The sequence below is a fragment of the Actinospica acidithermotolerans genome (assembly GCF_018139625.1).
GTDB lineage: Bacteria > Actinomycetota > Actinomycetes > Streptomycetales > Catenulisporaceae > Actinospica > Actinospica acidithermotolerans.
Map to the genome: position 1 here is coordinate 1 of NZ_JAGSOH010000051.1, position 47,454 is coordinate 47,454.

Genomic DNA, 47,454 nt, shown 5'->3' on the forward strand with positions numbered 1-47,454 from the left:
GGAGCTTCGCGATCTCGTCCAGCTCCAGGCCGAACGTGCGCTTCTTGAGCCGGTGCGCGAGCAGCCAGGACGCGGCGGCGCCGATCAGCAGCGCGACGGCGAACCACTCGGCGTAGACCGGGAGCACCGACCACAGCGCGGAGGTGACCGAGCTCTCCAGGATGCCGGCCGAGACCTCCCCGACTTGCGTCTTACCGTCCAGGGCGTATACCGGCGTCTTGCCGTTCGCCGAGCGCCCGAGGCTGCCCGGGTCGATGTCCACGGACGGCTTCGTCACCAGGGGCTCTGTGACCTTCTGGCCGATCTCCGCGGGGTCCGGATGCGAGTGCCGCACCCGGTCCATGTCGATGACCACGATGTACGTCGCGCCCGTGTTGCGCTGCATCTCCGAGGCGATCTGCTGCACGAGGCTACCGCAGGGCTCCGCGCCGGGGGTGAGGCACTCGCGGATCTCGGTGTCGGCCGCCGCGGCCTGCGCGACCGTGAGCGCCCGGTCCTCATACTGCACGTCGAGCTGCGTCCGCTGCTCCTTCGCGAACAGGGCGAAGCCCACCAGCATCGTCGCGACCAGGATCAACACCTGGCCGATGAAGATCTGGCTGGACAGCCTCCGCATGCCACGTCGCATATTCCGGATTCTGCGTGGCGGACATCCTCGGCGGCAAGTTTTGACCGTATATCCGACTCCTCGCACGTACGCAATGCACAAAACGCTGCGGAATGACAAAAACGCGGGTTATCGCCGAAAGCGAGACCGCCGCGGGGCGCGCTGCCTAGCGTGGGCCTCCCCAGATCAATGGAGAGAAGGAGGCGATCCGCGATGGCAACGCAGCCCGTGACCGGCGTACCCGGCGCCCGGATCGAGATTTCCGGGGTGACGAAACGGTTCCTCACCCCGAGCGGCGAGGTGTTCACCGCGATCAAGGACGTCGACTTCGAGGTCGAGCCCGGCCAGTTCTGCGCCGTCGTCGGACCGACCGGCTGCGGCAAGTCCACCACCCTCGGCCTGGTCTCCGGGCTCGACAAGCCCAGCGAGGGCGAGGTGCGCGTCGCCGGCAAGAAGGTCGACGGCATCTCCGACGGCGTCAGCTTCATGTTCCAGGCCGACGCGCTGCTGCCCTGGAAGACCGTGCTCGGCAACGTCGCGCTCGGCCCGAGCTTTCGCGGGGTCAAGAAGAAGGAGGCCGAGGCGCAGGCCCGCGACTGGCTGCGCCGGGTGGGCCTCGCGGGCTTCGAGGACCGGCACCCGCACCAGCTGTCCGGCGGCATGCGCAAGCGCGTGGCGATGGCCGCGGCGCTGATCAACGAGCCGCGGATCCTGCTGATGGACGAGCCCTTCGGCGCGCTCGACGTGCAGACGAAGGCGATCATGCAGACCGAGCTGATCGGCCTGTGGGAGCAGTTGCGCCCCTCAGTGCTTTTCATCACGCACGACCTGGAGGAGGCCGTCGCGCTCGCAGACCGGGTCGTGGTTATGACCTCGAGCCCCGGCACGATCAAGGCCGTCTTCGACATCGACCTGCCGCGGCCGCGCGGCGCCATCCAGGACATCCGCTTCCAGCCGGAGTTCCTCGAGCTGCACCGGCAGATCTGGGAGTCGCTGCGCGAGGAAGTCGAGACCGCGTACGCCCGCACCGCAGGAGTAGCAGCATGAACACCTCGCACGATGCCGGCGCGGCGCAGCCCGTGCAGCACAACGGCACGTACATGATGCCGGTCGAAAGCCCGATGCGGACCGCGCAGGACGCCGCCCGGCTCGAGGGAGGCGACGCAAAGCGCGGCGCGAACCCCGGCCGCCGCATGGCCCGGGTCCGGCGCCTGCGCGTCGTAGCTGCCCAGATCGTCCTCGCCGTGGTGCTGATCGGCTCCTGGCAACTGCTGACGACCTGGAAGGTCGTCGACCCGTTCTTCTTCGGCCAGCCCAGCGGCATCGCGAAGCAACTGAAGGACTACTTCACCCAGGGCGACCAGGCGACCGAGTTCGGCTCCTACTGGTCCCAGATCTTCACGACGATGCGCGAAGCCGTGTTCGGCTTCCTGCTCGGCACCGCGGGCGGCATCGTGCTCGGCATCGGCCTGGGCGTGAGCCCTTTCATGGCCAAGGTGATCGGCCCCTACATCAAGATCTTCAACGCCATCCCGCGCATCGTGCTCGGCTCGATCTTCCTGGTCGCCTTCGGTCTCGGCCCGACCCCGAAGATCCTGCTGGCAGCCGTCCTGGTGTTCTTCGTGGTCTTCTTCAACGCCTTCCAGGGCGTGCGCGAGGTGGACCGCAACGTGCTCAACAACGCGCGGGTGCTCGGCGCCTCGAAGCTGCGCATCGTCAAGGACGTGACCCTGCCCTCGGCGCTCACCTGGATCATCGCGAGCCTGCACACCGCCTTCGGCTTCGCCATCGTCGGCGCCATCGTCGGCGAGGTGCTCGGTGCGCAGTCCGGGCTCGGCCTGGTCATCGCCACCGCGCAGAACCAGTTCAACCCGGACGGGGTGTTCGCCACGATGTTCGTCATCGCCGTGATCACTCTGTGCGTCGAGTTCATTCTCACCCGCGTCGAGCGGCGCCTGCTGTCCTGGCGACCGCCGTCCCAGTCCGAGGCCGCGGCGATCTGACGTCGGCCTCCGCACCAAACGCACGAAAACCGTTCGTCAACGAAGACACGGAAGGGTCCTGCCATGCTCAAGAAGACAACCATCGGCGCGGTCACCGCCTCCCTCATGCTGGCCGGCGGCCTCACCGCCTGCTCCAGCTCCAGCTCGAGCAACAGCGGCGGCTCGGGCTCCGGCTCAAGCTCGCTGCCCACGGTGACCATGATGGTCGGCGGCATCGACAAGCAGATCTACCTGCCGTATGAGCTCGCCCAGCAGCTCGGCTACTACAAGAAGTACGGCGTCAACATGGTGCTCAGCACCGAGACGCAGGGCGGCATCGGCGCCGAGGACGCGATGGCCTCCGGCCAGGTGGACCTGGCCGGTGCGTGGTACATCCACACCATCGACTTCCAGACCAAGGGCAAGTCGGTCGTGAGCCTCGCGCAGCTGTCCGGCGCGCCGGGCGAGCGGGAGATGTGCGCCACCAACAGCGGCATCCACTCGCCGTCGCAGTGGAGCGGCAAGACCCTCGGCGTGACGGACCTGGGTTCCGGCACCGACGAGCTGACCCAGCTGATGGCCACCAAGGCCGGCCTCACTACGCACCAGTACAGCCGCATCGGCGTCAGCGACGGCGCCACCGCCATCGCCGCGCTGCAGACCGGCAAGGTCCAGTGCCTGATGACGACGCAGCCGACCGTGCTGCAGATCGAGCAGAAGGGCTTGGGCTACTCGGCGATGGACCTGGCCACCTCGTCCGGCATCACCGCGACGCTCGGCGGCACCTGGCCGGCGGCCGGCGTGCTCACCACCACCGCGTGGGTCAGCGCGCACCAGACCGAGGCCCAGGACGTCGTCGACGCGCTGGTCGCCACGATGCACTGGATCGCCAACCACTCGGCCGCCGACATCGCCAACGCGCTGCCCGCGTCGTACACGTCGAGCAACGGCTTCACCAAGGCCGAGTACATTACGGCCCTGACCCAGGACAAGGGCCAGTTCCTGCCCGACGGCATCATGCCCAAGGGCGGCCCGGAGACCATCCTGGCGACGGAGAAGACGATCGGCGTGAACACCTCCTCGGTCAACCTCGACGCGACGTTCACCAACAAGTACGCCGAGGCCGCGAACAAGCTCGAAGGCTTCACGACCACGACCACACCGGAGCCGAACTCCTCCAACTGACAATCAGGTGAACCGAACGACATCGAGTTCCCCCGGCGACGACCAGTCATCGCCGGGGGAACTCGATGTCGTTCAAGCGTAAGACGCTGTGTGTGCCGTAAACCCCTGCGACGTGGGATGATCGGCGTTCGTGGCGCTGAAGTTGATCTACCTGGTCGTCCGACACATGCCCGGCTGGGCGCGGCTGTCGCGCCACGAAGCGCTAGCCAAGGACATCGAGACACTGATCCTCCGCCATCGCGCAAACATCCCAGGCGATCGCCCACCCGTCGCGACCCGGCGCTATGGGGGGACCATAACCAAGGGGCCCCGAATCAGTTCCACTTTTTCCTCGTCAGCCAGAGGATCGGCCTGTCCCAGGTCGGCGTGTGCACGGTGCTGTATGTCGGTTGCGACCTCGGTGAGCCAGTGCAGGATCGCACCTGCGTGGCGTATGCCGACGGAGACCATGGCCCGGTTGTTGGACCTGCCGTAGGATCGAGCGAGGCTGGCGTCGAATGCGCGGACATTGATGGACGCCGTCGTTGCGTGCTTGGGCATCGGCCGACCGCGGATCGTGCCTCGCTGCCTCCGCCGGGAACGGCGCCTCGCTTTGACTGGGCGTTCGAATATGTCATTTCGCCCTACGACGGGTATCCCGGATGGGCGGTTCGCCCTGATCACGACTAGACATCCGGGTAGCCGCGTTTCTGGAACAACGCTGCGGCCAGCAGCACGTACACCGTCACACGGGCGGGGAGTTTGCGCAGCCGCTGTTGCACCGCCCCACACTCGGCCAGTACCGCGTCGACCGTCTCGAACGGGGTGATCCGGGTCAGCTAACCCAGGTGCCCGGGCGCGAAGACGCCCTCGGCCATCGTGGCCGTGCGCGTGATGACAGAATGACCAGACAGCGGAGCTCCCGGGAAAAACGACTCGTCTTGGCGGACAAGCCGTTCTGCCGGAGCTTCGTCTTCCGTGCCTGGTGGGCCGTCAGATCCCACACAGTTGACGAGCGCCGCCAACCCCAAACTTCACCGAGCTCGGGCTCGACTCGGCCGACGAGGCGCAGATCAGGCCGTTCTGGGCAGCCCTGCTCGACTTGGGACCGTTTGAATAGTGCTCTCGTAGCCAGTCACTGATGGCTGCAATCTGCGCGGTGGCTCCGTGGCGGACGGCGAGTTTGTCGTACCTGGTCGCGACGGCTCGGTTTCGTTTAAAGCGGTTGATCCCGCATTCTACGGCGTGACGGAGTTTGTACAGCTCCCGGTCGAAGCCGTGCCCACGCACGCCGCGTGAGCCCTTCTTCTCCCGGTTCGCCCTCTGGTCGTCCTTGACCGGGATCACAGCCTCGATCCTGCGCTCGACCCAGCAGTTTCCGATTGGCCCGGGACGAGTACGCCTTGTCGGCCAGTGCCCGGTTCGGGCGGGTGCGCGGGCGTCCCGGGCCGGTCCTCGGCACGCGGATGGGCGCGAGGTCGACAGGGTTATCTCTACCTGGCAGGACAGTCATAATCGCTCCTGGACCCCCTGCGACGTGGGATGATCGGCGTTCGTGGTGCCGTCATGCGGTGCCGCCCCTGACCGACGGCTGTGCGCCGACAGGGACTCGAAACCTTGAACCTGTTGATTACGGGTTGGACTGTGCCGTCACGCGGCGTACTGATTGACAAGCATAGAAAAGCTTGGCTGGCTAGCATGGCGATGCGTCAGTTGCCGGATTTTGGGCAATTCATCCGGGTTTTCGTGGAGAGGCTGTCATGGGCGTTCGGGGGCCGTTGCTCAACTGGGAGCTTCCGTGGCGGCCGCCGGATCTGCCGCGTTTCGCGCGTACCGCGCAGTTTCGCGATCTGCACGCCGCGGCCGAAGGCTGGATCGAGGACCAGTTCGAGTCCATCGGTGGCGGCGGGGCGCTGGTTCCCGCCGCGAGGCTGGTGAGCGACTTCGGCGCGCTCACCGGCACGAACAGTCGGCGCCAGCGGGACATCGGGATCCTGCGGATCCGCTCCGGGGTCTTCGCCACGATGAGCTTTCAACGGCAGGTCGCCGTGGCCTACGGACTCGACGGCCCCGTCGGCGACCGTGTCCTCGATCTGGTCAAAGCACTCGAGAGCGCGGGCTGGAATCTGAGCCTGCACAATAGCCGGCACGCGATCGACCCTGGTCCCATCTCCGCGATCCGCGATCCGGTCGGTGCGGCGAGCGGCGGCTGGCACGGGTTCGGAGGTCCACCGCACCTTCGGCAGCCCGCGGCGGACCCCACGGGCTCCGCGAACTGCCTCATCCGGGTCGTGTGGACCTCACGCACCGAGCAGAGCCCCATCGTGGTCGACGTCGTGCGCCCTGCCCATCCGGAGATTCGCACACCGTCCGCGTATCTACCGCTGGAGATGAACGGTCCTGTTCCACCCGTCGACATCCGGGCTTTCGCGGCTCCGGCGTTCGAGTGGCACGAGAGCGCCGTCGCTGTGCTGATCGAGGTGTTCTACTACCGCATCCTGCCGGGTGCGACTCGTCCACGTGACGTACCGCGGCGGTTCGCCCTCAAGCTCTGATGACGATCCACAGCGCCACGACTGTGGGGTCGCCGACGACCTGTCGGCGACCCCACGATTCTCGCGACTCGGTTGTTGCTCTTCGTCAGCACTTCAGCATGCTGGCGATGCCCCTGGCCCACCGCACTGCCATGGCCCATCCGATCAGCGGCGGTCGAGCACGCCGTCGACTGAGATCGAGCCTGGGGCGTTCGATGGTGCTACTGGCCGACGCCTACTACGACGCGCACGACTTCCTGCAGCAGGTCACGCAGACGCGCGCCGCGCGCTGCGCTCGAACCGCAAACGGCGCCCCGCGGTACGCCGCGCGCTGCCGGGCGGTTCCTACCTGACCATCATCCAGCGGAGGGAAGTACAAGCACGGCACCGGTTGCGGGCGGATGGAGGTGCGCATCGTCGAGGCCTGGATGTCCGCGACGCTGGCCGACGGCACCTGACGCACCCAACTGTGAAGGCTGATGACCAGCCTGCCCCGATGCCGAACACTGCCCTGCCGAGGAACTGGCCTGTCCCGACCAGCGAAGCGAGAGCGCCATGTCCTACGGAACCGCAATCATCCTTGCGCGTCCGCATGCCGAAGTCTTCGAGCTTGAGATCGGCACTGGCAAGGAGGGACGCGCCCTGACCGAAGTACGTCACAAGCTCGGCGCGCAGGAACCCGCACCAATCGGCCTCGATGTCTCCCGGGGGATGCTCGCCCTCGCGGCAGCGCGCACTCGCGACAGCCATGCACAGCCGCGAGCGGAACTGATCGCCGCGGACGCCGCGCGTCTTCCGATCGCCGCGGCCTCGATCGACGCTGTCGTCTCCACGCTCACGCTCTGCGCGATGCCCGACCCGCTCACAAGTCCTGACCAAGGTTCGCCGGGTCCTGCGACCCAGCGGGCGTCTCGTACCGATCGAGCGCTCCACATCCTCCTGGCGCGCCATCGCGGCGCTGCAACGACTCCTCGGGCGCTGGAGCGCGGCCCGCTCCGGCGAATCCTCACGTGCGCCAGCCGGAAGCACTCGCCATAGAGGCAGAGTTCACGATCACCGACGCCGAGACACTGCGCGGCGGCATCGTCCGCCGCGTCATTGCGCATCCGCGCTGATCCAGAGCGGACTCTGCGGCCGTGGCGCCCTCACGGGAACAAGGACTCTCCCGGTACGCGCTCGACGATTGTTCACCTCCGCGGCATACGGGTTCTAACTGTTTGCGGGGCCTGTTTCACGCCGGGCTTCTTAGCTCGGGTTCCATGGAGACCCCTTATGGTGAGATCCCGGAACGCTTCGTCAAGGACATGTCAGCGCAGGAGATGCACGACTACCTCCGGAAGCGCTACTCGCGCCGCCGCTTCCTGAAGACCGCCGTCGGCGCCGGAGCTCTCGCGGCGGCGGGGCCGACGTTCTGGCAGCGCGCCTACGCCGACTCCTCGGCGGCGGGCAGCCCGACCGGCCCGCAGTGGATTGCTCTGGGACCCGACCCGGCGAGGGAGATGCACGTCTCCTGGTCGGTCGGCGCCTACCGGACCGCGGCCAACGTGCCGGCGCCCGCCGTGCGCTTCGGCCGGAGCCGTGAGTACGGCAGCATCGTGAGCGCGTCGAAGCGACCTCGTGCCCACCCCGACGAACGCGCCGGCTCAGAACCTCGACCCCGTCACCGGACCGACGCCGGGTCACGGCGGCCTGCCGCGTTAGGCTCGACGCTGCCCCGGGAAAGGGGCGTACTCGCGACGCCTGACGGGCCGTATCGCCCGCCACACTCGTGACGCTCGGAGGCCCGGGGACTCGACCCCGGGCCTCCGAGCGTCAGCAGGCGGGTGCCGAAGCGCCAGCGGATGCGCGTGCGAAAACGCCTCAGCGCACACGCACAGTACTACTGCAGGGCCTTGAGGACGGATGCCTCCTCGGGTCCGGCGACAGAGGCGCCGTAGCCGGCGTCGAGGGCGACGCAGCCGATGGCGAGGTCGAGGGTCGGGTCGAACACGACCATCCAGCTGTTCGGCTTGGCTTGGGCGGCGGTGCTTCCTCCGCCGCCGACGTCCGCGGTTCCTGTCTTGCCGTAGACCTGGGAGTTGACGCCGGTGAAGACGTTGTAGGCGGTGCCGTCCGACTCGGTGGTCACGGCCTTCATCAGCTGCCACAGGTCTTGTTTCACGTTCGCGGGCAGCGGGGTCGCGGTGATCTGCGCTTGGCCGGGTATGACGATCGGCTGTTTGAAGTCGCCGGTGTCGACGGTCGCGGCGACGGAGGCCATGGCGAGCGGTGAGGCTTCGATCTGGCCTTGGCCGAACAGTTCCTGGGCCAGTTCCCCGTTGGAGGCGCTGGCGGGGAGGGTGTAGTAGGGGCCTGCTTCGCCGGTGCCGAAGTTCCACTGTTCGTTCAGGCCGTAGTACTTCTGCGCGGTCTGGGCGAGGGTGGTCGAACCGACCTTGCTGTACCACTTGGCGAACGCGTCGTTGCAGGAGACGGCGAAGTCGGTCAGGAACGGGGTGGTGGCCGGTTCGCTCATCCCGGTGTCGTTGTGGAACACGGTGCCGTTGACCGTGAGCGAGGCGGGGCATTCGTCTGGGGTGGACGGGGAGGCGATCAGGCTGTTCGCGAGCAGCGCGGTCGAGGTGATGATCTTGTTGGTGGATCCGGGGGCGACCCTTGCGGTGAGGGCGAAGTCGTTCTGGCCGTCGTTGTTGGCCACGGCGAGGATCGCTCCGGTCGACGGGCGGATGACCACCATGGAACTGTCGGAGTGGGTGGCGGCGGCGGCTTGGGCGGCCGCCTCGACCTTCGGGTCGATCGTCGTGGTGACCACGCCGGTGTCGACCGGCTTCACCAGCACGTCGGCCGTGCCCGGGATCACCGTACCGTCGGCCTTCTCCAACTCGACCTCGACCCCGTCGGTGCCCTGACCGGCCGGCGCGTCCTTCTTCAGCGCCGCAGCGATGTTCCTCACCCCGGGATCGGTGGCGGTGGAAAGGTCGTCACCGGAGGCGTCGACCACCTTGGACGCGGTCGGCGGCACCGCGGCGCTGACCACCTTCTCGCCCGCGGTCAGGTTCGGCGCGATCAGAGAGTTGTCCCACTTGACCCACCAGCCGCCGTTCTTCTGATAGGCGGTCAGCTTCGACGTATACGACCACGTGGCGGTGACCCCGGAGCCCGGACTCGCGCCGGACGCGGCGGCGGACGCCGAAGACGGGGCTGCGGTGGACGAGGCCGTTATCCCGACGGTCGCGGCCACCGAGAATGTCACGGTGCCGCTCGGGTTCGCGCCAGCCGATGCGCTTGCCGATGCACTCGCCTGGGCACTTGCCTTGTTCGCCGGAGTGCTCGTGCCGGTTGTTGCCAGGTGCAGTCCGTGCAGGTTCAGGCCGTTCGCGTAGGAGGTCAGTGCGCTTTGCGCGGTCGCGGCATCGTCGGTGTAGGCGGCGGCCTGCTGGAAGTTGCCGCTCTGCCAGGCGGCGAGGAACGCCGCGGCCGTCTGCTGCGCGTCTCCGGCGATGGTGGTCGCGGTGGGTTGGAAGCCGCTGGTCGCGGTGCCCGCGCGGTTCCTGCGGCTCAGCCCCGTCTGGTGGACGATCAGGACGGCGGCGAGCGCGACGATCCCGGCCGCGCCGATCCCGCCGGCAAGAGCGAGTCTCCTGCGCGACCGGGGGCGTTCGGCATCGGATGGGATCACCGGGACAGACAGCCGCTGCACGCCGCCCGTCCCCAGGTTCCAACCGGTCGGCTGCTGGTACGGCGCGGCCGATGTGCCCGGAATCGCGCCGTTGCCCGGGAACGCCTGCGGGGGCGCCGCGGCCGGCGCGGCGAACGACGGCTGTGCCGCCTCGGATCCTTGGTCCGGCGATGCGGGCCGCGGGTTTCCGGCTTGAGGTGGAGCTGTCCACGGCTGTGCGGGCTGAGTTCCCGATCCCGCTGCCGGTTGCGCCGGTATGCCGTAGCCGCGGCGGGGTTTGTGCCCTGAATTCTCGTCCATGTGCCTATCCCGGTCCATGCTTCGATCCCTGTTTGGTCGTTCATAGGTGCATCGGTGGTCGTGCGCTGCGTTCGGCACCGTGTTCGGCTCAGCCGGCGCCGGTCGCCGTCGGGGTGCTGGTGCTCGCCGTTGTCTGTCCCGAGGGACCGGTGGTGCTCGGGGTCGGGCTGGTGCAGAAGGTGAGCAGGCCCGGAGTGCACGAGCCGGTCGGTGCGGTGGGCGTCTCGGACGGGGTCTGCCCGGTTGTGGCGGCCGCGGTCGTCGACGGTGTCGCCGGTGTCGTGCTCGGGCTCGCGGTGCCGGCACTTGCGCTCGGGGTGGCCGACGGGGTGCCGAGCACGGTGTCGCTGGGGTTGATGACGGGGGTGGCGAACGGCTGGTCGCCGCCGTAGGGCGTGGACTGCATCCGGTTCATGAACTCGGCCCAGGCGGCGAAGGGGAATTGGGCGCCGTAGGCTGCGCCGGTGCCGTCGATGTCGTCGACGGGGATCTGCACGTTCTCCTGCTTGCCGCCAACGGTGATGGTCTGCCAGCGGCTGATCCCGACGGAGACGGCGAGTTTGCTGCTGTATCCGTCGAACCAGACGCCGCCGGTGCCGCACGGGCCGTTGCAGGCGTCCGGGTTGAAGCCGGCGGCGTGCATGGCCTGGTCGGTGGTGGAGGTGATGTCCATGGTGCCGGTGCCGGTCTTGCCGGCGATGTTGGTCATCCGCAGGCTGCTGTTGTCATAGGCCTGATGTGCTGTTCCGTCAGAGTCGTGGATGACGCCGGTGAACATTCCGGTGACCTCGGCGGCGGTGTTCGGGTCGATGGCCTGGGCGGTGGTCTCGGTCGGGGTGTAGACCTGGCCGGTGCTGTTGTTGATGATCTTCAGGATCTCGGTGAGTGGATGGTAGGTGCCGTCGGCGGCGAGCACGGCGTAGGCGTCGGCCATGCGGGCGGGGTCGGTAAAGCAGATCCCGAGGGTGAAGCGGACGTTGTCGCAGCCTCCGGCGCTGCTGTCCCATTGGCTGCCCATGTCGGCGGTGTCGAGCCCGAACTTCTCGGCCGTGGCGTGCACGGCGTTGTACCCGCCGTTGACGGATTCCTCGAGGCGGATGAACGCGGTGTTGACCGATGCGTCGGTGGCCGCCTGCAGTGTGATGGATTTTCCGGCGGGGCTGTCGTTGTGGATCGGCGCGCCGCCGGCGCCTTCGGCGACCTCGGTCGGGTTCGACGGATCGGGCCACGGTTCGGTGCCGCTGATGTGGCTGTCGGGGGAGATGCCCTGGGCGAAGGCCGTGGAGAGCGTGAAGATCTTGAAGGTGGAGCCGGCCTGGGTAGTGACCTGGGTGGCGGTGTTCTCGTACGTCGGGCCGCCGTAGAACGCCACGAGGTCGCCGGTCGCGGGGTCGACTGCGGCGAGCCCGGCTTGGAGGGTGGCTTTGTCGACGCTGTTCTCATGGCCGACGAGCGCGTTCTGCATGGCTTGGGCGGCATCGGCCATGTACGTCTTGTTGAAGGTGGTCACCACGGTGTAGCCGCCCTGCGCGATCTGGTCGACGGTGGGCAGGCCGGAGTTCGGGTTCTGTGACTCGTAGGTGCCGAGCCAGTCGATGGCGGCCTGCTTCATCTGCGCGTCGACGATCGAGACTCCCTGCGCCTGGCCGAGCGGCACCGGCTGCGGCGGGTGGCTCACGGCGTACTGGTAGTCGGCGGCGGACAAGTGCCCGTACGCTTTCATGTTGGTCAGGGTGTCTCTCCACCGTGCCAGCGCGGCGGCCTTGTCCGCGGCCTGGGCAGCGGGCGGCAGGGTCGGATCCCAGCCTCCGGAGTAGGTGGTGGGGGAGTTGAGCATGGCGGTGAGCAGTGCGGCCTGGGAGGCCTGCTCGCCAGTCGGTTCGGCGTTCATCTGGGCCAGGCTCAGGCCGAACCAGGCCTTGGCCGCGGCGGCTATCCCGTTGCTGTCGCGCCCGAAGTAGCAGGTGTTGAGGTAGTCGGTCAGGATCGTCTGCTTGTCCACGCGCTGGGCGAGCTTGAGCGAGATGAAGATCTCGTCGATCTTCCGGGAGTAGGTCTGCGCCTGGGTCAGGTACGCGTTCTTCACGTACTGCTGGGTGATGGTCGAGCCGCCTTCGGTGCTGCCGCCGGTCAGGTCGACCAGCAGCGAGCGCAGGGTGCCGGTGTAGGAGACGCCCGGGTTGGTCCAGAAGGTCTTGTCCTCCTGGGAGATCACGGCGTTCTGCACGGTGGCGGGGATCTGCGCGAAGTCCACGATGGTGCGGTTCGTCGAGCCGTCGTAGGCGAAGGCGGTCTTGCCGCCGTCGTAGGTGAACGTCGACTGCTGCGCGAAGGCGGCCGAATGCGGGTCGGGGATCTGCACCGTCTCGTACTCGAAGGCGATCAGGCCCAGGATGAGAAACACCCCGGCCAGGCTCGCCCCGCACACCTGCTTGATCGACGGGACCCACGCCCGCCACCCGCGCTTGCCGGAGCGCGGATAGTCGAAATACCGCCGGTACCCCGTCCTGGCACGCGGCCGCGCGCCGTGCCCGTTCCCGGCCGCCCGAGATCCCGCGCGGGTCCGGGCGGCCGCGCCGTTGCGGGTCGAGCGGCCCTCGAGAGCACTCGGCGGGTACTGCTCGGACCGGGAGTGTCCCGGCGGCCGGGTCCCGTGCCGGCCCGCCCGCGCCGCGCGGCGCTCCTCGACCCGACTCGGCCGCGACGCGTGCCGATCCGACCGCTCGCCGTCGTCGCCGCGGGTGTGACCGGGCCCCGCCCGGTACCAGCCATCAGTATCCTTATCCCCAGCCACGTCTTCGGCAGTACCGCGTCGGTGTCCGGCACCGCGTCCCGCCGCGTCACGGCCGTACGGCGCGGGGCCGCGCCGGGCTTCTGGAATTCCGCTGCGATGATCGGCAGCGCCCTGCTCAGACCAGGGAGCGCCCCTCCGGGCCGAGGAGCCGTAGCCGCGCGCTGGCCCACCGGCCGGTTCGGTGCCGCCGTAGCCGCGGTACCCGCGGGAACCTTCCGCAGGGTACTCTCCGCCGTTTCCGCTCATCTCGTTGCCCGACTGCGGATAGCCGTCCATCCGTGTGTGTACTCCTTGACGTGTTCCGTGCCGTGCGCTGGCGAAGACGGCTGGCAGAATGCAGCCAGCCCCTTAGCGCATCTGTGCGATCGTGGGTGTGGCGGGCCGTGACCGGCCGCCGATCAGGCCTGCGGGTACGCCCCAGATCGCCATCTCCTCCACCGGTGCCGGGTCGCCGCCGGTCGCGGCCCGGCACCGGTGGAGGAGGACCGCGAGTGCGATGCCCACGATGTACGCGATCGCGCAGGCGTGGATGAGCCGCGGTCCCAGGTGGACCCCGTTCACGCCCGGCGACGGTATTTCGGTGTGCAACATATTCGGAAGCATAGCCCTGCGCCCAGCCGCCGTGCGCCGAGCGTGCACAGGAGAGCGCCAAGGCCTCACGCGACACCCGCTCGGCCTCGCTAGCGCGATCCCATCGCAGGTGGGCGAGGGTGTCTCGCGTTAGCGCGAGGGCGGCTGCACGTTCCGGACGAGCAGGGGCCGGCCGAGTGCCCATGCTTCCGACGAGCGGCTTTCCGCGCACACCGCGCCATCGAGCGGCGTGATCATGCGGATTCCCGATAGTTTCTGTATCCAAATTATTGATGAGGGGCAGGTGCCAGTGCCGACCTCAGGGCACCTGCAGGAGGCGGCCGGGACGGACCTGTGACCTGAGCGCCGCAGCCGCCGGTGTGCCCGGCAGGGGCGCGCCGAAGCCGCACGGCGCAGTGCTCACCCCCGGTGGGCTACGACAGCCAACTGCTCGGCCAGCTGCGCGAGGGCCGGGAGCGCATGGTCGATCGAGGAGCGCTCGGTCGGCGCGAGCGCTTCCAGGGCCGCGGTGATCCTGCGATGGTGTGCGTCGTTCCACGCGGCGAGTTGCCCGCGCCCGGCGTCGCCGAGCGCGACCACCGCCACCCGCCGGTCGCGCGAGTCCGTTCCGCGCTCCACGAGTCCGGAGGTGATCATCTGGGTGAGCAGGCCGCTGACCGTCGAGGGGGCCAGGCGCGCAGCCGTTCGGCCAGGTCCCGGGCGCGCTGTGGAGAGTGCTCGGCGAGCGACTGCAGGACCTCGACCTGCGCCATCGGCAGCGACTCCCATGCGTAGTCGGTCCTCATGCTCGCCCGCAGCGCACGGCACAGACGGGCGACCACCTCGGTCAGTTCGGCACGCCCCCACTCCTCCGAACGCACCGCGTCGCCGGCAGGCGAACCCTCCACCTTCCCGTCCATGGGCTCACCTTAGCGTCCGGCGCAGCAAAACGACGGATCCAAATTATTTCGCATACCGAACGATTCGGCTACCATGGGATTGTCAGCCCGGCGCCGGTCGGGTGCCGCAGCAGGAGAGGGGAAAGGGGATGGCCACCGACACCGCCCGGTCGAGCCCCGTCGGGGCGCACCGGCATGATTGGATCATGATCTTGCGGAGCGAGCGTGCCCGCCCGGAGCGGATCCGCGCGATGCCGCGCGGATGGTGGTTCGCGATCGCCACCGTGTGCTTCGGCGCGTTCATGGGCCAGCTCGACGCCTCGATCGCGACGCTGACCTATCCGGCGCTGCGCACGCAGTTCCATGCAGGCCTGGCTGCGGTCTCCTGGGTCTCGCTGTCGTATCTGCTCACCCTGGTCGCGCTGCTCGTGCCGGTCGGGCGGCTGTCGGATGTGTACGGGCGCAAGCTTCTCTACCTCTACGGGTTCATCGTCTTCACGGCGGCGTCCGCGGCCTGCGGGCTCGCTCCCAGCCTTACGGCCCTGATCGCGTTCCGCGTCGTCCAGGCCGTCGGTGCAGCGCTGCTGCAGGCCAACAGCGTCGCCCTGGTCACCACGAGCGCGCCGCGCGAGCGGATGCGCGCGGCCCTGGGAGTGCAGGCCGGGGCGCAGGCGCTGGGTCTCGCCCTCGGGCCGACCCTCGGCGGGCTGATCGTCTCCGGCCTCGGGTGGCGCTGGGTGTTCTACGTCAACCTGCCGGTCGGGGTGATCGCCGTGATAGCCGGCCACTACCTGCTGCCGCGCACCCGCGCCAAGACCCCGCCTGGCCGGTTCGACTGGTCCGGCCTGGCGCTTCTCGCCACTGCGAGCACGAACTTGCTCCTGGGCATCTCCGCGGCCTCCGGGCTGAACCTGCCGCCCGCCGCGACCGCCTGCCTGTTCGCCGCCGCACTCGGCGCCGGCTACGGATTCTGGCGCAGGATCAGCCGCGCCCTGGCGCCGCTGGTCGACCCGGCCCTGCTGCGCACCCGTCAGATCGCCGCCGGCCTGGCCGGTGCGCTCGGCGGCTACCTGGTGCTGTTCGGCCCGCTGGTCCTGGTACCCGTGGTGCTGACCGAGACCGGAACCAGCCTCGCGGGAGCCGGAGCCATCCTCACCGCCCTGCCCGCCGGCTTCGCCGCGGCCGCACTCGGCGCCAACCGCGTGCTGCCGGCCGCCTGGAGCGACCGGACCAGGGCGCTGGCAGGCTCCGCGCTCGCGACCGCCGCCATGATCGCGATGGTGCCCGCGCCCTTCACCCCCGCCTATCTCGGCCCCCTGCTGGCCGTGCTCGGTCTCGGCCTCGGCGCCTTCACCCCCGCCAACAACACCCTTGTCATGGGTGCGATCCCGGCACGCTCCGCCGGGACCGGCGGCGGCCTGCTCAACATGACCCGTGGCCTGGGCACGGCACTTGGCGTCGCCCTGGTCGCTCTCGTCCTGCACGTCGTGCCCGGTACCCGCCACGCGACGATGGCCGCGACCGGCCTGCTGGCCCTGGTCACGCTCGCGGTCTGCGCCAGCAATCTGCTCCACCCCCGGCACCACGCGAGCGACCACGCCGCCGCCGAACCTCTGGAGCTTTGAGCCGCCGGCGGCCGACGTCCACACGACACGGTCCGCGGCCGCGCCCGGGTGGCCGCGGGCGTGCGCTCGTCACGGCCCGATTCCGGCACCACAGGCGAACCTCCGTCCGGTCGCGTGCCGCGGCCGGACGTCGTCGAGGTCGACGATCATCGGACTCGAAGTGTGCGGCCCGGATCCCAGACCGCCACCGAGTTCGCAGCGACACAGCCGACCAACTGGTGCTGCGCGTACAGGTGTGAGCCGCGGTGGGGGCGGTGCGTCCGTCCTCGTTCGTGCCTGGTGGGGGAGTGGCGCTGATGACCGATCCGGTGCTTACGGTAGATCACTCGGCACTGTGGCTGGTGCCGCATCCGGCTTTGGTGCGCGCGTCGGTGCACGCCGAGCATGCGTACAGCGGAGACGGCGTGCGCGGGGGACTGTCGGGCGGAGCGAGGACGCGCTGTGTATTGACGGGCGGGTGGATGCGGCGGACCTGGCGGTGCTGCGGCCTCGAGACGCGGCGCGCGCCGCGAGAGGTGTCGTTGCATGTGCGGGCGACCCGCGGCGCCGGTGAGGGTGAGCGCGTGCAGGACCGGCAACGCCAGTGCGCAAGCGAGCAGCGCGCTGGTCGCCAGGCCCACGGCCCGGGGGCGCAGGGTGTGTCGTCTGCGGTGCTGCGCGGCCAGCCCGAGTCGGCGCACGCGGCGGACGAGGAGCATCGCACCGGTCGCGGCGGTGGTGGTGGCCAGCGAGAACACGGCCGCGTCCTGCCCGCGCTCGCATGTCGAGCGCATCGTGACGATCAGGCCCCCGGCGTAGGCGAGCCACGTGCGCTGCCGTGCCAGGCGGGTGGTGCGCACCGGCATTGGGGTCAGATCCATGCGATCGCCTCGCACGGAGCGGGGACGCGTCATCGCAGCACCATCAGCACCGTGGCGAGCATCGCGATCGCCAGCATCCCTAATGTCAGGAGCCCGACGACTCCGGCGGGGGGCAGCGGAGCGGCCTTCACCATCGCGTGGTGGGAGGCACGCCAACGCTGGTAGGCGAGCACCACGAGTGCCACGGCGAGGCCGAGGCAGAGGTCTGACAAAAGACCCCTGCCATGGCGCAGCCCGAAAGGCAGTGCGAGCTGCCGCACGGCCACACCCGCGGCCAGCAGTGCGAGTGCGGTGCGGACCCAGGCCAGGAACGTGCGCTCGTTGGCCAGGACATAGCGGTAATCGACCTCGGTGGCCTCGAGCTTGTGCCGGGTACCGGAAAACACGCCCTGCATGGACCGCACCTTTCCCATAGCGCCGACTTTGCGGCGTTTCGCGCCGCCGATGCTAGCGATCGCGGGGCTGGCGTTCGGACCACTGAGCGTCGAAGATCACCCGAACCGGGGAGCGGGCGCGGGTTTCAGGAGCCGGGGCCCCGCGGCCCCTGGCCTCCCAGATCCGATGGTAGGCAAGTATTTCTGTAACCGATATAGTATTCGCTGCTGCGCGCGGCGACCGGAATGGCTCTTCGGAAGGGGAGCGCTGGCTGGACACACCTTCTCGGCAGGGGATGACCAGGCCGCCTTCCGCGAGTACGTCGCGACTCGGCTCGGGGAGTTGACGTTCGCCTTCTCCGACTCCGTGCTGCCCGCTGACTGCATCGTCGGCTCGAGCGCCGAATCGAGCGCCTTCCACGGATACGTCGCGATGCATCTCGCTGCACTTGTTCGGGTGTTCGAAGCCGCGGAGACCTCCGGCGGCTCTTCCCGCACAACCGGGCCTTGCGGCAATCCGCCTGGCCGAGGCCGTGGTCCCCGATCGATGACGTAGGGATCGGCGCTCAGGCGACTACGGTGTCTGCGTCCGCGCTTGTCGGGCAGTTCGAGTAATCGTCGCGGTGCGCGGTTCGCCGTAGCATGCGGATGGCACCGTTCGGTGTACCGGGGGCCGGGGAGGGAGGGGAGGCGTATGGCTGAGCATATGCCGGAGAGGATGGACGTGCCGGGAGGATTGGTCGCCGCCCTGGTGTCGCGGATGCTCGATGAAGCGGTGCGGACGGCCGCACCGCGCGGACCATCGAGCGTGTTCAGCCTGCGGGCACCCTCCACGTACGCTACCGACGCCATCACTCAATCGTGTCGCATACCAAGCATTTAGGCTGCCAAGCTATCCATAGAGGCTAAGAGGCGATATGAATAGGCGACGAGGCGATGGGCGTCGGAGTACGACCCACGGGCGCTCCGGCGCCCCAGAGGAAGACCGATGACCAGGACCAGGACCGCGGCAGCCGCCAAGGCCGCATCCCGGGCGGCCGTGCCGCGCTGACCCTCGCGGCCGCGGCCTCGCCGGCACTGGCCGAGGAGTGTCCTGACCCGTGAGCCGGTCGGCGCCGCGGCGGTGTTCATCCATCCGGCGCCGCGGCGCCGACCTTCAAAGTCTGCACAACCGGCGTGCCCACATGGACTCTTCGGTCTCAGTCGTCCTCGGACTCGGCATCCTGTGCGTCTGCCTGGTGCTCAAGGTCCTGCATCTGCTCACCGCCGCGCTCTTCGGCTTCTACCTCGCCTCGACCGGGCTGGCGCCGCAGATCACCGCGTTCTCGCACGCGATCGGCTCACTGGGCGCGTTCGTCCGACCCTGGCCACTGCGCGATGCCGAACTGCGGAACTTGGGCCTGGATCCAGTCGTTGAGCGCGGGGCTCGACTCGAAGCTCGCGATCAGCGCGTACCGGGTGTGCGTGCCCGAGTGCGCGCCGCCGTGCCAGAGCCGCTCCGAGTCGACCACGGCCTGCTGACCGGCCGGAAGCGGGATCTGGTACTCGGTCTTCTTGTTGAACCGCTCCGAGCGCACCAGCAGCCGCGAGGTCGCGTCGTTGGTGAACTCGTGCCACACCCGCACGATCCAGCCGTTCGAGTCCGGGTTCTTCATGTTGTTGTTGTCCTGGTGCAGGCCCCAGCGCGCCTCGCGGATCGTGTTCGGCTTCATCCGCAGCAGCTGCACCCGGCCGTAGTTCGCGCCGATCGAGTCCAGCCACGCCATGATCGTCGGGCACTTCTCCGCGTTCGGCGTCGGCACGCACTCCAGCTCCTCCTTGCCCACCTCGGCGGCGCCGATCATCTCGATCTTGCCGGTCGGCGAGGTGATCGGAGCGAAGAAGGTGAACGGGTCGCTCTTGTACGTGGTGTACTCCAGCGACTCCCATTCCGAGGCGGGGATCTCCGGACCCGCGTACTTCTTCAGCTGCACGTAACCGCCGCCGGCCTCCACCAGCGGGGCACGGTAGTGCTTCGTGTTCAGATCCGGCACGAACGGCGGCTTGCGCACACCCGTGAGGTCCAACAGCTTCCCGGTGTACTCGTTCTTCAGAACGTCGCTGAGACCTGACATTCCTTCGCTCCCCATGCCATCTGTGCTCGCGCTCCACGAGCCGTCTACTCGATAGACATCCAGCAAGGCATCTCGGTTCCCGAAAGGTTCGGAGCCCTGGCATCAGCCGTTGGGGTGCTCTTCCCGACGATGTTCACCCACCCGTCAGTTCCCATTCGCCGCACCGGCCCTAGCGGCGCCGATAACTTTGGAAGCCAAGCATTTCGTCTGCCATGGCTTCAGTTTCCGGAGGGAATCCCTGATGCACCCCAAGACCAAGCGGCGCGCGGCGGTAACCGCCGCGGCCGGTGCGGTCGCGCTCGGCCTGTCCTTCGCGGTCGCCCAACCCAGCTTCGGCTCGCAGAATGCCGGCACGGTCGCCCCCGAATCGTCGGGGGCTTCGGTCATGCTCACCGGCGCGCACCTCGGTACCGCGACGCCGATCCAGCACGTGGTGGTGATCTACGACGAGAACGTCTCGTTCGACCACTACTTCGGCACCTACCCGAACGCGGCGAACACCGACGGCACCACGTTCCGCGCCGCCGCGAACACCCCGGCCGTCAACGGCCTGACGCCTGGTCTCCTGGAGAACAACCCGAACGGGGCCAACCCGACCCGGCTGAACCCGTCCCAGGCGCTGACCTGCGACCAGGACCACGACATGACGCCGGAGCAAAAGGCCTACGACAAGGGCCTGGCCGACAAGTTCCCGCAGTACACGGGTGTGGCCAACTGCTCCTCGCCGGACACCGGCCTGCCCGGCCTGGTGATGGACTACTACGACGGCAACACCGTCACCGGCCTGTGGAACTACGCGCAGCACTACGCGATGAGCGATGACAACTACGGCTCGGTCTACGGCCCGTCCACCCCGGGCGCGCTCAACCTGATCTCCGGTCAGACCTACGGCGCTCAGATCATCGACTCCGCCACCGGCAAGACGGTCATCGACGCCTCGACCGTCGCCTCCCCGAACTCCTCCGGCGTCGGCACGGACATCCGGGACATGGACCCGTACTACGACGACTGCTCCAAGGCCGGCGACCAGCTGAAGATGTCCGGTACGAACGTCGGCGACCTGCTCAACGCCAAGCACGTGACCTGGGGCTGGTTCGAGGGCGGGTTCGCCCCGACCGCGAAGGCGACCGCGAGTGCGAAGGCCGTGTGCGGCGCGTCGCACACCAACGTCGGCGGCGCGTCGATCAGCGACTACATCGCACACCACGAGCCGTTCCAGTACTACGCTTCCACGGCCAACCCGCACCACGTCGCCCCGAAGAACGAGGCCGAGGTCGGCCACAACGGGCAGGCCAACCACCAGTACGACCTGTCGTACTTCTACGACTCGCTCAAGGACGGCAACCTGCCGTCGGTCTCGTTCGTCAAGCAGGCCGGATACCAGGACGGGCACGCCGGGTACTCCGACCCGATCGACGAGCAGGCCGGCGTGGTCAACCTGGTCAACACGATCGAGTCCTCGAAGTACTGGAGTTCGACCGCGATCTACATCACCTACGACGACTCGGACGGCTGGTACGACCACCAGGCCCCGCCGAACGTCAACTCCTCCTCCGACCCGGCCATGGACGCGCTCGACGGCACCGGGACGTGCAACTCGACCGCCCGCACTCCGCTGGCCGGGGAGCAGGACCGCTGCGGCTACGGCCCGCGGATCCCGCTACTGGTGATCTCCCCGTATGCCAAGACGAACTACGTCAACCACTCGGTGACCGACCAGAGTTCGATCCTGGCGTTCGTCGAGCAGAACTGGAGCACCGGCACCATCTCGGGTTCCTTCGACCAGGTCGCCGGGTCGCTCGACCCGTTCTTCGACTTCGGCAAGCGCAGCGCGCGCCGGATCCTGCTCAGCCCGACCTCGGGTGCCGTGCTGCGCGACTGACACGCGTTTCGGCGTGGACGGGACTCCACGGGCGCTGGGTGCGCTGGTCACGCGCTGCCCTCGGAGCGCGTCGGCGGTCGGGCTTCTCCCAGGTCGTGGAGGGGGCCGGCCGCCGACGCGTGCAATCGCGGGCTGCCGCCCGGGCAGCCGTGTCGGCTCGGGGGCTCGCGGCGCTCGACCGCCGGGGCGTTCGTGCCGGTAGAGTACGTGCATGACTGCAGCTCAGCCCGCCTCCGCACGCTCCGCCGCTCAGCCGGGGGATGCGCGTGCCCTGACGGACACGGTCGCCCGGCTGCGCCGGGTGCTGCGCAGCAGCATCCGCACGGACTATCCGTGGGAGGCGCTGCCGATGGCGCAGGTCGAGGTGATGCAACTGCTGCAGGAGGTCGCCCCGGCCCGCGTCGGTGACCTCGCGAACCGGCTGCGGCTGTCTCCGTCCACCGTCAGCGGCCTGATCGGTCAGCTGATGACCGCGGGGCTCGTCGAGCGCGGCACCGATCCCAAGGACCGGCGGATGTCGGTGGTGGAGCTGACCGAGGCGGGCTCCGCGCAACTGGCCGAGTGGACCAGTGCGCACGAGCGGCGGATCGCCGCCGCCCTGGACAGGCTCGGCGTCGTCGAACGCTACGCGATCGCCGCGGCGCTTCCGGCGCTCGGGCAACTGGTGGAGTACCTGAGCGACCAGCAGTCCGACGAGCAGGCCGCCACCTCCTGACCCATCAGCATTCGAAGCTCGCGCCGCGAGCCTCGACGGCTGTCGGCGTGCCCTGCGGCCCGGATGGCTGGAGCGCGGTCACAGCCCAGGTCGCAAGCGCGGCGAGCGCGAGCAACCCGCCGGCGAGACGGTTGCCGAGCACGCGGTCGGCCGAACCCGCCGCGTGCAGGGCGAGGGTGACCAGCGCCACGCCCAGTGCGGTGCCCAGGGCCCGGGTCATGTTCACCAGTCCTCCGCCGGTCCCGGCCGCCGAGACGGGTATGGCGGACATGACCAGGGCGTTGTTCGCGGGCATGAAGACCCCGAGCCCGAGCCCGGCCACCGCCAGCGCACCGGGTACCACGAGCGGGGTCGGCGGCACGGCGGCGAGCGCGCACAGTCCCGCGCACGCGATTCCCGCACCGAGCAGCGCCCGGCCGCGATCGGAGAGCGCCGCCGGCAGCACACGTTCGGCCGCCAATGCCGCGACGGCGAATCCGACCGGCAGCGCGCTGCCGGCGAGACCCGCCGCGGTGAGCGACGCGCCGCGGGCGGTGAGCACGACCGGGACGAGAACCAGCGGCCCGAACAGCACCAGGTAGCCGCCCAACGCCCCGGCCAGCCCCGTGGATATGCGGCGCCGGCGCAGCAGCATCGGGTCGACGAGCGGGTCGGACGCCGTGCGCAGATGGTGCGCGAATCCGGCCGCTGCGGCGACGGCCGCGGTGAAGCAGCACACCAGCGCCCAGACCGGCAGATCGAGCCCGGAGATCGCGGAGATTCCGAGCAGCAGCGCGCTACTCGCCGTGGCCAGCAGCGCCAGGCCTGTCCGGTCGAAGTCGCCGGTCGGCATCCGGGTGCGGGTGCGGGGGAGCAGGTAGTGCCCGGCGGGCAGGGCGATCAGTCCGATCGGGACGTTGACCAGGAAGATCCAGCGCCAGCCGACGGCCGTGACGATCAGGCCGCCGAGCGTCGGACCGAGCGCGAGGCCGAGGGCCTGGGCGCCGGCCTGCATGCCGAGGGCCGCGCGCATCCGCCCGGGCGGTGCGCTGGTGGTGACCAGGGCGACGCTGTTGGCCTGCAGCAACGCCGCGCCCGCCGCTTGCACCGCGCGCATCGCGATCAGGACCGGCAAGTCCGGGGCAAGGCCGCAGGCCGCCGATGCCGCGGTGAACACCAGGAAGCCGTAGAGGTACATCAGCTTCCTGCCGTGCGCGTCCGAGAGGCGCCCGACCGGGACGAGCAGGGCGGCGAGGGCGAGCAGGTAGGCGAGGGAGACCCACTCGACGGCGGCGAGCGAGGAGTGGAACTCGGTGCGCAGAGCGGGGTAGGCGAGGGTGACCACGGAGGCGTCGAGCTGTCCCATGAACGCGCCGAAGCACACCGTGGCCACCGCCAAGCGCCATCCCGCGGGATGTGTGCGCACCACTTCGGGCCTCGGCCGTTCCGTCACCAGTAGTCGCGGCCACGCGCGCGGCTCGACACGGGACAGGACGGCGCTGTCGTTCTCGCTTCGGCTCATCACGTCCTCGCTTCGGTCCTGCTCACTATGACGCCAGGCAGAGATGCTTGGTTCACGAAACTCTTGGCGACGCGCGGTGAACATGGTGCCAACATACGTCATCCGGCTGCCGGGCAGGACGACGCCATTAGCGCGCAAGGCAGTATTCACTTACGCGTCACCATGCCGCTGCCCAGGCCTCACCAGGCTGGATCTAAGGTTCTAGCGAAACTTACGGTTCCCGAAATGATTGGAATGAGATGGATCTTGGCGCCATACCGAGGGGCGCGCGATGACCGGGTCCGTCCCCGACGGCGTACGGCCCGCACTCGAGTCGATCGAGCTCTCGCTCGGGTTCGGCGCGGTGACGGTGCTGCGCTCGGTGAGCCTGCGCATCGAGCGCGGCGGGATCTTCGCGCTGCTCGGGCCGACCGGATCGGGTAAGAGCACGTTCCTGCGCTCGCTGAACCGGATGAACGACAAGATCCCGGGTTTCCGCCGCGAGGGGCAGGTGCTGCTCGAGGGTGAGAGCATCTACGGCCAGCGCGGCGATTTGATGGACCTGCGCCGCAGGGTCGGGATGCTCTTCCAGCGCCCGAACCCTTTCCCGATGTCGATCGCGCAGAACGTGGTCGCCGGAGTGCGCGCGCACAAGATGGCCCCGCGCCGTGAGCTGTCCGCGATCGCGCAGCGGCGTCTGGAGCAGGTCGGCTTGTGGGGGGCGGTCAAAGACCGCCTCGGCGAGTCGCCGTTCCGGCTCTCGGGCGGCCAGCAGCAGCTGCTGTGCCTGGCCCGCGCCCTCGCGGTCGAGCCGGAGGTGCTGCTGCTGGATGAGCCGACCTCCTCGCTCGACCCGGTCAGCACTGAGGCGATCGAGGCGCTGATCCGCTCCCTCGCGCCTGAGCTGACGGTCGTGATCGTCACCCACAACCTCGGCCAGGCCAAGCGGGTGGCCGACCACACCGCGTTCTTCCACGACGGGCACCTGGTCGAGCACGGTCCGACCGCCCGGCTCTTCGACTCTCCGGCCGAGGCCGAGACCGCCCGGTACATCGCCAGCGCCCTCGGCTAGCGCGCACCACCAGTCCGCTTACGAACCCTTATCCAGCAAGGAGACCGCTCCCGTGCGTCTGAAAGTCCTCGCTCCCGCTGCCCTGATAGCCGTATCGGCGCTCACCCAGGCCGGCTGCGGCAACAGCTCGACCACCGCGACCACCTCCACGACCAGCGCCGCGGCGGCCACCGGCTCGGCCGCGGCGCTGCCGACCGCGCCGCCGGCGGGCCAGGTCTCCCTGGCCGAGACCGGCAGCACCCTGCTCTACCCGCTGTTCAACCTCTGGGACCCGGCCTACCACACGCAGTACTCGAACGTGACGATCACGGCGCAGGGCACCGGTTCGGGCACCGGTATCTCGCAGGCCTCCGCCGGCGCCGTCAACATCGGCGCCTCCGACGCGTACCTGTCCTCGGGCCAGGTCGCCAAGACCCCGAGCCTGCTGAACATCCCGCTGGCGATCTCCGCGCAGCAGATCAATTACAACATCCCGAACTTCTCCGGCACGCTCAAGCTCAACGGCATGCTGCTGTCCGAGATCTACCAGGGCAAGATCACCAACTGGGACGCTCCGCAGATCGCCGCGGTCAACCCGGGCGCGAAGCTGCCGAACCTCAAGATCGTGCCGGTGCACCGCTCGGACGGCTCCGGTGACACATTCCTGTTCACCCAGTACCTCTCGAAGCAGGACGCGAGCGGCTGGGGCAACTCGATCAGCTACGGCACCACCGTCAGCTTCCCGGCCGTGGCCGGAGCGCTGGCCGAGAACGGCAACGGCGGCATGGTCTCCGGCTGCGCGGCCACCCCGGGCTGCGTCGCCTACATCGGCATCAGCTACCTGAAGCAGACCCAGTCCAAGCACTTGGGCGAGGCGGAGATCGCCAACGCCTCCGGCAACTACGAACTGCCGACCGCCACCACGATCGGGGCCGAGGCCTCGGCGATGACCGCGCAGACCCCGGCGAACGAGACGCTCTCGATGATCGACGGCCCGGCCCCGCAGGGCTACCCGATCATCAACTACGAGTACGCGATCGTCAACAGCAAGCAGTCCAGCGCGACCACGGCCACCGCGCTGCAGGCCTTCCTCGGCTGGGCGCTGACCGCGGGCAACGCGAGCAGCTACCTGGACCAGGTCGACTTCCAGCCGCTGCCGGCGGCGATCGTCAAGCTCTCCGACGACCAGCTCGCGAAGATCACGGGCTGATCCGATGCCCGCACCGACCACCCCGTCGGCGCCCGAGCGGGCGGCAGCCGTGCCGCCCGTTCCCCGGGCCCGGCGCCGCGCGGCGGCCTCGCGGCTGCTGCGCGGCGTCGGCGCGGCCGGCTCCTCGATCCCGCTGCTGGCGCTGATCTTCGTGCTCGCCGTGCTGCTCGCCCAGGCGCTGCCCGCCATCGAATACAACGGCTGGGGCTTTTTCACCGGCACGGCCTGGCGGCCCGGCAACTTCTACGCCGACGGCGTCACCACGAACGGCGTCGCGCACCCGCCCGGCGCCGACTACAGCGTCTGGCCGCTGATCGTCGGCACCCTCGCCAGCTCCCTGATCGCGATGATCGTCGCCGTTCCGGTCTCCATCGGCGCGGCGCTGGTGATCGTCGAACGGCTGCCCCGCCGGGTCGCCGACGCGGTCGGCATGCTGCTGGAACTGCTCGCCGGGATCCCCAGCGTCATCATCGGCCTGTGGGGCGCGCTGACCTTCGGGCCGTTCATCGCCCGCGACATCGCCCCGATCCTCGCCAACCACATGCCCAACGTGCCGGTCCTGAACTTCTTCCGCGGCCCCACCGGCTACGGCGAGGGACTGCTGACCTCGGGTCTCATCCTCGCCGTGATGATCATCCCGATCGTCGCGGCCACCACCCGCGACCTGCTGCGCCAGGTCCCGCTGCTCCCGCGCGAAGGCGCGCTCGCCCTCGGCATGAGCGAATGGGAAACCGCGCGCAAGGTGACACTCCCGTGGATCCGCTCCGGCATCATCGGCGCCGTAGTCCTCGGCCTCGGTCGCGCCCTCGGCGAGACCATGGCGATAGCGATGGTCTCGGGGGCGGTCACCGGAACCCTGCCGACCAACCTCTACGCCACCATGTCCACCATCTCCGCCACGATCGTCTCCCAGCTCGACTCCGCCCTGACGGACGCCACCGGCTTCGCCGTGCGCACCCTCGCCGAGGCCGGACTCGTCCTGATGGTGATCACCCTGGCGGCCAACATCGCCGCGCGCATCCTGGTCCGGCGCACCTCGGGCACCGCGCTGCCGGTAGGAAGGGGAATCTGACCCGTGACCCAGCCCACCGACCGCACTCGGGCAGGACGCGCCTCGCGCGCATCCCGGCGCCGGCGCGCGGCGAACCTCGTGTTCTGGACCGGCTGCTTCCTCGCCCTGGCCCTGGTCGCGGCCCCCACGCTGTGGCTGCTGATCGGCGTGATCGCCAGAGCCGCCCCCGTCTTCCGCTTCTCCGTGCTGACCACCAGCACCCAGGGCAACGGCGGGGGACTGGCCAACGCGATCGTCGGCACCTTCGTGATCGCCGCGGGCGTTCTCGTGATCGCCGGCACCATCAGCGTGCTGACCGGCGTGTACCTGTCCGAATTCGCCCCCCGCCGTGCCCGCGGCGTGCTGCGCGGAGCCTACGAGGTGCTCTCCGGCATCCCCTCGATCGTGCTCGGCTACGTCGGGTACATCGCCCTGGTCGTCCAGTTCCACTGGGGCTTCTCCCTGCTCGCCGGCGTCCTGGTGCTCTCGGTGATGGCGATCCCGTACATCGCCAAGGCCACCGAGGCCGCCCTCGCCCAGGTGCCGACCTCCTACCGCGAAGGCGCCGAAGCCCTCGGCGCCCCCTCGGGGTGGATCGTGCGCCGCATCCTGCTCAAATCCGCCCTGCCCGGCATCGTCACCGGCCTGCTCGTGGCGGTCGCGATCTCTATCGGCGAGACCGCGCCGCTGCTGTACACCGCCGGATGGTCCGACACCATGCCCACCGGGCAACTGACCTCCTCCCCAGTCGGCTACCTCACCTATCCGATCTGGACCTTCTACAACCAGCCGTCGACCACCGCCCAGGACCTCTCGTACGACGCCGCGCTGCTGCTGCTCGTGTTCGTACTGCTGCTGATCCTGGCCGGCCGCCTGATCGTGGCCCGCGCCCGCCGCCACGCCGAATAGGACCGCACGTGACCGCGGCCCACGACCGACCTGAGGACCCCTGGCCACAGCGGAAACTGACCTACCGGCAGTCCGGACTGGTGGAGTTGATCGCCGCCTACGCCCAGGCCCACGCGCCCGGCAGCTACCTGCTCACGGCCCCGCAGATCGCCCGCCGCTTCCGCGCCTCCGAAAAGGACGCGGAAGCGGCCCTGCGCCACCTGGTCGACCACCAACTCCTCGACTCCCGGACCAAGGGCAATGTCCGCAGGGGCGAGAGCCACGTCGACATGCGCGCCTCGGGCAGTTGCGTACGCATCGAACGGCGCGAGATCGGCGCCGAACTCGAATGCGCCACCTACCGGCGCTCCCACGAACGGGTCATCCCGTGGATCGCGCGCGCCCTCGAGGTCCCGGAGGGCACCACGTTGACGGTCATCCACCGCCTGCTCACCTTCGACGGCGCCCTGGCCGCCCACACCGCCACCATCCTGCATCCGGCCACCGGCGCGATCCTGCCGCGCCGCCCCTGGCTCGCGGCCTCGCCCCCGGAAGTGTTCGCCCGCCACGGGCTGACCGTGCGCACCGCGGCCGTCAGTGCCCAGATACGCCCGGCGACCACCGAGGCCGCCCACGCCCTCGGCCTCGAACCCGGGACACCCGCCATCGACCACCGGGAACTGCTCGAACTCGCCCGAGGCCGCCAGCCCATCGCGGTGACCACCTCCTGGCTGCACCCCGCGCACTACCGCGTCACCCTCCAGCAAGACACCGTACTCAACTCCCGCGGTTAAACTCAGACAACGAAGTTAAGCTTGTTGGTACTCTATGCATTTTGAGTTGTAGTGTCGGCATCGTCGAGGATCGATGCGCCGGACAACGGGATGTGCAGGTCCGGTGCCGGATGACGCAAGAACCGGAGCAGCCAATCGGCTGCCGTGCCGATGGTGCCCGCATTAGCGGCACCGGACGGCACCAGGAAGTCTGCAGGTGCCCGCGCCCGGAACCGGGTTTGCACGGCCCGCAAGCCGGGCGTCAGTCGCTCGTCGAGCCACACGCCCGGCGGGAACGCGGGTTGTCCACCTCGCGGCTAAGCGCATGCCCTATGTACGTGGTCTGTGTGATGCGCCCGGTGTACGACCGCCCGCCCATACCTTGCGCTACCGCAGTCGGGGGCGAACGGAGATCAGATAACGACGAGCCGGCACGGACCCAGGCGCGCCGGCGATCAGAGCCGTCGGCGGCGACTCGCAGCCCGTAGCCGTGCGCAGGCGCCGGCTTGCCTTCTGCGCACGGCGTAGAAGGCCAGAATCGTGATGGCCACCCAGACGTAGCTGCTACCGACGACCTGCTCCCACAGCGCCCAGCCGAGTTCGCGGTTGCCCGAGTGCGGGAACCAGATCTGCGGTTCGGCGAGGAACACGGCGGTGACGCAGGCGGTGACGAGCAGGTATCGCAGTCCTGAGGAAGCTCGCAGCCGCCAGCCCCTGACGAGCGCGCACACGAGTACGGGGGCGGCCCAAACCCAGTGGTGCGACCAGGAGATGGGGGAGACGAGCAGTTCGGCGCACGCGGTGAGCGCAAGCCCGGTGACGGGACTGCCCTGCTTGAAGGCCGTCCGCAGGGCGATCAAGGCGGCCACGGCGACGAGCGCGCTCGCGGCGAACCAGAGGGCTGTTTCTGCCGTCCCGGTCAGGTGCGCCCGGCAGAGGACTCCGGTGATCGACTGGTTGGCGGCGAGGTAGGGGGTGCCGATCCGGCCGGTATGGAAGACGGTGGAGGTCCAGTAGCGCAGGGAGTTGGTCGGGCTGACCGCGAAGCCGATCGCCGTGACGGCCAGGAAGGTACCGGTCAGGCTCGCCGCGCCACGCCAGTCGCCGCGTGCGATGAAGTAGAGCAGGAACACGAGCGGGGTGAGTTTGAGCGCCGCGGCGACGCCGGTCAGTGCGCCGCGCGGCCAGCCGATCGTGCGCCCGTCCACGGTGAACCACGTGCCCGGGAGCAGGATGTCCAGGCTCACCAGCGCCATGAGCACGATATTGATCTGGCCGTAGGCGAGCGTCGAGCGTATCGGCTCGATGAGGACCGCGAACGGCAGTGCGGCGACGGCCAGCTTCCACGAGCCGCGTCCGGTGGCCAGCTTCGCAGCGCGCAGGAAGAGCGCGAGAACGCACAGGAGCAGGCTCAGGCTCACTGCGGTCATCAGCACGCCCGCGACCGTGTTCGACACCAGCGCCAGAGGGGCCATCACCACCGCTGAGATCGGCGGGTAGGTGAACGGCTCGCGCATGCCGTTGGCGATCGGCGGCAGCGGACCGTAGAGCGCGCGGCCGTGCATCCACGCTTTCGCACCGACGCGGTAGACGTTCAGGTCTAGGCGGTAGACACTGAGGTTGAACGAGCCGTGCTGGTAGGTGAGCAGACTCGCCAGGAACACCACGAGGGCCAGCGAGGTGAGCGCGGCACGGTGTCGGCGTGCCGGGCCGAGGGCGGTTTCGCTCAGCACCACCCTCGGCCCTCGGGCCTGTTCAGGCGCTCGGCCGGGTTTGCGGTCCGCGACCGATCCATCGTGTCGGGCGTAGCCATGCATCCGCTCCCCGCGATTCGGTGGTAGGCAAATATTTCGGTGGCCGAGACACCGAGCATAGTCGAGAGCGGATCATTGGAGCACGATCCACGTGCCAGGACGACGTGGTGCGTGAGCGTGGAGGGCGCTGGGGGCATTGAGGCCGGTGCGCGCTGCCTGGGCGTGCTGCCTTCGCTCACGCAGACACGTGCGCCGCTACGCCAGCCGGGTGATGCGCCATGGGCGACGAGCCCGGCAGCGGGCGGCGGCGTGAATCGGCGGACGGGCACACCGGGCGCCAACGGAGTGAAGGCGATACGGATCCAAGCCCGGAAGACACGCTGGTTCGCCAGGGCAGAGCGGGAGGCATCGTCACGCCGAGGCTAGCGATCACCGTGTGCCTTCCCGGGTTCCTGAGCGTCGAGGACCCCCCGATCCGCAGAAGGCTCGGTGGGATCCGCGTCCTGATCGCGTCGTGGCCGCCATTGGTTGATCGCGAACCAGGCGAGGCCGGCGAGGGTGAGGGCGGTGGCGATGTAGAAGTTGAGGCGTAGCCCGAGGATGTGCTGGGAGTAGTCGATGCGGATGGTTTCTTCGAAGATGCGGTAGGCGGAGTATCCGGCGACGTAGAGCGGGAAGAGGCCGCCGGGGCGCAGTCTGCCGGTGCGTTCGAGCTGGATTAGCAGCAGGGCGAAGGCGAAGTCCCAGATCAGTTCGTACAGGAAGGAGGGCTGGAAGGTGGTGTACTGGGCGTAGCCGGGCGGCCGGTACTGCGGGGCGATCTCCAGGCCCCAGGGCAGCGTGGTGGGCTTGCCGAACAGTTCCTGGTTGAAGTAGTTGCCGATCCGGCCGATGCCCTGGGCCATGAGGATGCAGGGGGCGAGAGCGTCCATCATCAGCGGCACGCTCGCGCCGTGGCGGCGCAGCCGCCAGATGCACACGGGTACGGCGAGGGCCACGCCGCCCCAGATGCCCATGCCGCCGTCCCACATGGCGAGCACCCCGTACCAGACGTGGGGGATGGCGGCGGGGGTGGTGACATCGAAGTAGATCCGGCCGCCGATCAGGCCTGCGGGCACGCCCCAGATCGCCATCTCCTCCACCAGTGCCGGGTCGCCGCCGGTGGCGGCCCAGCGGCGCCGGCCGAGGAGGACCGCGAGTGCGATGCCCACGATGTACGCGATCGCGTAGGCGTGGATGAACAGCGGTCCGAGGTGGAACCCGTTCACACTCGGCGACGGTATTTCGGTGTGCAACATATTCGGAAGCATAGCCGTGCTTCAGCCGGTGCTCGTCTCGGAGGCCTCGAGGCACCGGGCGGGTAGCGGGAACCAGCGCAACGTCTCGAATTCGGCGGGTAGGCCGTTCGGCCCGTCTGCCGCGGTGTCCGGGAGGGCCTCGATCAGTCGGCGCGCGACGTCGAGTTGCTCGGGCAGGACGTGCTCGTCGGCGGTGGCCGGGGGCGAGACGGGCGAGGAGATGCCCTGCGGGGTGAAGCGCACGTCGGTGAGGTCGAGGCTAGGGGCGGACGCGGGCTCGCGATGCTGCCACAGGCCGGTGGCCGGGTCGAACCGGTAGGCCGGGAGCAGCCGGTGTCCGTGCCGGGCGAGCAGGTCGACGGCGTCGATCAGGTAGTCGCGGACGGTGTCGGTGATGAAGTAGTTGAAGTTGATCCGGACCCAGCCGGGTTTGATGCCCTCGCAGCCGAGGCTGATCTCGTGCTCGAAGGCGTGCGAGTGTTCTGCGTCGATGGCCAGTAGCCGGTGGCCGTAGGGTCCGGCGCACGAGCAGCCGCCGCGGGCCTGGATGCCGAACAGGTCGCTGAGGACAGCGACGACGAAGTTGTGGTGCAGGAACTTGCCCAGCTGCGGTGCGCGCAGCCGGAAGGAGACGATGGACAGTCGCCGGGCCCGCGGGTTGCCGAGGATCTCGATGCGCGGATTGGCGTTCCACCGCGTGATCGCCTCGCCCCACAGCTGCTCCTCGCGAGCCTGGATGAGATCGATGCCGACGGCTTGCTTGAGAGCGAAGACGAGGCCGGCGCGGATGGATTCGACGATCGCCGGGGTGCCGCCCTCCTCGCGGGCGACCGGGTCGTCGAGGTAGCGGTGCCCGAGCGGGTCGACGAACAGCACCGTGCCTCCGCCGGGAACCGTCGGCACCCGGTTGCGCACGAGATCGCGGTGCACCACCAGCACACCGGGGGTCTGCGGTCCGCCAGGGAACTTGTGCGGGGACAGGAAGATCGCGTCCTTGTGGTCGCCGCGGCCTGGCGCCGATTCGCGCATCCGGATCGGCACGTACGGCCCGGCTGCGGCGTAGTCCCAGAACGACAGGGCGCCGTGCGCGTGCAGCAGCGCCGCGATGGCGTCGGCGTCGGTGACCACGCCGGTGACGTTGGAGGCGGCGGAGAAGCTGCCGATGCGCAGCGGACGGTCGGCGTAGTGCGTGAGCCGTTCGGCGAGGAAGGCCTGGTCGATGTGTCCGTCGCGGTCCTCGGGTACGACCACGACCTCGGCGATCGATTCGCGCCAGGGCAGTTCGTTCGAGTGGTGCTCGTAGGGGCCGACGAACACGACCGGGCGCTCGTCAGGCGGAATGCCCGCTTCCAGCTGGTAGCGGTCGGCGAGCGCGGCGGGCAGCCGCAGCTCGAGGATCCCGACCAGCTTGTTGACCGCGCCGGTCGCCCCGGAACCGGTGAAGATCACCAGATGGTCACCGGTGCCGCCGACCGCCTCCCAGATGATCCGCCGCGACTGCTCGCGCAGATGCGTCGTGGCGCGTCCGGTGCTCGAGCTCTCGGTGTGCGTGTTGGCGTAGCGCGGCAGGACCTGGTCCCGGATGAACTCCTCGATGAAATCGAGCGAGCGGCCCGAGGCGGTGTAGTCGGCGTAGACCACGCGGCGCGGTCCCAACGGCCCGTCGAGCACCGCGCCGTCGCCAATCAGCCCGGAGCGTATCCGGTCGATCAGCGGCGAGTTCGGTGAACCGCAGGACATGTCGTCCACGATACGTCCGGTGTCACCCACGCGTAAGAAGCTTCACACGGAGCGCGCATGGCGTCAGTGATGGGCGTGTTCCGCTGCGCCTACTGGCACGACGCCGTCCGACTCGAGGAACTCGCGGACCGCGGCGAAGGCACGCGGACCGTAGACGGTGCCGGGACCGCCGTTCATCAGGATCGCCACGCCGATGGCCTCGGCCGCCTCCTGCGCGGTGACGCCGTGCTGCACCGCGGCGTGCGCGTGTGCGGCGATGCAGCCGTCGCACTCGCGGGTGACGGCGATCGCCAGCGCGATCAGCTCCTTCGTCTTCACGTCCACTGCGCCCTCGGCGAGCGCGGAGTCGTGCAGCTGCTTGTAGCCGGCGTAGACCTCCGGGATCGCACGACGCAGCTCGCGCGTGGGTTCGCGCAGCGCATCGCGCACGTCGGATCCATAGTTGCTCATGATTCGCTCCTTACAAGCGTGAACTGGTTAATCGATGATGAACGGTCATACGGGCCTTGTCCTGGGCCTTTCGGCCCTCACCGTGCCAGTCGGCGGTCACGTGGCGCGGCCGCGGCATCGTCCGCCGCGTCGGCGTGGGCGATCAGCAGCTCCGCGAGGCGGCGTGCTTCCAGAGGTGTGAAGCTGGCCCAGAGCTCGTCACGGTCTTGCCGGAGCCGTTGGGTCCTCAGCGATACGCGGGCCGCCGGATGGGCGAGGTGCTCCAGGCAGAGATCTCCGACCATGAACTCCCGGCCGCACACGGTGCGCACGATGTCCGTCATCACGCGCCTCCTCCCATAGATACCCCGTGGGGTATCTCGGACAACGCCGCCCCGGCTTTGCGCATTCCCTCCGGGCTCGGGAATAGACCGCCCGAGCCCGGCGATATACCCCATGGGGTATCTGGTCGAGCGGAAGGAACTGTCATGAGCGGCAGCGATGTGAAGCACACGGTGGAGTTGACGAAGGAGAACTTCGACGAGAAGGTCGGCGGCGACGGGATGGTACTGGTGGACTTCTGGGCGTCGTGGTGCGGGCCGTGCCGGATGTTCGCACCGATCTTCGAGCGCGCAGCGCGGCGCAACCCGGATCTCGTGTTCGGGAAGGTCGACACCGAGGCGCAGCCGGAGCTGGCCGGCGCGTTCGAGATCACCTCGATCCCGACGCTGGTGATCGTGCGCGACGGGATCGTCGTCTACGCGCAGCCGGGTGCGCTGCCCGAGGCCGCGCTCGACGAGTTGATCGGCAAGGCGCGCGCCCTGGACATGGACGAAGTGCGCGGCAAGATCGCCGCGCAGCGCGAGGCGTAGGCAGCCAAGGTGCGGGAGCCGTCATGTCCGAGGTCGATGCGGACGCACAACGCCGGCCACCGCGTCATCAGACGGTAGGCGATGCGGGCCGACGCCGAGGGTCGCTGCCGCGATAGGGTGCCGTCCTGGTCGTGGTGGCCCACCCCGACGACGAGACCTTCGGCCTCGGCGCGGTCATCAGCCACCTGGTCGGGCAGGGCACGCGGGTCCACGTGCTCTGCTTCACCCATGGCGAGGCCTCGACCCTCGGCGAGGGCGGGGACCTCTCCACGGTGCGCGAGAAGGAACTGCGCGACGCGGCTCGCGCACTGGGCGTGCGATCGGTCACCATGCTGGAGTTCGCCGACGGGCACCTCGCCCAGGCGCCCGTCACCGACCCGGTAGTGGAGGTCACGCGCGAGGTGGCGGCGCATCGTCCCGATGCGCTGCTGGTCTTCGACGAGTCCGGAGTGACCGGGCACCTGGACCACCAGGCGGCGACCCGCGCCGCTGTGCTCGCGGACACGGGTCTGCCGATCCTGGCCTGGGGACTGCCGTCGGTCGTCGCCGATACGCTGCGCGGCGAGACCGGCGCGCCGTTCGCCGGGCGCTCGCCCGAGCAGTTCGACATCTGTGTGCGGGTACGGCGAACCATGCAACGCCGCGCCGCGCTCGCGCACGCGAGCCAGGTCTCGCCCACCGCGGTGTTCTGGCGACGCCTGCAACTACAGGGCGAGTGCGAGCATCTGCGGTGGCTAAAGGCCCCGGGCACGCACGATCCGGTGAGCGCGCCGCGGTAGCGGACTCGGCCGCGCTGTCAGGCCTTGCGGGATCCGAGCAGTCGTGCGAGCAGCCCGCCGCCGGCGCCGCGTTCGCGGGGGGCGTACTGGCACCGCTGGGAGCGCGGTACGCCCGCGAGGACCTGTTCGACGTGGTTGCCCGCAGCCGCGGTAGGTGGCCTTGCCGCAGTTCTTGCACGTGGCGCGTTGGCACATGTTCGTTCTGGTCGACCAAGGGGAGCGCTCGTCAAGCCAGCTCACACACCCCCTGGTGTTTGCGTATTCGCGACCATCGGCCCGGGTCCGCCGGGGCCGATGACCCTGTTCGCGGGGCGAGGACCGATCGACGATCAGAGTGACACCAGTGGCATGAGATCGTGAGGAGGCCGCTATGACGAGGCCGATCGTGATCGGTGTGGACGGCTCGCGGCGCAGCCTGCACGCCCTCGAGTGGGCCGCGCGAACCGCCGACGTGCATGACTGCCCGCTGAAGATCGTGCACGTGCTGCCGCGCTGGGTGGAGGACATTCCCTTCTTCCCGCCCGGCCGCTTCGAGGAGGCGCGCAAACGAGGTCGGCGCATCGTCGCCGAGGCCGCGGAGTTCGTCCGCGAGGAATACCCAGGACTCGAAGTGAGCTCGGCACTGCCGTACGGCGTGGCGCCGGCGAAAGTGTTTCTCGACGAAGCCGAGAAGGCGCGGGCGATCGTGCTCGGTGCCAAGGGCAGCGCACTGGGCAACCTGGCGCTCGGTTCAGTCAGCCTTCAGACGGTCGGCTACGCGGCGAGCCCGGTCGTCATCGTCAACCGCGCCGTGGACGGCAACCACCGCATCGTCGTCGGCACGGACCTGTCGAGAAGTTCAAGCGCCTCGCTGGACTACGCCTTCGAGGAGGCCTCGAGGCGCAGGGCCCGGCTCCAGGTGATGTACGTGTGGAAGATGCCTTATCCGCCCAAGCCGCCGCTGCTGTTTGATCCAGATCCGAAAGTGGTCGCACGCGGGTACGAGGGCGTGGTGGAGGAGCAGATCAGCGCGTTACGCGAACACTATCCCGAGGTCGATGCCGTCATCGACGTGCAGGTACGCACCACCCCGATCGAGGCTCTGACCGCCGCCTCGGCGCGGGCCGACCTGCTCGTGCTCGGCTCCCGCCTCCACGGCGGGTTCCGCGGACTGGCCATCGGCTCTGTCAGCCACTACCTGCTGCACAACTCGGCGTGCCCCGTCGCCGTCGTGCGCCCCGCTGAGACCTCGGCCAGACCGCTTGTCTCGCCCTTCCGCGCCAACTGAAGACTTTCTGAAATCGAGTCAACCATACGCCGGGGGCGGGCGTCGTCATGGGTGTGAGTAGCGAGGAGAACCAGTGGTGGCGTCCTTCGGCTGATCCCGAGTCGCAGACGCAAGCGTACGAGCGCCCGGGCGCGACTGAGCCCGGCGCCGATTCGGTACAGGGGCCCGCACGGCCCACCAGACGTCGAGTGCTTTTCGCCGCGGGCGGTCTGACGCTGCTGGGCTCGGGGGTGGCCGCCGCTGCCGCCGCCATGGAAGGAGGCCGGAGCGCCAGCCACCCTGCATCATTGGAGTCGGGCCCGGCCGCGTCGAGTGCCACGCCCTCCGGCATTGCCTCGTCGCCTTCGACCTCGGCGGCGGCCAGCGGCGCGCCATCGGCTCATCCCTCTGCGTCGGCGTCAGGATCACTCCCTCCGGCTAGTGTCGTTGCGACCGCCCCGCAGTACTACATTGATGACGCCGGGCCGATGGCGATCGCGCTCAGCCTCGACGACGGCCCCCACCCCGTCTACACCCCGCAGGTCCTCGCGGTCCTGGCGCACTACGGAATCACCGCGACGTTCAACATGATCGGCCAGCAGGTCGGCCCGAACCTCTCCCTGGTGCGCGAGGTGGCAGCCGCCGGGCACACCATCACCAACCACACCTGGAACCACGACGAGCACCTTCCCCACCGCACCTACGCCCAGGTATGCGCGCAGATCGATAGATGCAACGACGCCCTAGCCGAGGCCGGGCAGCACCCGACGATCTTCAGGGCGCCGGGCGGTAACTGGGGGCCGGTGGTCTACCGGGCATGCGCCGCGCGCGGACTGCGACCGGTCGACTGGACGGTGGACCCGCGCGACTGGGATCAACCCCGCGTCACCACCGAAGAGATCGTCAGCAACGTGCTGACCCACACCAAGGCGCACGACATCATCCTCGACCATGACGGGGGCGGCGACCGGTCCCGCACCGTCGCCGCGCTGAAGATCTACATACCGAAGCTGCTGGACAAGGGATTCACCTTCGCCGCCATGTGAAGCACGCGGCGCGTCGTCGGTCCTGGCACGGCCGACGACGCGTTTTCAATCCTGCCGGGGTCCGGCACGCGGCAAGGATCGGCCGACAGGCCTGCTCTGGCCGCGCCGATGTGGAACGCCGGACGACGATACGCCGTTGACTCTTTTCGGGAAGGCTCCATCCCTCTCCGACGTGTGGTGACGCAGGCGGATCACGGTCGGTTTCCGCCCAGTCCGCACAACCGGATCCAGGAATTCAACGCCGCAACACCCGACCGTTGATTGCGACCGTGGGCCGACCGCGCCGGCTCTGGCAGACTGGCCGACCGTGACCGAGACGAGCGCCGTACCTGACCGCCCCGCGCTGCTGCGCCGAGGATTCCTGCTGGAGTACACCACCCTGGGCTGGAACGTCGTGGGGATCGTCGTGCTCGCCTTCGCCGCACTCGGCGCGCGGTCGGTGGCCCTGGCCGGGTTCGGGCTGGACTCGCTCATCGAGATCGGCGCTTCGACCGTGGTGGTCTGGGAGCTCTCCGGCACCGGCGAGCAGCGCCAGCGCACCGCACTCCGGCTCATCGGGGCGGGCTTCACCGCTCTCGCGCTTTATCTGCTGGTCCAGTCGACGTGGGTCCTGGCCGCCGGATTCCACCCGCGCCACTCCCCGCTGGGCATCGCCTGGACCGCGATCACGGCGGCGGCGATGTTCGCCCTCGCCTACGGCAAGGCTCACACCGGCGCCGCCCTGGACAACCCGGTCCTCAAGACCGAGGGCAGAGTCACCCTCGTCGACGGGATCCTCGCCTCGGCCGTCCTGCTCGGGCTGATCCTCAACGCCGCCGCCGGATGGTGGTGGGCGGACCCACTCGCCGGATACGTCCTCGTCTACTACGCACTGCGCGAAACCCGGGAGATCTTCTCCGGCCACCACGACGGTTGAACGCCCCGGGTATCGGATCGAGTGAAGGTCGGCTTCAGTCGGCGTTGCCTTGCTCCCGCGTGAGCAGGCTCGATGCCCCGATGCATTCGTCGGCTGCTGCCAGCGGGTACGGGAGCAGGCGTGGGCGCAGGCTCCAGAAATAGCGGTTTTGTGGCTGGCGCAGTAGCCGCATTCGCCCAGCCTGCCGGGTCGGAGCGACTGACGGTCTCGCGAGAGCGGCCGCGTTCCCCCGGGGTGGAATCCGTGTCGGCAGCGGTAAGCGGCACCGCGGCTGTTCCAGGTTCCTCCTGTGAGTTCGAGATACATCGCGCCCTCGGACAGCCGATCGGGCAGCAATGCAAATCCGCGACTCGACAAGCTCGGGAGGGCGGGCGGCCGGCGGAGGAGGTTCTCCGGGGCCGTCTGGCGTGCGCGGGAGAAGGCCGAGGCGAACCGGGGCGCGGCCGAGGCATTCTCGCGCCGGGTTCGACCTGTTGCATCCGCGGGTCCTGCCGGCGACCAGGGCCGGGCCCTGCTCACCATCGGTGGCCGCCTTCGAAAGCGTGTACGCGGCGCTCGCGGGTGGCCGTGCCCACCCGCACGGGCTTCCTTCGCCCCTGCAATCCCACCTGCCGCCTGTAGGTCGTCCTGCCTACGTTGATCACGGACCGTCTTCGGTCCGTTGCAGAGATGGCATAGAGCTTCAGGAGGGCATGCTGTGATCAGACGCTCAGCTACAACCACCCCGCCGGCGGTGCCGCGGTGGCTGGCGGCGCTCATCGCGTTCGCGCTCGGGCTGGCCGGGTTCGTCGTCGCCGTGGCCGAAGCCGCCCCGGCCGCGGCCTCCGGCGCGGGCCTGCAGGTCTACGTCGGCTATGCCGACAACCTGCGCGCGGACGCGGGCGACTTCCCGACGCCGTGGTCCGGCTCGTCCGGTGTCACGTTCGAGGGCTGCACCGGCTCGTGCACCTTCGATGCCGGCGCGGTGCGTTTCGTCAACGACTCGACCACGCCGCAGACCATCTCGTCGATCTCGGTCTCGCTGAGCACCTGCACCTTCGCGATGTGGCCCGACGCCACGCTCGCGGTCGGCCAGCAGCTGATCATCACTCAGACGGCCAGCGGCGCGGTCGGCGGCTGCATCACCGACCAGGGCTACTTCGACACGTCGGACATCGGCCCGAACGGCGCGAACTGGGCGGGCGACTGCAATCAGTCGGGTGTGATCCCTGTCGTCAACGCCACGATCGACGGCTCTCCGGAGAGCTTCAAGGACACGGGCCAGGTGCTCAACACCGGAGGGGTCGACCGCGCCAGTTGCCCGCCGCCGGGTGGCAACGAGTCAACCCAGTGGTCGCAGATCGGCACCAGTTGCAACGGCGCGACGCTGACGCTCGCTCCCGCGACCCAGACCCATCAGGTCGGAGACACCGCCGCGGTCGACGCCACCCTGGCGAACAGTTGCGGCCAGGGCCTGCAGGGCTCGAACGTCGACTTCACCATCCCCTCCGGCCCGAACTCTGGGCAAACCCGCACAGCGTTCACCGACGCCAGCGGTGTAGCAGCGTTCGACTATTCGAGCGGTAAGGCGGGCACGGACACGGTCGACGCCTCGGTGACCAACGCCGTCGGCGTAATCAACGCGCAGAGTCCCGTGACGGTCGACTGGGTGTCCTACCTGACCGGTCGAGCGTACGGACTTTCAGCCTCCGGACTCGCCTCGATCCCCGCGACACCGGACACCGGATACGTCAAGACGGACATCGCGGAGAACGTCCAACCGCCGTGTGTCGTGACCATCACCGGCCTCGTCAGCGCAGGCACCCTGTGCACTGACGTGACCACCGCACTCAACCCGGGCACCTCGACGGCGAAGGCGTCCGTGCAGCACGTCGGCATCGATGCTCTCGGTGTTCCGGCGATCCAGATCGGCGCGGTCGACTCCTCGTCGCAGACCTCGTGCTCCGGATCGACCGGCGATGCGACGATCGCGTCGGTGACCGTCGGCGGGATCCCCGTGAACGTCAACCTCCACCCAGGACCGAACACGACCGTGAACGTGCTCGGCGTCAAGATCACGTTCAACGAGCAGATCCCGGTCACCGGTACCGACAAGGGCCTGACGGTGAACGCCGTGCACATCGACGCCCTCGGCCTGCTCAACGTCGTCGTCGCCTCGTCGACCAGCGATATCGCAGGCTGCTGAACTGGAGCTTGGAGGAAGATTCTCGAAAGCGGCGGGGCCGGGGTGTATCCCCGGCCCCGTAGTCGAGGATCGACCAGTGCGCAAAGGGCCTCTGCCCGTCGTCGGGGGATGCACCATGAAACTGGCGTTCTCCCATGTATATGGACACCTGGATAATGGGTCGGTAGGTCCGGGAAGAATGGAACCAGGTGAGCAATCCGTACGGGAATCAGTACACGGCGGAGTTCAAGCGTGACCCGGTCGCGCTGGTGAACGCCTCGCCGGGCAGGACGGCCAACGAGATCGCCCGGGAGCTGGGGGTGAGCCCGGAAGGGCTGCGCGGCTGGGTCAAGCAGGCGCGTATGGACGTCGACGGCGGCACGCCGGGTTCGTTGGACCTCGGCCGAGCGCGAGGAGCTGGCGGCGCTGCGCCGCCGGGCGCGGGAGCAGCACCAGGTGATTGACATCCTGAAAGAAGCCGCGCCGGCCCGGGATGAGGGTCGTCAGCGACATCACCTACGTGCCCACCGAGGAAGGCTGGCTGTATGGCCTGTTGGATTGACCTGGCCACCTGGGAGATCGACGGCTGGTCGATGGCCGAGCACCACCGAGCCGAGCTCGTGGTGGACGCGCTGAAGATGGCCCTCGGCCACGGCCCGCTCGAGCCGGGTTGCATAGCGCCCTCGGACAGGGGCGGCGGAGTACACATCAGTAGAGTTCAGGGACGTATTGAAGGAGTTTGGGCTATGGCAGTTGATAGGCAGGACAGGCTCCTGCTGCGATAACGCCGCGTGCGAGAGCCTGCGGGCGGTGCTCAAGGCCGAGGTCGGCGCGCGGATCTGGCCGGACCGGGCCACCGCACGAGCGCAGTCTTCGAGTTCATCGAGGTCTTCTACAACCGCAGGCGGCTACGCCGGCACCCCGAGTTCGGCCACCTCACCGCGGCAGAGACGCGAGAGCGGCTCCGGGATGAGCACACGTTGACAGCGTGAGAAGAACGTGTCCAGCTCAGTGGGGAACTTCACTCGGAGGCTTGCCCGTTGCAAGCGACCAGGACGCGTGCGGCGACCATGCGACCCGCAGTGGCGCGCCACGCGCGAGCGCCGGGAATATTCGTGGTCACGGTGAGCCCCAGGGCCTTCTGAGTGAGTTTCAGCGTGTCGAGGCAGTGATCCGCGATCGCCGCCGGTATCGTCAGCTTTGCATAGTGCAAGTGATCTCGACATTGCTGACCGCGTCTCGACACATGCCGTGCGGTCTGTCCTGTCAGGTTCAGCGGAGATGCTGGAACGACCCGTGGCTTCCCCGCGAGGCGGCGGAATCGGAGTGGCCCATGTACCGCAGTCGTCTGCTCGATACCTCGCGTGCCCGGATGGGCGTGATTCAGGTCATGGTGCTCGCGCTGATGGCGACGCTCGGCGGCCGGCTGTGGTACCTGCAGGTGCGCTCCGGGCCGCACTACCGGGCCGCCGCCGCGGCCAACGACCTGCGTACTGTGGCCACCCCGGCGGTGCGCGGCGCCATTCTGGACGATCAGGGCCATCCACTGGTCGACAACCGCACCACCCTCGAGGTCACCGTCGATCTCGACACCCTGCGGGGAGAACCGAACGGCGGGGCGGTGGTGCTGGGCCGGCTGGCGACCCTGCTCGGGCAGAGCGAGCAGCAACTCGCCGAGAAGCTCCGTCTGTGCTCACCCACCGTGACCCAGCCGTGCTGGGCCGGCTCTCCCTACCAGCCGGTGCCCGTGGCCACCGACGTACCCGCCGGTGTCGGCCTGGAGATCCTCGAGGAGGGCGAGAAGTTCCCCGGGGTCACGGCGCAGCCGGCGGCGCTGCGCACCTACCCGGCGCCGTTCGGCGCGAACGCGGCGCAGATCCTGGGCTACCTCTCCCCGGTCACCCCGGCCGAGCTATCCAAGCCCGGCAGCGACCTGCAGCCGACGGACATGGTCGGGCGCGCCGGGCTCGAGCAGCAGTACGACGCGGTGCTGCGCGGCAGACCGGGCGTGGCCGAGGTCGCGGTCGACAGCCTGGGACGCGCGGTACGCACCGTCTCGCGGCGCGCCGCGGTACCGGGCGACGATGTGGTCACCACCATCGACGCGCACATCCAGGCGATCGCCGAGAAGGCACTGGCCGACGCGGTGAACGCCACGCACGGGGTATGGGACTCAAACACCGGCAGCTACGGCAAGGCGAACTCCGGCGCGGTCGTGGTGCTCGACGTGAACACCGGCGCCGTGGTCGCCATGGCCAGCTACCCGACCTACGACCCGAACGTGTGGACCGGAGGGATCAGCTCCGCCGCCTACGCGAGACTCGCCGGCGCAAACCCCACACCGCTGCTCGACCGGGCCTACCAGGGCGAGTACCCGCCGGGCTCCACCTTCAAGGCCGTGACCACCTCCGCGATGCTGAACGACGGCTTCCCCGCGGGCGGCAGCTACGACTGCTCGCCGGACTTCGCGATCGGCAGGCAGGACTTCCACAACTTCGAGGGCGAGGCCTACGGCCCGATCAGCCTTAAACGCGCCATCGAGGTCTCCTGCGACACCGTCTTCTACCGGGTTGCCTACCAGATGTGGCTCAAGGACGGCGGCAACAACCCCGTCGCCCACCCGCTGGATCCGGTCCAGACCATGGCCCTGGACTTCGGGCTCGGCAGCAAGACCGGCCTGGACCTGCCCGGAGAGGCCACCGGGCTGATCCAGGACCGGGCCGAGAAGCTCTCCTCCTGGCAGGCGAACAAGGCCGACTGGTGCGCCCACGCGCAATCCGGCTACCCGGACGTCGCCGCGCACGACCCGACCCGCGCCGCCTATCTGAAGGAACTCGCCCGGGAGAACTGTCTGGACGGATTCCAGTTCCGCGGCGGCGACGCGGTGCTCGAGGCGATCGGCCAGGGCGGGGTCGAGGTCACCCCGCTGCAGCTTGCCCGCATCTACGCCACTGTCGCCAACGGCGGCACCCTCTACCGGCCGCATCTGCTCAAGGCGGTGCTCGCCCCGAACGGCAAAGTCATCAGCACCTACAAACCGCAGGTGGTCGCCCACGTGCCGATCTCCCCGGCCGCCCGGGCCTTCATGATCAACGCGTTTGAGGGTGTCTCCCAGGCCGGCACCGCCTCCGGGGTCTACAGCGCCTGGCCGCAGAACCAGATCCCGGTCGGGGCGAAGACCGGCACCGCGGACGTCTACGGGCAGAACCCCACCTCCGTGTTCGCCTCCTTCCTGCCCGCCGACCACCCCGAGTACGCCGTCGCGATGATGGTTCCGCAAGGCGGGCAGGGCGCACAGATCTCCGGCCCCGCCATCGAGAAGATCGAAGAAGCGATGTTCGGCGTCCAGAACGGGAAGGCCGTACCGGCCACCGCCCTACTACCAACGCCTCCGGCGAGACTTCCGGCGATCACCCCGGGCGGACGACTGCCTGTCACCTTCCCGTACCCGCAGCAGTGGCCCCCTGCGCCTCCGACTCCCCAAGCCGCCGCGCTCCCGTCGGCCACCGACACCACCCCGTCGCCCGGCCGGAGCCGACGATGACCCGGCAGCCGGCGGTCAACGCATGAGCAGCAGGCCCTGGGACGAGGTGCCGCCCGCCGATCGGCTGACGGCCGGTGAGGCGGCGGCTTATCTCGGCCTGTCGATCACGACCCTGCAAGACTGGCGCTACCGGGGGATCGGCGTGGCGAGCCGCAAGGAAGGCCGACGTGTGTACTACGACCGCGCCGATCTCGAGCACTGGATGGCCATGCGCCGATAGGTTTGCTTGGCGAGCCTCGCACGCGCTCCGCCGCCGGCCGGGCCGAGGATCGGTGTGATTGATTCGGTCCTACCCGTCATTCGCGCGGGGGCCGGCGGAGCGCGTCGAGTTGGCAGTGATCGACTCGTGTCGGCTCCGATGCTGGTATCGCAAAATGGACAGCTCGGGCGGTCGCCTGAGGCCAGGGCGTCTACGCTGGTGGTCATAGCGGCACACCAGAGCAGATACGCGAGAGCGAACGGGTCGTCACCTGGGACGAAGACGACGATTCCTGCGGTGGCCGGAACCAGACAGCTATCGTCGGCGCGTACGTGCGCCCCGGCGTATACCGCTGAACCGTCACGCAGAGCGAGGGCGGACTGGGCCTGGGCACCTGTTGGCCGAACCTCGCGTTCCTCACCGTGAGCCTCCTGGCGGTCGCGTACCTGAGCAACACGAAGATCGACCGGACCGAGGGCCGCGACGAGGATACGCCTGCCCACCCCGTCTTCCTCGTCCCCGAGGAGGCCTGAGCCGAAATCCCGCCGCTTCCACGGTGCGGTACGGCGTTGTGCGCGCGAGCGTGGTAGGGCTGGCGGAACTGGAAAGTCCAGGGCCGCGTCTTGTCGCTCGGCAGGATTTACACGCGTGTAGTAGCCAGTCGGGAGGGCGCGCATAGTGGAGCGAGACGGATGGTGGCAGGCGGAACCAAGCGGGCCATTGCGCGCGAACCGGGACTCGTTCGAGCCCGACGTCCGCGATGCCAGCGAGATCGTGTGGCTGCCAGAACTCGACTATGACCTTGCCGGTTGCGCCGGTGCGCGCGGCACCGGCTCGGCGAACGCCCCGGCGATCAAGGAACCGGCCGCTCGGCCTCCGATCCACCGCGCTCGGCGCGGCGAGGTCGAGCGCAGCCCGCGGCGTGAAGCGCGCTCGGCGGGCGGTTCGCCGCCGGGCGACACCGGTCGAGGCGCCCTGCGCGTGCCCGAGGTGGCACTCGCCTTCTGGAGTGTCAAGGCGTTGTCGACTGCGATGGGCGAGTCCACCTCGGACGCGCTGGTCAACTCCTCGCTCGGTGCCCAAGTCGCGGTCGTCGTCGGATTCCTCGCGTTTTTGGCCGCGCTCGCCTTCCAGTTCAGGCAGGGGCACTACCGGGCCTGGCCCTACTGGCTCTCGGTTTGCGGGGTCGGGGTGTTCGGAACGATGGTGGCCGACGTGATGCACGTCGCGCTGCGCGTGCCGTACACCGCCTCGAGCATCTTCTACGCGTTCGTGCTCGCGGCGGTGTTCATCGCTTGGAGGCGCACCGAGCACACCCTGGACATCCACAGCATCGACACGTCCCGGCGCGAGGCGTTCTACTGGGCCGCAGTCGTGGCGACCTTCGCGATGGGCACCGCAGTGGGCGACTTCACCGCGGTCACGCTCAGGCTCGGCTACTGGTCCTCGGCCGCGATGTTCGCAGGCCTCATCCTGATCCCGCTGGTCGGCTGGCGTGTCCTGCGTTGGAACCCGGTGGCCTGCTTCTGGTCGGCGTACGTGCTCACCCGACCGCTTGGCGCCTCGATCGCCGACGGCCTTGCGAAACCGAAGAACATCAGCGGCATGAACTTCGGCGATGCACCGGTCGCGGGCGTGCTGGCCGCGCTCATCATCGTCCTCGTGACCTATCTCGCCACCACGAAGAAGGACGTGCAACGCTAGCACGATGCCGACGAGGGCGCGTCACCGCGCACTGAGGAGCGAGAGAAGCGGCGGATGCCTGTCGTGATGCCGCACCGGTGGACCGTGACCGCCGCCGCCTGGTCGCGAACACCCGCCGAGCAAGATCGATGCGGGCGCCTGCCGGGTGCGACCCGGACAGCGCGCGGCGGCCTTGGGCCTGTTTTGGACACCGTGGGTTGCGGATGTGTTGGTCGTTAGCTGCGGTTGCGGATCTGCCATCCAGATCGTGAGGTCTTTGACGATTCGGCCGATGTTCTGTTCGACCGTGAGGTCGTGGACGTGGCGGCGCGTGTCGCACAGTACGACTTCGCAGCCGCCTTCATCCAGCGTGGCGATGGAGGCGAACCAGGCCGGATCGTCCGAGTCCGGCTGGACGACGACGAACGTGTTGTCGGCGTGGTCGAGGTCCTCGATCAGCATGAAAAGCGCTTCCTCGAACGAGTCGTCGATGCCGTCGCCGTTCTCGCTATCGGCCCAGTAATACGAAGCGGGCATTCGAGGATCCCCGTGGTGTGAGACGACACCAGCATGGCAGGTCACAGCCACTCGGCCAACGTGGCGACGGTGACCACGGCCAGGAACCGGACGGCGAGTTTGATGCCCCTATGGCTGCCAGGCGGCGTTATGTGAGTTCTTGGCGGTTTGCCCTCGCTCGGTGGCGTGATGGCGACGCGGTTCGGGCCGGCGCTGTGCCGTCGGCATGCTGAGCTGAGCCGGTGCGATATGACGAGGTGCGCTACCCGAGCGATCTCTCTCCGATGAGCAGTGGGAGCTGATCCGGCCGCTGATCGAGGCGTGGAAGGCCGGGCATCCGTCGGTCTCGGGGCATCGGGGCATCGGGGCCGGTACGGGATGCGCGAGATGAAGGCCAGTGGCGCAGGCTGGCGTGGGGGGTCGCATGCGGTGCCGGGGCAGATCGGCGCTTCTGGCAGCTTCGTTCCTCACCAGGTGATCGGCAGGTTCGGAGAGGCCGTGCCTGTGGGAGGGATGCGCTGCTCCTGCAGGGCGAAGGTCATCACTTTCTTGAACACCGGTGCTGCAACCGTTCCGCCGTAGTAGTTGCCGCCCTGCGGCCCTTCCACGAAGACCCCTATCACCAACTGCGGATTGTCCGCGGGCGCGTATCCGATGAACGAGGCGGTGTATCCGCAGTATCCGCCGCAGCTGGCCACGTAGCGGTTCGCGGTGCC

43 protein-coding genes and 3 pseudogenes are annotated in these 47,454 nt (G+C 69.0%); 26 read left to right on the plus strand and 20 right to left on the minus strand.

Annotated elements, in window-relative coordinates; genetic code table 11:
• Positions 1 to 616 (minus strand): sensor histidine kinase (locus KDK95_RS17880; RefSeq protein WP_504798693.1); only part of this gene is annotated, 616 nt, incomplete at its 3' end.
• Positions 617 to 820: 204 nt separating this feature from the next.
• On the opposite strand from KDK95_RS17880, the gene KDK95_RS17885 reads away from it, so the two are divergent.
• The 3 genes from KDK95_RS17885 to KDK95_RS17895 all read left to right on the plus strand — a co-directional run bounded on the left by KDK95_RS17885 (position 821) and on the right by KDK95_RS17895 (position 3,774).
• Positions 821 to 1,654 carry an ABC transporter ATP-binding protein gene (locus KDK95_RS17885; protein WP_212519332.1) on the plus strand — a complete coding sequence of 278 codons (834 nt, stop codon included), beginning with the start codon at positions 821 to 823 and terminating at the stop codon, positions 1,652 to 1,654.
• Between the two features lie 56 nt (positions 1,655 to 1,710).
• A complete protein-coding gene (locus tag KDK95_RS17890) occupies positions 1,711 to 2,610 on the plus strand; it encodes an ABC transporter permease (protein ID WP_372463343.1) in 900 nt (299 codons plus the stop codon).
• Positions 2,611 to 2,673: 63 nt separating this feature from the next.
• Positions 2,674 to 3,774, plus strand: a complete 1,101-nt coding sequence (locus KDK95_RS17895; RefSeq protein WP_212519333.1) for an ABC transporter substrate-binding protein — start codon at positions 2,674 to 2,676, stop codon at positions 3,772 to 3,774.
• 677 nt (positions 3,775 to 4,451) lie between these two features.
• Here KDK95_RS17895 and KDK95_RS38265 read toward each other — a convergent pair.
• Positions 4,452 to 4,631 (minus strand): annotated as a pseudogene (locus KDK95_RS38265) (transposase domain-containing protein); the annotation flags it as partial.
• Between the two features lie 250 nt (positions 4,632 to 4,881).
• Positions 4,882 to 5,230, minus strand: a pseudogene (locus KDK95_RS38270) (transposase); the annotation flags it as partial.
• Positions 5,231 to 5,513: 283 nt separating this feature from the next.
• Here KDK95_RS38270 and KDK95_RS17910 point away from each other — a divergent pair.
• From KDK95_RS17910 to KDK95_RS17925, 4 genes are all read left to right on the plus strand, one after another.
• On the plus strand, positions 5,514 to 6,308 hold the full coding sequence (locus KDK95_RS17910; RefSeq protein WP_212519335.1) for a hypothetical protein: 795 nt from the start codon (positions 5,514 to 5,516) through the stop codon (positions 6,306 to 6,308).
• A gap of 194 nt (positions 6,309 to 6,502) precedes the next feature.
• Positions 6,503 to 6,640, plus strand: a complete 138-nt coding sequence (locus tag KDK95_RS17915) for a hypothetical protein (protein WP_212519336.1) — start codon at positions 6,503 to 6,505, stop codon at positions 6,638 to 6,640.
• Positions 6,641 to 6,842: 202 nt separating this feature from the next.
• A complete protein-coding gene (locus KDK95_RS17920; RefSeq protein WP_212519337.1) occupies positions 6,843 to 7,325 on the plus strand; it encodes a class I SAM-dependent methyltransferase in 483 nt (160 codons plus the stop codon).
• A 221-nt stretch (positions 7,326 to 7,546) separates the two neighbouring features.
• Entirely contained in the window at positions 7,547 to 8,059 is a 513-nt protein-coding gene (locus KDK95_RS17925; RefSeq protein WP_212519338.1) for a twin-arginine translocation signal domain-containing protein, read from the plus strand.
• Between the two features lie 107 nt (positions 8,060 to 8,166).
• On the opposite strand, the gene KDK95_RS37430 is transcribed toward KDK95_RS17925, so the two are convergent.
• From KDK95_RS37430 to KDK95_RS17950, 5 genes are all read right to left on the minus strand, one after another.
• Positions 8,167 to 9,966, minus strand: a complete 1,800-nt coding sequence (locus tag KDK95_RS37430) for a penicillin-binding transpeptidase domain-containing protein (protein ID WP_212519339.1) — start codon at positions 9,964 to 9,966, stop codon at positions 8,167 to 8,169.
• 388 nt (positions 9,967 to 10,354) lie between these two features.
• Positions 10,355 to 13,060 (minus strand): transglycosylase domain-containing protein, encoded by a 2,706-nt coding sequence (locus tag KDK95_RS17935; RefSeq protein WP_212519340.1) that lies wholly within the window; start codon positions 13,058 to 13,060, stop codon positions 10,355 to 10,357.
• 348 nt (positions 13,061 to 13,408) lie between these two features.
• A complete protein-coding gene (locus tag KDK95_RS17940; protein WP_212519341.1) occupies positions 13,409 to 13,651 on the minus strand; it encodes a prolipoprotein diacylglyceryl transferase family protein in 243 nt (80 codons plus the stop codon).
• 399 nt (positions 13,652 to 14,050) lie between these two features.
• Positions 14,051 to 14,287 (minus strand): winged helix DNA-binding protein, encoded by a 237-nt coding sequence (locus KDK95_RS17945; protein ID WP_212519342.1) that lies wholly within the window; start codon positions 14,285 to 14,287, stop codon positions 14,051 to 14,053.
• A complete protein-coding gene (locus tag KDK95_RS17950; protein ID WP_212519343.1) occupies positions 14,284 to 14,550 on the minus strand; it encodes a winged helix DNA-binding protein in 267 nt (88 codons plus the stop codon). The genes KDK95_RS17945 and KDK95_RS17950 overlap by 4 nt, the downstream gene beginning before the upstream one ends.
• A 185-nt stretch (positions 14,551 to 14,735) precedes the next feature.
• Here KDK95_RS17950 and KDK95_RS17955 point away from each other — a divergent pair, with 185 nt between their 5' ends.
• The gene (locus KDK95_RS17955) at positions 14,736 to 16,154 is read left to right on the plus strand and encodes an MFS transporter (RefSeq protein WP_212519344.1); all 1,419 of its coding nucleotides are present in this window, start codon (positions 14,736 to 14,738) and stop codon (positions 16,152 to 16,154) included.
• Between the two features lie 146 nt (positions 16,155 to 16,300).
• Here the strand turns inward: KDK95_RS17955 and KDK95_RS17960 are convergent, their stop codons facing one another.
• From KDK95_RS17960 to KDK95_RS17970, 3 genes are all read right to left on the minus strand, one after another.
• Entirely contained in the window at positions 16,301 to 17,014 is a 714-nt protein-coding gene (locus KDK95_RS17960; protein ID WP_212519345.1) for a hypothetical protein, read from the minus strand.
• Between the two features lie 29 nt (positions 17,015 to 17,043).
• A complete protein-coding gene (locus KDK95_RS17965; protein WP_212519346.1) occupies positions 17,044 to 17,409 on the minus strand; it encodes a YidH family protein in 366 nt (121 codons plus the stop codon).
• A 1,319-nt stretch (positions 17,410 to 18,728) separates the two neighbouring features.
• Positions 18,729 to 19,502: a hypothetical protein gene (locus tag KDK95_RS17970; RefSeq protein WP_212519347.1), complete on the minus strand. Its 774-nt coding sequence runs from the start codon at positions 19,500 to 19,502 to the stop codon at positions 18,729 to 18,731.
• A gap of 241 nt (positions 19,503 to 19,743) precedes the next feature.
• On the opposite strand from KDK95_RS17970, the gene KDK95_RS17975 reads away from it, so the two are divergent.
• Together KDK95_RS17975 and KDK95_RS17980 are read left to right on the plus strand one after the other, a co-directional pair.
• The gene (locus KDK95_RS17975) at positions 19,744 to 21,384 is read left to right on the plus strand and encodes a phospholipase C (RefSeq protein WP_212519348.1); all 1,641 of its coding nucleotides are present in this window, start codon (positions 19,744 to 19,746) and stop codon (positions 21,382 to 21,384) included.
• A gap of 211 nt (positions 21,385 to 21,595) precedes the next feature.
• Positions 21,596 to 22,099 carry a MarR family winged helix-turn-helix transcriptional regulator gene (locus tag KDK95_RS17980; protein WP_212519349.1) on the plus strand — a complete coding sequence of 168 codons (504 nt, stop codon included), beginning with the start codon at positions 21,596 to 21,598 and terminating at the stop codon, positions 22,097 to 22,099.
• Positions 22,100 to 22,103: 4 nt separating this feature from the next.
• On the opposite strand, the gene KDK95_RS17985 is transcribed toward KDK95_RS17980, so the two are convergent.
• Positions 22,104 to 23,600 (minus strand): MFS transporter, encoded by a 1,497-nt coding sequence (locus KDK95_RS17985; RefSeq protein WP_212519350.1) that lies wholly within the window; start codon positions 23,598 to 23,600, stop codon positions 22,104 to 22,106.
• Positions 23,601 to 23,871: 271 nt separating this feature from the next.
• Between KDK95_RS17985 and KDK95_RS17990 the strand changes: the two genes are divergently transcribed.
• From KDK95_RS17990 to KDK95_RS18010, 5 genes are all read left to right on the plus strand, one after another.
• Positions 23,872 to 24,651 (plus strand): phosphate ABC transporter ATP-binding protein, encoded by a 780-nt coding sequence (locus tag KDK95_RS17990; RefSeq protein ID WP_212519351.1) that lies wholly within the window; start codon positions 23,872 to 23,874, stop codon positions 24,649 to 24,651.
• Positions 24,652 to 24,703: 52 nt separating this feature from the next.
• On the plus strand, positions 24,704 to 25,840 hold the full coding sequence (gene pstS, locus KDK95_RS17995) for a phosphate ABC transporter substrate-binding protein PstS (protein ID WP_212519352.1): 1,137 nt from the start codon (positions 24,704 to 24,706) through the stop codon (positions 25,838 to 25,840).
• A 4-nt stretch (positions 25,841 to 25,844) separates the two neighbouring features.
• Positions 25,845 to 26,912, plus strand: coding sequence for a phosphate ABC transporter permease subunit PstC (gene pstC / locus KDK95_RS18000; RefSeq protein ID WP_212519353.1), 1,068 nt, complete (start codon positions 25,845 to 25,847; stop codon positions 26,910 to 26,912).
• A gap of 78 nt (positions 26,913 to 26,990) precedes the next feature.
• Positions 26,991 to 27,800, plus strand: coding sequence for a phosphate ABC transporter permease PstA (gene pstA, locus KDK95_RS18005; protein WP_372463344.1), 810 nt, complete (start codon positions 26,991 to 26,993; stop codon positions 27,798 to 27,800).
• 8 nt (positions 27,801 to 27,808) lie between these two features.
• Positions 27,809 to 28,573: a UTRA domain-containing protein gene (locus tag KDK95_RS18010; RefSeq protein WP_212519355.1), complete on the plus strand. Its 765-nt coding sequence runs from the start codon at positions 27,809 to 27,811 to the stop codon at positions 28,571 to 28,573.
• Positions 28,574 to 28,605: 32 nt separating this feature from the next.
• Here the strand turns inward: KDK95_RS18010 and KDK95_RS18015 are convergent, their stop codons facing one another.
• The 6 genes from KDK95_RS18015 to KDK95_RS18040 all read right to left on the minus strand — a co-directional run bounded on the left by KDK95_RS18015 (position 28,606) and on the right by KDK95_RS18040 (position 34,117).
• On the minus strand, positions 28,606 to 28,836 hold the full coding sequence (locus KDK95_RS18015) for a hypothetical protein (protein WP_212519356.1): 231 nt from the start codon (positions 28,834 to 28,836) through the stop codon (positions 28,606 to 28,608).
• Between the two features lie 171 nt (positions 28,837 to 29,007).
• Positions 29,008 to 30,288, minus strand: a complete 1,281-nt coding sequence (locus tag KDK95_RS18020; protein WP_212519357.1) for a glycosyltransferase 87 family protein — start codon at positions 30,286 to 30,288, stop codon at positions 29,008 to 29,010.
• A gap of 440 nt (positions 30,289 to 30,728) precedes the next feature.
• Positions 30,729 to 31,604, minus strand: coding sequence for a prolipoprotein diacylglyceryl transferase (lgt, locus tag KDK95_RS18025; RefSeq protein ID WP_212519358.1), 876 nt, complete (start codon positions 31,602 to 31,604; stop codon positions 30,729 to 30,731).
• 21 nt (positions 31,605 to 31,625) lie between these two features.
• Complete coding sequence (locus tag KDK95_RS18030; protein ID WP_249161477.1) at positions 31,626 to 33,344, minus strand: aminotransferase class V-fold PLP-dependent enzyme; 1,719 nt, start codon at positions 33,342 to 33,344, stop codon at positions 31,626 to 31,628.
• Between the two features lie 63 nt (positions 33,345 to 33,407).
• On the minus strand, positions 33,408 to 33,794 hold the full coding sequence (locus KDK95_RS18035; RefSeq protein ID WP_212519360.1) for a carboxymuconolactone decarboxylase family protein: 387 nt from the start codon (positions 33,792 to 33,794) through the stop codon (positions 33,408 to 33,410).
• 77 nt (positions 33,795 to 33,871) lie between these two features.
• A complete protein-coding gene (locus KDK95_RS18040; RefSeq protein WP_212519361.1) occupies positions 33,872 to 34,117 on the minus strand; it encodes a hypothetical protein in 246 nt (81 codons plus the stop codon).
• Between the two features lie 159 nt (positions 34,118 to 34,276).
• Here KDK95_RS18040 and trxA point away from each other — a divergent pair, with 159 nt between their 5' ends.
• From trxA to KDK95_RS35925, 11 genes are all read left to right on the plus strand, one after another.
• The gene (gene trxA / locus KDK95_RS18045) at positions 34,277 to 34,645 is read left to right on the plus strand and encodes a thioredoxin (protein WP_372463345.1); all 369 of its coding nucleotides are present in this window, start codon (positions 34,277 to 34,279) and stop codon (positions 34,643 to 34,645) included.
• Positions 34,646 to 34,776: 131 nt separating this feature from the next.
• Entirely contained in the window at positions 34,777 to 35,424 is a 648-nt protein-coding gene (locus tag KDK95_RS18050) for a PIG-L deacetylase family protein (RefSeq protein WP_212519363.1), read from the plus strand.
• A 370-nt stretch (positions 35,425 to 35,794) separates the two neighbouring features.
• Positions 35,795 to 36,691 (plus strand): universal stress protein, encoded by an 897-nt coding sequence (locus tag KDK95_RS18055; RefSeq protein ID WP_212519364.1) that lies wholly within the window; start codon positions 35,795 to 35,797, stop codon positions 36,689 to 36,691.
• Between the two features lie 467 nt (positions 36,692 to 37,158).
• The gene (locus KDK95_RS18060) at positions 37,159 to 37,716 is read left to right on the plus strand and encodes a polysaccharide deacetylase family protein (RefSeq protein ID WP_212519365.1); all 558 of its coding nucleotides are present in this window, start codon (positions 37,159 to 37,161) and stop codon (positions 37,714 to 37,716) included.
• A 307-nt stretch (positions 37,717 to 38,023) separates the two neighbouring features.
• A complete protein-coding gene (locus tag KDK95_RS35920) occupies positions 38,024 to 38,632 on the plus strand; it encodes a cation efflux transmembrane domain-containing protein (protein ID WP_212519366.1) in 609 nt (202 codons plus the stop codon).
• A gap of 697 nt (positions 38,633 to 39,329) precedes the next feature.
• A complete protein-coding gene (locus tag KDK95_RS18070) occupies positions 39,330 to 40,817 on the plus strand; it encodes a choice-of-anchor P family protein (protein ID WP_212519367.1) in 1,488 nt (495 codons plus the stop codon).
• A gap of 188 nt (positions 40,818 to 41,005) precedes the next feature.
• Positions 41,006 to 41,260: a transposase gene (locus tag KDK95_RS18075; RefSeq protein ID WP_212519368.1), complete on the plus strand. Its 255-nt coding sequence runs from the start codon at positions 41,006 to 41,008 to the stop codon at positions 41,258 to 41,260.
• Positions 41,261 to 41,341: 81 nt separating this feature from the next.
• Complete coding sequence (locus tag KDK95_RS18080; protein ID WP_212519369.1) at positions 41,342 to 41,581, plus strand: hypothetical protein; 240 nt, start codon at positions 41,342 to 41,344, stop codon at positions 41,579 to 41,581.
• Between the two features lie 548 nt (positions 41,582 to 42,129).
• Positions 42,130 to 44,340, plus strand: coding sequence for a penicillin-binding protein 2 (gene mrdA, locus KDK95_RS18085; RefSeq protein WP_212519370.1), 2,211 nt, complete (start codon positions 42,130 to 42,132; stop codon positions 44,338 to 44,340).
• A 22-nt stretch (positions 44,341 to 44,362) separates the two neighbouring features.
• Positions 44,363 to 44,560, plus strand: a complete 198-nt coding sequence (locus KDK95_RS18090; protein ID WP_212519371.1) for a helix-turn-helix domain-containing protein — start codon at positions 44,363 to 44,365, stop codon at positions 44,558 to 44,560.
• 657 nt (positions 44,561 to 45,217) lie between these two features.
• Positions 45,218 to 46,243 carry a COG4705 family protein gene (locus KDK95_RS35925; protein WP_212519372.1) on the plus strand — a complete coding sequence of 342 codons (1,026 nt, stop codon included), beginning with the start codon at positions 45,218 to 45,220 and terminating at the stop codon, positions 46,241 to 46,243.
• A 234-nt stretch (positions 46,244 to 46,477) separates the two neighbouring features.
• On the opposite strand, the pseudogene KDK95_RS38275 reads toward KDK95_RS35925, so the two are convergent.
• Both KDK95_RS38275 and KDK95_RS18105 read right to left on the minus strand, forming a co-directional pair.
• A pseudogene (locus KDK95_RS38275) lies at positions 46,478 to 46,759 on the minus strand (hypothetical protein); the annotation flags it as partial.
• Positions 46,760 to 47,205: 446 nt separating this feature from the next.
• The coding region (locus KDK95_RS18105) for a penicillin-binding transpeptidase domain-containing protein (RefSeq protein ID WP_249161470.1) at positions 47,206 to 47,454 on the minus strand (249 nt) is incomplete at its 5' end.

What these genes read in the sequence shown, in the direction of transcription:
- KDK95_RS17885 (WP_212519332.1), top strand. Translation starts at nt 821, where the DNA reads ATGGCAACGCAGCCCGTGACCGGCGTACCCGGCGCCCGGATCGAGATT.
- KDK95_RS17890 (WP_372463343.1), top strand. Translation starts at nt 1,711, where the DNA reads ATGCCGGTCGAAAGCCCGATGCGGACCGCGCAGGACGCCGCCCGGCTC.
- KDK95_RS17895 (WP_212519333.1), top strand. Translation starts at nt 2,674, where the DNA reads ATGCTCAAGAAGACAACCATCGGCGCGGTCACCGCCTCCCTCATGCTG.
- KDK95_RS17910 (WP_212519335.1), top strand. Translation starts at nt 5,514, where the DNA reads ATGGGCGTTCGGGGGCCGTTGCTCAACTGGGAGCTTCCGTGGCGGCCG.
- KDK95_RS17915 (WP_212519336.1), top strand. Translation starts at nt 6,503, where the DNA reads ATGGTGCTACTGGCCGACGCCTACTACGACGCGCACGACTTCCTGCAG.
- KDK95_RS17920 (WP_212519337.1), top strand. Translation starts at nt 6,843, where the DNA reads ATGTCCTACGGAACCGCAATCATCCTTGCGCGTCCGCATGCCGAAGTC.
- KDK95_RS17925 (WP_212519338.1), top strand. Translation starts at nt 7,547, where the DNA reads ATGGAGACCCCTTATGGTGAGATCCCGGAACGCTTCGTCAAGGACATG.
- KDK95_RS17940 (WP_212519341.1), bottom strand. Translation starts at nt 13,651, where the DNA reads ATGTTGCACACCGAAATACCGTCGCCGGGCGTGAACGGGGTCCACCTG.
- KDK95_RS17945 (WP_212519342.1), bottom strand. Translation starts at nt 14,287, where the DNA reads ATGATCACCTCCGGACTCGTGGAGCGCGGAACGGACTCGCGCGACCGG.
- KDK95_RS17950 (WP_212519343.1), bottom strand. Translation starts at nt 14,550, where the DNA reads ATGGACGGGAAGGTGGAGGGTTCGCCTGCCGGCGACGCGGTGCGTTCG.
- KDK95_RS17955 (WP_212519344.1), top strand. Translation starts at nt 14,736, where the DNA reads ATGATCTTGCGGAGCGAGCGTGCCCGCCCGGAGCGGATCCGCGCGATG.
- KDK95_RS17960 (WP_212519345.1), bottom strand. Translation starts at nt 17,014, where the DNA reads ATGGATCTGACCCCAATGCCGGTGCGCACCACCCGCCTGGCACGGCAG.
- KDK95_RS17965 (WP_212519346.1), bottom strand. Translation starts at nt 17,409, where the DNA reads ATGCAGGGCGTGTTTTCCGGTACCCGGCACAAGCTCGAGGCCACCGAG.
- KDK95_RS17970 (WP_212519347.1), bottom strand. Translation starts at nt 19,502, where the DNA reads ATGTCAGGTCTCAGCGACGTTCTGAAGAACGAGTACACCGGGAAGCTG.
- KDK95_RS17975 (WP_212519348.1), top strand. Translation starts at nt 19,744, where the DNA reads ATGCACCCCAAGACCAAGCGGCGCGCGGCGGTAACCGCCGCGGCCGGT.
- KDK95_RS17980 (WP_212519349.1), top strand. Translation starts at nt 21,596, where the DNA reads ATGACTGCAGCTCAGCCCGCCTCCGCACGCTCCGCCGCTCAGCCGGGG.
- KDK95_RS17985 (WP_212519350.1), bottom strand. Translation starts at nt 23,600, where the DNA reads ATGAGCCGAAGCGAGAACGACAGCGCCGTCCTGTCCCGTGTCGAGCCG.
- KDK95_RS17990 (WP_212519351.1), top strand. Translation starts at nt 23,872, where the DNA reads ATGACCGGGTCCGTCCCCGACGGCGTACGGCCCGCACTCGAGTCGATC.
- pstC (WP_212519353.1), top strand. Translation starts at nt 25,845, where the DNA reads ATGCCCGCACCGACCACCCCGTCGGCGCCCGAGCGGGCGGCAGCCGTG.
- lgt (WP_212519358.1), bottom strand. Translation starts at nt 31,604, where the DNA reads ATGTTGCACACCGAAATACCGTCGCCGAGTGTGAACGGGTTCCACCTC.
- KDK95_RS18030 (WP_249161477.1), bottom strand. Translation starts at nt 33,344, where the DNA reads ATGTCCTGCGGTTCACCGAACTCGCCGCTGATCGACCGGATACGCTCC.
- KDK95_RS18035 (WP_212519360.1), bottom strand. Translation starts at nt 33,794, where the DNA reads ATGAGCAACTATGGATCCGACGTGCGCGATGCGCTGCGCGAACCCACG.
- KDK95_RS18040 (WP_212519361.1), bottom strand. Translation starts at nt 34,117, where the DNA reads ATGACGGACATCGTGCGCACCGTGTGCGGCCGGGAGTTCATGGTCGGA.
- KDK95_RS18055 (WP_212519364.1), top strand. Translation starts at nt 35,795, where the DNA reads ATGACGAGGCCGATCGTGATCGGTGTGGACGGCTCGCGGCGCAGCCTG.
- KDK95_RS18060 (WP_212519365.1), top strand. Translation starts at nt 37,159, where the DNA reads ATGGCGATCGCGCTCAGCCTCGACGACGGCCCCCACCCCGTCTACACC.
- KDK95_RS18080 (WP_212519369.1), top strand. Translation starts at nt 41,342, where the DNA reads ATGGCCTGTTGGATTGACCTGGCCACCTGGGAGATCGACGGCTGGTCG.
- mrdA (WP_212519370.1), top strand. Translation starts at nt 42,130, where the DNA reads ATGTACCGCAGTCGTCTGCTCGATACCTCGCGTGCCCGGATGGGCGTG.
- KDK95_RS18090 (WP_212519371.1), top strand. Translation starts at nt 44,363, where the DNA reads ATGAGCAGCAGGCCCTGGGACGAGGTGCCGCCCGCCGATCGGCTGACG.